The organism is Salinicola socius, assembly GCF_001937195.1.
GTDB lineage: Bacteria > Pseudomonadota > Gammaproteobacteria > Pseudomonadales > Halomonadaceae > Salinicola > Salinicola socius.
In genome coordinates, this window is sequence record NZ_MSDO01000021.1 from 57,267 (window position 1) to 99,439 (window position 42,173).

Genomic DNA, 42,173 nt, shown 5'->3' on the forward strand with positions numbered 1-42,173 from the left:
CTGGGTGCCGAAGCCCGGGTCATCGGGCGCTCCCAGGACGATGCCTTCGTCGAGGCGCGGCGTCTCGTCGCCGAGGAGGGCATGGCGCTGATCGAGCCCTTCGACGATCCGTTGATCGCGGCCGGGCAGGGTACGATCGGGCTCGAACTGATGGAAGACGTCCCCGAGCTGGACCGGGTGCTGATCGGGCTTTCCGGTGGCGGGCTGCTTGGCGGCATCGGGCGCGCGGTCAAGGGCATCAACCCGAAGGTCCACGTGACCGGCGTCAGCATGCTCGAGGGCGCGGCGATGATCGAGAGCCTGGCCGCCGGCAAGCCCGTCGAGGTGGAGGAGGAGGCCTCGCTGGCGGACTCGCTGGGTGGCGGCATCGGACTCGACAACCGCTGCACGTTCGAACTGGTCCGCGAGGTGATGGACGACCACCACCAGGTCTCGGAAGCGGCCATCGCCCGCGCCATGCTGCACTTCTTCGAGCATGAAAAGATGCTGGTGGAAGGCGCCGCCGCGGTCGGGCTCGCCGCCATCGAGGAGCACGGCATCGACGTTCGGGGCGAGAAGGTGGCGCTGATCATCTCGGGCAATGGCGTCGATGCAGAGACGTTGATGCGGGCGAAGACGCTGATCGACTACCCGGCGCGCTGAGCGGCTGAATGCGGATACGAATTCAAATGAACGGCCTCAGGAGCCCCCCCGATGGAACTCTATAGTCGCGAGCAGATTCAGAAAGTCGTCAGTCTCGATCACGCCGCGCTCGAAGCGGTCGAGGCAGGCTTCCGTGCCCTGGGCGAGGGCAACGTGGTGCAGCCGCCGATCCTGTCGATGGCGATCGAGGAGGCCAATGGTGAGGTCGACGTCAAGACCGCGCACATCAAGGGCAACTCGCGTTTCGCGATCAAGGTCAGCCCGGGCTTCTTCGACAATCCGAAACTGGGACTGCCGAGTCTCAACGGCCTGATGATCGTGTTCTCGGCCAAGACCGGTCTGGTCGAGGCGGTGCTGTTCGACGAAGGCTACCTCACCGACATTCGCACCGCGCTGGCCGGCGCCATTGCCGCCAAGCATCTCTCGCGCGCCGACAGTCAACGCGTCACCGTGCTCGGCGCCGGGCTGCAGGCGGAGCTGCAGGTCGCCGCGCTCATGCTGGTGCGCGACATCGACACCCTCGACGTGTGGGCGCGGGACGTGGCCAAGGCCGAAGCCTACGCTGCGCGGATGCAGGAGAAATACGGGCTGACCGTGGCGGTACATACCGATATCGGCGAGGCCTGCCGCGAGGCGGACATCATCGTTACCACCACGCCGTCGCGGGAGCCGCTGCTGAGCGGCGAGCATTTACGTGAAGGCGTTCATGTCACCGCCATGGGTTCCGATAGCCCGGACAAGCGTGAGCTGGATACGTCCGTCATGGAACGAGCCGATCACTACGTCGCCGATACCCGCGCCCAGAGCGAGAACAACGGTGAGCTCAAGGCCTACGCCGGCCACCAGCCGCCGTTCGCCGTCAACGAGCTGGGCCGCGTGATCGCCAGCGGCAAGAGTCTGCGTGCCACCGACTCGCAGATCACCGTCTGCGATCTCACCGGTACCGGCGTGCAGGACACCGCCATTGCCGGTTTCACGCTGGCCCGACTGGCGTCGTGACGGAGCGGCAGCGTCGCGAGGCGATAGTAGTACGGCGGGCAACGCAGGGCGATGCGGAATCGATCGCGACAATCCATGTCGACGCCTGGCGCCACAACTACCGCGGATTGATCGACGACGACACACTGGCCAGAAGAGATTTCGACAGCCGATTGGGAACCTGGCGACGGGAGCTGGAACTGGGGGCAGAAGTGCTGGTGGCGGTGCAACGTCAGGCCGTGGTGGGCTGGGCTCGCGTCGGGGCGTTTCGTCATCCGCCCGAGACTCGCCCCGACGTGAGATCGACAACCCAGGGCTGGGCCGAGATTCATGGGCTTTATGTATCACCCTCGGCACAACGTTGTGGGGTGGGGTCACGACTGCTGCGCGAGGCGGATAGCGTGTTTACAGCACGGTGCTTTCGCAACGTCGGGCTTTGGGCCTTCGCCAACAACCTGGCGGCCATTCGCTTCTACGAGTCCTGTGGCTTCAGCGATCAAAAGCTGGACCAGAATTTCGAGATCAACGGGCAACCCTTGGTGGAACGTTTGCTGGCACGGCGTCTCTAGGTTCTGCCGCCCGTTGAGACGCGACTCGTCGTTATCCCTTGGCTTTTGCGCCGGCGCCTCATGGCACGTCAAACCGCGATCAGCGATCGCCACGTTTCGGCACCGGTGCCACGCCGGGGCCGGTGGGTTCGCCAACCTTATGCCACAGGCGGCCGTCTCGCTGGATCAGTTCGTGGGCGCCGCTGGGGCCGTCGGTGCCGGCGGCGTACCCTTCGATGCCCGATTTTCCGGTCCCCGATTTTCGGGACCAGGCCTCCAGGAACGGCTGCACGGCGCGCCAGCCGTTCTCGATGGTGTCGGCGCGCTGAAACAGCATCTGATCGCCGGTCAGGCAGTCGTAGATCAACGTTTCGTAGCCGGTGACCGCGGGCAGATCGAAGAAGTCCTTGTAGGCGAAGCCCATCTTGACCGTATCCATCTCCAGCTCCGGGCCGGGGCGCTTGGCCTGGAAGTCGAACCACATCCCCTCGTTGGGCTGGATCTGGATGATCAGCCAGTTTGAGGCCATCCGATCCACGTCGGTATTGCGAAACTGGGCGTACGGCGCCGGTTTGAAGCAGATCGCGATCTCGGTATCCCGCGCGCTCATGCGCTTGCCGGTACGCAGATAGAACGGTACGCCGATCCAGCGCCAGTTATCGACCATCACCTTCATGGTAACGAAGGTTTCGGTCTGGCTGTCCGCGTCGACACCGTCTTCCTCGAGATAGCCGGGCACCCGGCGATCGCCGAGCGTACCCGCCTCATATCGGCCACGCGCTGAGTTGTCGTCGGCTTCGTCGATGGTCCACGGGCGAATGGCGCCCAGCACCTTGGATTTCTCGCTGCGCAGCGCATCCGCCCCAAAAGCGGCCGGTGGCTCGATGGCAACCATGGCGAGAAGCTGAAACAGGTGGTTGGGAACCATGTCGCGCATGGCGCCGGCCTTGTCGTAGAAGGCAGCGCGCGCTTCGACCCCCACCGTTTCTGCCGCGGTTATCTGAATGTGATCGATATAGTGATTGTTCCAGAACGGCTCGAACAGCACGTTGGCAAAGCGGGCGACGAGGATGTTCTGAACGGTCTCCTTGCCGAGGAAATGATCGATTCGATAGATCTGATCTTCCTTCATGACTTCGAGCAGATTGGCATTCAATGCCTGCGCCGATTCGAGATCATGACCGAACGGTTTTTCGACGACGACCCTGCGGTAGTTTCCGCCTTGCTCGGTCAGCAACCCGGCCTTGCCGAGTTGCTGGGCAATCTCGCTGAAGAAGCGGGATGAGGTTGCGCAGTAGAAGATCGCGTTATCGTTCTCCGACGAGGCAATGGTGTCCTTGATCCGACGATAAATGGCCTCGTCGGTGAAGTCTCCCTGTAGATACTGAAGCCGCTTTTCGAACTCGCACCAGTGAGATTCGTCCAGTGCGCTGCCGCGACCTTCCGAGTGATTGTCGGCGGCCTTGTCGGCGATGAATTGCTTGAGATGGGCGCGAAAACCGTCGTCGTCATGCTCGGCAAGATCGACGCCGATGATTCGCATTTTGGGGTCGATGAGATGATCCCGATCCAGATTGTAGAGCGATGGGATCAGTAGACGTTTCACCAGATCACCACCGGCACCGAATATGAACATGGTGGTGTTGTCGGCAGCCGGCGTCTGCTCATGCTGCGCTTGTGTCGAATGGGGCACGGGGCGTCTACCTCGTCTTGTGGGTTGCCGAGAGCGGGGCTGGATGGATCACTGAGAGCATGGCTGGATGGATCGCCGAGAGCCACTCGTCTCGTTTGATCTCATCATGGAAGACAATTCCTGCCGGGGCCAGTGAATTGGCTCGGGGATCCCAGGCGCCGTCTTTGCGGACCTCGGCAGGCTGAACCAGAATAGCGTGACGAAACTTACAGGGAGAATTAACGAGATGAGTGAGAGTACGCAACGAAACGCGACTCGATCGGGTCGTGACGACGAATCGCTGACGCTTCGTTTCGGCCGGGACGAACTCGTCATTCGTCAGCGCTACGAAATGCTGAGTATCGTCAACGACGTTCTGATCGGTGTCTGGTTCGTCATCGGCAGTCTCTTTTTCTTCTACGAATCTCTGACATATGCGGGCACCTGGCTGTTCGTGATCGGCAGCGTCGAGATGCTGATTCGCCCAGTCATCCGGCTGGTTCGTCGGCTGCACTTGCAACACGTGAATGGTAACTCGTCATCGCCCAGTGCCGCCGAACATGATTTCTGAGACTCCCTGGTGCCTTGGCATCTTCTCGGTGTCGACATTGCGCCCTCGCGGAACTGCCGACTAGGCTGGGTCGCAACGAACCCGTTTACCACAGGATGTGGAGGAAATGTGAGCGACGCTGATTCAGCTGCCGATCTGGGAACTGATCTTGAAAATATGGACGCCGGAAAGCTCGAGCGGTTGTATCGATCCGGGGAGGCCTCGCCGCTGGAGGCGACACGGGCGGCGCTGGAGCGGATCGATCGTTTCAATGGAGCGGTCAACGCCTATGTCCATGTCGATCGGGAGGGCGCCGAGAAGGCGGCCAAGGCATCGGCTCGGCGCTGGGGGCAGGGCAGGCCGCTAAGTGCCATCGACGGTATCCCCGTGTCGATGAAGGATCTGGCCGAGGTGGCCGGCATGCCGACACGGGGCGGCTCATTGGCGTCATCGGACGCCGTGTGTCAGGAAGATTGTCCGCCGGCGCGTATGCTCCGGGAAGCGGGAGCGGTGATCCTGGGCAAGACCAACACGCCGGAATTCGGCTGGAAGGCGGTGACCGACAACCGCGTATTCGGCGCCACCTGCAACCCTTGGGATACCCGCCTGACACCGGGTGGCTCCTCCGGTGGGGCCGCTGCCGCTGCCGCGCTCAACATGGGCGTGCTGCATCAAGGCGGCGACTCCGGCGGCTCGATTCGCATCCCCGCGGCGTTTACCGGTGTCTTCGGTTTCAAACCGACCTACGGCTGGACGCCGCAATGGCCGCCGGCCACCGAGCCGTCGCTCTCCCATATCGGTCCGCTGACCAGAAGCGTCGAAGACGCCGTGCGCATGCTCAACGTGATCGGCCGCTACGATTATCGTGACCCCTATGCCACCCGAGGGCAGCCGAAGGATTGGGGTGCCGATCTCGGCCAGGATCTGCGCGGTCTGCGCATCGCCTATTCGCCCACGTTGGGTTACGCCGAAGTCGACGAGCAGGTCGCCGCCCGCGTTCGCGAAGCCGTTCGTAACCTCGAGCAACTGGGGGCCGAAGTCGAGGAGATACACCCGGGTTTCGAGTCGCCGATCGATATCTTCCAGAAGCTCTGGTTCACCGCATCGCTGGATTTCTGGTCGAAATGCAGTGACAAGGAGCGTGAGCAGCTCGATCCGGGCCTCGTTGCCAATGCGCGCACCGCGCAGCAGTGGAGTGCGCTCGATCTGTTCCAGACGCTGGGCCGACGAGCCAATTTCACCGAGTGCCTGGAACGCTTCAACCAGAAATACCACCTGCTGATGACCCCGACGGTACCGATCGAGCCGTTCGAGGCCGGCCACGAAGTGCCGCCGGGCAGCGGCATGCGGGACTGGGAAGAGTGGGCGCCGTTCTCCTATCCGTTCAACCTGAGCCAGCAGCCGGCGGCTTCCGTCCCCTGCGGGTTCACCGAGCGCGGTCTACCGGTGGGCTTCCAGCTGGCCGGCGGCAAGCATGATGACGTCCGTGTGCTGCGCGCCTGTCACGCCTACATGAAAGCGCATCCGCCGCGCTTTCCGCGGGTGCCCGATCCTTCCGAGATGGCCTGAGTCCGAGCGTGATCGCGATTGCCGACTACGCTTGAGATAGATGTCGCGCTGAATGCGCGGCGTCTGTCGCTCTACTTTCATCGCCCAGTTTACCGGGCCCGCGACGGCAGGACCGTCGAGGACTCTATCCGAGCGCCTCGAAGGTTCTGCCGTCACGCGATAAGGAGTCGCATCATGAGTCATCAGAATGTCGCTGAAATCATCGTCGAAACGCTCTCCCAGGCGGGCGCCAAGCGCTGCTATGGCGTAGTCGGCGATACCATCAATCACTTTACCGATGCCATCCGTCGCAGCGATCTCGAGTGGGTGCACGTTCGTCACGAGGAAGTGGGCGGTTTTGCGGCCGGTGGCGAAGCCTACATGACCCGGGAGCTGGCCCTGTGCGCCGGTACCTGCGGCCCCGGCACGCTGCACTTCGTCAACGGGCTGTTCGAAGCCCATCGCAGCGGTTCGCCGGTGGTGTTGATCGCTTCCCAGGTCGGCACTGCCGATACCGGCATCGGCTTCCCGCAGGACGTCGACCCCAGGCCGATCTACGCGCAGTACAGCGTTTTTTGCGAGACGATCATCAATCCCGATCAGGTCCGTCGCATGACGGCGCTGGCGGCCCAGACGGCGCTGGCCAAGAACGGCGTGGCGGTGCTGATCGTGCATGGGGACCTGTTCACCCAGAAGCCGAGCCAGGACCTGCCCTACCGAGTGCATCGTTTCGATCCGGTCACGCGGCCGAGCGCCGAAGAGCTGGTGCCGGCAATCAAGGCACTCAATGCCGGCGGCAAGATATCCATCTTCGCGGGCTCCGGCTGTCAGCACGCGCGCAATGAGGTAATGGCGCTGGCGGCCAAGCTAAAGGCGCCGGTAGCCTGGACCTCACGGGCCAAGGATTTCATCGAACCGGACAACCCTTTCGGGGTCGGCATGACCGGCGTCTTCGGGCTGGCCGGCGGTTATCACGCCGTTGCCGAATGCGATACCTTGCTGCTGCTCGGCTGCAACTTCGCCTGGACCCAGTTCTATCCGGATAAGGCGACGATCATTCAGGTCGATATCGATCCGCAGCAGATCGGCAAGCGCCATCCGGTCGATGTCGGACTTCTTGGCAGCGTGCGCGATACCTGCGCCGCGCTCGCCCAGATCGTCGACGAGCAGAGCGACACGAAATGGCTGGAGCGGTGCCGCAAGAGCTACCGCAAGGCGCTGGAGCGTGACGCCCACGAGTCTTCGGACGATGGCCTGATCCATCCGCAGGAATTGACCCTGGCGCTCGACGAAGCTGCCCACGACGATGCGATCTTCACCGCCGACGCCGGCAGCCCGATGGTCTGGATGCTGCGCCACATCCATGCCAACGGTAAGCGCCGGACGCTGTCCAGCCTCGTCCACGGCACCATGGCCAATGCTTATCCGCAGGGAATCGGCATTCAGAAAGCGTTCCCCGGCCGTCAGGTCATCGCCATGTGCGGCGACGGTGGCATGACCATGCTGATGGGGGACCTTTTGACCCTCAAGCAGGAGAAGATCCCGCTCAAGATCGTGGTCTTCAACAATAGCTCGCTGGGTTTCGTCGAACTGGAACAGAAGGTCGATGGCCTGCTCGACACTTACACCGATCTTGAAAACCCCGATTTCGGGCTGCTGGCTCAGTCCATCGGACTGTGGGGCCGGCATGTCGAGCAGGAGCACGAACTCAAGCATGCCATCGCCGAATGGCTGGCCTATCCCGGACCGGCGATTCTCGACGTCAAGGTCAATCGCATGGAGTTGGTGATGCCGCCCAAGGTCGAACCGGGGCAGGTGACCTCCACCGCGCTCTATTCCGGCAAAGCCGTACTCAATGGCCGGATGAGCGATGTCGTCGATCTGGTGAAGAGCAACTTCTGGAAGTAGACGATTCGGCGATTTCTCCGCCGCCGCTGGGTGGCATCAGGGGATGAGTGCGGGGATCGATCCAGGCCAGGGTCGGTGCTTTGAGACGCCCGGCGAGAATGACAGAACCCGGGACGTCGACGAATCGCCCCCGGACCCGGGGGCGATCCAAGTCGGCAATCTGCCAACGCGGGCCGTTAAACCCCTTCCACCATCATGACCCGGTAGTCGGCTCCCTTGAGACGATGCTGCTTGGCTTCCTGATAGGCCGGGCTTTCATACCACGCCAGCGCGGCCTGACGATCGGGAAACTCCAGCACCACCGCACCCTCGGCTTCAGGGCCTTCCAGCGTTGTGATATCACCGTAGAAGGCAAGGGGTTTGGGCGGGTTATCTCCTCTTGCCTGGCTGGCCTTGTCGGCATAGATCGCCATCTCCTCGCTATCGAGGGTGGCGTCCTTGATGAAGATCACGTAAGTGCTCATCGACTTACCCCTTTTGGTTGAGCTGTTTCAGCAGCGCCTTCGCGGTTTCGGCGGAGGAGCCCGGATTCTGACCGGTAATCAGCAGGCCGTCGGCGAGGACATAGGAAGACCAGTCTGCCCCTTTGCTGTAGTCACCACCCTGTGACTTGAGTACGTCTTCGACCAGAAACGGTACGACGTCTGTCAGGCCGACAGCTTCTTCCTCGCTATTGGAGAAGCCGGTGACCTTCCTGCCCTTCACGATCGGCGCGCCGTCGGCATCCTTCACGTGACGCAATACCCCAGGGGCATGGCAGACTAGGGCCGCTGGACGACCCGCCTGCAGGGTCCGTTCGATCAGCGCAATGGATGTCTTGTCTTCCGCCAGGTCCCACAGCGGGCCGTGGCCGCCGGGATAGAAGACCGCATCGAAATCATCGATATCGACATCCGCCAGTACGTGGGTGCTGGCCAGTGCTTTGATGGCTTCCGGGTCAGCGCGGAATCGTTTGACCTCTTGGGTATCCGCTGCCGGATCGTCGCTTTTGGGGTCCAGCGGTGGCTGGCCACCCTTGGGCGAGGCCAGCGTGATATCGACACCGGCGTCCTGGAAGACGACATAAGGCGCCGCCAGCTCTTCGAGCCAGAAGCCGGTCTTCTCGCCGGTGTCACCAAGCTGATCGTGTGATGTCAGTACCATTAATACTTTCATGGGATAAACGCCTTTCGGGTTGTGACGATAGGGGTTGTCGCGGGACCTGATGTCTCTGAATCCGGAGACATGGAATCAACGCTCGCCGACCTGGATGACGAGTTTGCCGAAATTGTCGCCCCTCAACAGACCGTTGAACGCCTCGGGGGCGTTTTCCAGGCCTTGCTTGATCTCTTCGCGATAGTGAATGCGACCCTCGTCGACCCAGCGCGACATCTCATTGAAGAATTCGTCGAAGCGATGACCGTAGTCGTCGAAGATGATGAATCCGCGCACGGTGAGGCGCTTCTTGAGAATGGTCGTCATCAACAGTGGCAGACGGTCCGGCCCCGCCGGGAGATCCGTCGCGTTGTACTGAGCGACCACGCCGCAGACGGGGATCCGGGCGCTAGTATTGAGCAGCGGCAAGACGGCATCGAAGACCTTGCCTCCTACGTTTTCGTAGTAGACGTCGATACCGGCATCGCAGGCGGCTTCGAGCTGGGCCTCGAAGTCTTCGGCTCGGTGGTTGATACAGGCATCGAAGCCAAGTGTCTCGACCACATAGCGGCACTTCTCTTCGCCGCCGGCAATACCGACGACCCGCATGCCCTTGATCTTGCCGATCTGTCCGACCGTCGCTCCGACAGGGCCGGTAGCGGCAGCGACTACCAGGGTCTCGCCCGCCTTGGGTTTGCCGATATCCGTCAGCCCCATGTAGGCGGTAAAGCCTGGCATGCCCATGACGCCCAGGGTGTAGGAGGGATTCTCGGGCTGCTGGCCCAGATTGGTCAGGGCCGTGCCGTCCGACAGCGCATAGTCCTGCCAGCCGGTGAAGCCGAGCACCCAGTCGCCCGATTTGAAATCGGCATGTCGAGATTCGACGACGCGACTGACGGTGCCGCCCACCATCACCTGATCGATCTCCACGGGTGGGGCATAGGAGGGCGCGTCACTCATGCGGCCCCGCATGTAGGGGTCCAGCGAGAGGTAGACCGTGCGCAGCAAGACCGTGCCTTCCGTGACGGAGGGAATCGCGGTCTCTTCCAGGCGGAAGTTATCCCGACTCGGCTCGCCGTGAGGGCGCGAGGCCAATACCCACTGTCGGTTGGTCGCATGATTCTGCGTCATGACGTACTCCTTTCACTTCAATGAATCTGATTCGATTAGACCAGTCGTCTAGTCGCGAGGAAAATAAAAGAGCCGAGTCGTCGGCCCTGGATCTAGTCCTGATCGAGCAAGCGTCGTGTAGTGCTCAGCGCCGACTGCAACGGGCTATCGTTCTGAGTCACCTTAGCCAACATGCTGGCCCCTAGCCACATCTGGTAAAGCGAGGCAGCCAGCTCTCTGGCATCACCATCGTCAGCCATTTCTCCGTTCTGCCGGGCGCGGGTCAGCTCGCGGGTCAGACGCTCGATGATGCGATCGGTGCCGTTTTCCAATACCTGACGCATCGAAGCGGAAAGATCGCTGACCTCGGCACCCAGCTTGACCACCAGACAACGGCTTTGCAGGTCGTGCCCGCTCTGGGTTTCCACCCACCGTTGCCAGTAACGCATCAATCGCGAGACGGCGGAACGCTCGTCACTGGAAGCGAGCAACTCGTCGAGTTCGGCCAGATAGCGGCTGAAGTAACGTTCCAGCAGTGCCACTCCAAACGCTTCTTTCGACTCGAAGTAATGGTAGAAAGAGCCTTTGGGTACCTGGGCCGCCTTGAGAATTTCATTCAACCCGACCGCGGAAAACCCTCGGTTTCCCATGGTGGACTGAGCGATATCCAGGATCTGCGTTTTGACGTCGCGATTGGCAAGTGAGCGGTTCATGCATCCACTCTAGTCTCGAATAGACCGGTCGTCTAGTGTTCGTTCGCCAGGAGTCGCCGCGACGGGGCGGGTGAAGTGACCGCTAGCAGGGTGGGTCGTTCAGTGCTTCTTCCAGCCAGTCGAGCAGCGCCCGACACGCGTGGCGATCCACGGTCTCCCGGTGAGTGTAGACGGCGATCGCTTCGGGTTGAATGAGAGCTTCCACCACGGGTCTTACCAGTTCACCGGTTTCGATCGACCGCTCGGTCGTGCGCTGCCACCCCAGCGCGATGCCGTGCCCGGCCAGCGCTGCCTGCAACATCAGGGGATAGCTGTCGAACACTTTTCCGGGTAACGGCGTCGCCACGTCCCGGCCCATTGCCGTGAACCAGTCGCTCCACTCCATCCAGTCGGGCGGCTCTGCCCGATGGTGAAGCAGATCGAAATCGGTCAACGCGTCCAGGGAGATTGGCCTATCTCGAGCGGCTGGATGATCCGGATTGCAGACGGGATAAATGGTATCCGCGGCGGTAAACGCCAATGTGTGGTTGCCACTCGGGCGGCCATGAGTCTGCAATGCGATGTCGAACGGGTCGCGTTGCTCGGTCAACGGCCGGGTCGATGTCACCAGCTTCAGATCGATATCGGGATGGCGCTGGTTGAATGTCGCCAGGCGAGGCATCAGCCAGTAGAACGCCTCGCAAAGTTGGCAGAAAAGGATCACTCGAGGTGCGCGCTCTCCGCCGCGGAGGTCGTCGGCGTGCTGCGCGATCCGGCACAAGCCTTGGGAGATGACCTCGGCCAGTTGGCGTCCGGCCGGGGTCAGGAAGACGCCCCGATTTCTGCGCTCGAACAGCGCCGCACCGAGATCCTTCTCCAGCGACCGTACCTGGCGACTGATGGCAGCCTGAGTCAAGCCGAGTTCTTCGGCGGCCCGAGTAAAGCTTTCCAGCCGGGCGGCGGCTTCGAACGGCAGTAAAGTGGCGAGGGGCGGCAGCGAGCGGTTCAATGGAAACATAACCCAGGCTCATGGATGGTGACGCAGCCATCGTTGGTGACGGGTGCGGTCGGTGAGCCACGCTCTGGCGATCGCCACCGACAGGAGTCGTCATGAAAGCACCTTACGTAATTGAGGATAACCCTCGCCAAGGCATTCTGCTGATCGTCGGCGCGGTTTTTCTCCTTGCCCTGGCCGATGCATTGGTCAAGGGGCTTAGCGATACGCTTTCTCTGTGGCAACTGTTGGTGATCGCGCCGCTTATTTCATTGCCGATACTGATACTGGGGTGGCGAGGCCAGTACGAGCGCCTTCCACGGCGTCTCGATACCTGGGGCTGGATCGGCGTACGCAGCGTCTTGCTGTTGGCCATGTGGATCGCGTTCTATGCTGCGCTGCCCTGGATTCCGCTGAGCATCGCCGCCGTCGGAATCTACACGACACCGTTGTTCATCGCCGTGCTGGCAGCGCTGGGAGGCGAGCCGCTGACGCGGCGGCACTGGACCGCGCTATGGCTCGGTTTCGCTGGCGTCGTGATCGTGCTGCGCCCTGGAGATGAGCTGTTCTCTCCGGCCATGTTGCTGCCATTGCTGGCGGCGCTCTGCTATGCGGGCGCGATGGTACTGACACGGACACGCTGTCGTGAGAGTTCTCCCTGGCTTCTGGCACTGGGGCTCAATCTCGCGTTCCTGCTGGCGGGGGTGGTCGGCAATGTCGTCGTGGTCGTCGTCGCGCCGGAAACGTCATCCGGCTTTCTCACTCTCGGTTGGCAGCGGCTCGATGCGATCGTGTACCTGATGATCGGGCTCTATGCATTGCTCATGGTGAGCGTCAACCTCGCGGTCGCCCGGGCCTATCAGATTGCGCCTTCGTCGCTGGTGGGAACATTCGACTACACCTATCTGATATTTGCCATGGGGTGGGGGTTCTGGTTATTCGGCGAGGTACCCGATGGTCCAATGCTGGTGGGCATGGCGACTATCTTGATCGCCGGATGGCTAATGGCTAATGGCTAATGGTACGGCAGCAAAGCGTGACGATTGCTGGCAAGCGCAAGGCCTCAAGCTACGTTGATAACAAGCGGCGTTGATAACAAGCGGCGTTGATAAAGCGAACTGAAAAGAGCGATGATCTGGGTCGGTTCCAGGGGAGGTCGAGATGCGTAATCATGGTTTTATCTGTGCTACCTGCGGTGTGCAATATCCGCCGAGCGAGGCCCCGCCGGAGCACTGCGGGATCTGCGAGGACGAGCGTCAATTCGTGCCCGTCGAGGGCCAGCGCTGGACGACGCCAACCCAACTGGCGACCCGTCACACCAACACCTTCCGCCACATGGCGCCAGGGCTGATGGCGATAGGCACCACCCCAAGCTTCGCCATCGGCCAACGCGCCTTCCTGTTGCGCACGCCGGCCGGCAATGTGCTGTGGGACTGCCTGACGCTACTCGACGAGGCGACCATCGAGATCATCGAAGGTCTCGGCGGACTCGATGCCATCGTGCTGTCGCACCCGCATTTCTTTTCCACCATGGCGGATTGGGCGCAGGCGTTCGACTGCCCGATCTACGTACAAGCGGCAGATCGTGACTGGGTCACCGTGTCGGATGCGCGCATCGAGTTCTGGGAGGGGGCGTCACGCGAGATATTGCCGGGCATCGATATCCATTGCCTGGGCGGCCATTTCCCCGGCGCCAGCGTGCTGCACTGGCCCGCGCAGGAGGTTCTGCTGACCAGTGATACGCTGATGGTGACGCCGGATCGCATGGCGTCGTTCATGTGGTCCTACCCCAACAATATTCCTCTCGACGCCAGCACGGTCGAGAGTATCGCCAGTCGCCTCGAGCCGCTCGCGTTCGACAGCGCCTATTCGGCCTTCTGGGGCCGCGAGATCCTGATCGATGCCAAACGCGTCATCGAGGAATCCGCACAGCGCCACTGCCGGGCACTGAGTGGATAACGCGTACGTCGGGATTGGGCAGCGGCATCTGCGAGCCGTTGATGAAGCCGACCTGCGCATTGTCGGCTAGCGCCTGGCTGACCTGGACCTTCTGCCGTGCCTGGGCGCGTGGTGCGCGGTCGGTGAAGCCACCGCTCATCCGAATGACGGATCGAAGCCGGGAACCGATGCCCGGCATCGACGAGTCGAGGGCCCCATCGAAAACGCCCCTCGCGGGAGGGGCGTTTCATGTGGCTGCCGGGACGTTCAGGGCGAGGCGGCGTGCGCGCCCCGGACCGACGGATGCGGATCGATGACGCGCGAGCCGCGGAAACCGTAGAAGGCGATGAACAGATAGCAGATCAGCGGCAGCACGAAGGCGTGGTGAATACCCACGGTGTCGGCGATCGCGCCCTGGGCCACCGGCAAGATGGCGCCGCCCACGATCGCCATGATCAGCAGGCTGGAGGCCTTGCTGGTCAGCGGGCCGAGCTTGGCGATGCCGAGCGTGAAGATGGTCGGGAACATGATCGAGTTGAATAGCCCGATGGCGACGATACTCCACATCGCGACGTGACCGGAGGTCAGCATGGTCGCGGCGGTCAGCAGTGCCGCCACGATCGCGAACACGCCCAGCATCAGGCTGGGACGAATCTTCTGCATCAGCGCCGAGCCGATGAAACGACCGATCATGGCCCCGCCCCAGTAGTAGGCGACATAGCTGGCGGCGCTGCTTTCGCTCATGTTGCCGATATCCGGCAGCGAAATGTAATTGATCAGGAAGCTGCCGATGGACACTTCCGCGCCGACGTAGGCAAAGATGCCGATGACGCCGAACAGCACATGGGGATGACGCAAGGCTTCGGCGGCGGTGACGTTCTCGGTCGGGCTATCGTCGCGGGCCTGATCCTTGAAATTGGGCAGTTTCCACAGATAGATCACCACCGCGAGAATCGCGAGTACGGCGGCCAGCAGCAGGTAGGGGAGTTGCACGCTCTGGGCCTGCTGGACCCTGTAGGCCATTCGGTCGGCGCCGGACATGTCGGCGAGTTCACTGGCACCCAGCACCGCGGCGCCCAGGATCAGCATGCCGCCGAAGTACGGGGCCAGCGTGGTGCCCAGCGAGTTGAACGCCTGGGCCAGATTGAGCCGGCTCGAGGCAGAGCCTTCCGCCCCCAGCAGGCTGACATAGGGGTTGGCCGCGACCTGCAGCATGGTGACGCCGCTGGCCAGCACGAACAGCGCGGTCAGGAACAGCGGGTAGGAAGGCGCTCGAGCGGCGGGGTAGAACATCACCGCGCCCACCGCCGCGATCAACAGCCCCAGGCTGATGGCGTTCTTGTACCCGATCCTGGCGAGCACCTTGCCCATCGGTAGCGACATGATGAAATAGGCGCCGAAGAAGGTGAACTGGATCAGCATGGTCTGGGTGTAGTTCAGCGAGAAGACCGCTTTCAGGTGGGGAATCAGAATGTCGTTGAGACAGGTGATGAAACCCCACATGAAAAAGATCGTCGTGACGACGGTCAGTGCGCCGCGGTAATTAGGTCGTTGCGTGTCGGACATGATCGAAATCCTGTTGATGATGTGTCCAGGGGATGGACCGCCGATCCGAGGTCAATCGTGTCAGCGAGCATGATGGAGCGAGATGATGCATTAAGAGAGGCGGCTTATAAAGTAGCCGTTCATCATTAGAACGATAAGAGAATTGTCGCGGATTGACGGTAGCCGATGGTGGTATTGATGGGAAGCAACGCCCAGGGGTCGAAATTACGTTTTATTCTTTCTTTTGTAGTGATTAAAAGCGGATATCTACCATTAATTCTAATTTTATTGATAATAAAACAACAGTTTTTGCAATGATCCGTGCTCCTGAAACGACCGGTCTGAGCAACCCCCGTGCAGGACGTCGCTTGTTGGCGACGCCGAAGGTTTCTATACCTGAGGCATGTTTTCAACACGACACGAATGGGGACGTTCTGTCGTCAAGCTATCGCCACGGGAGGGCAAAACGATGCTGATTTTCTGGTCCTGGGTCTTTCTGCTGCTGGGTATGGTCACGGCGCTTGCGATTACAGTCGATGTCTCGAAGCGGCCACAGCCGATGGCCATCATGAATGTCACCTGGCCGATCACCGGGCTCTACATGCCGATCTTCGGCTGGTGGGCCTACCGCCGGATGGGGCGTGCGCCGACGAAGTCGGAACAGGCGAAACAGGCTCAGCACGCTCGTGAGGGGCACGGTCACCATCACCACGGCGGTGAGATACCCAAGTGGCAGAGCGTCTTCGTTTCCGCAACGCACTGTGGCGGGGGCTGCACGCTGGGTGATGTTGTCACGGCGCCGATTGCCACGGCTACCGGTTTTGCCCTGCTGGGTTCGGCGGTGTTAGGGCATTTCGTGCTGGCCTTCATCGGCGCTTACCTGTTCGGTGTGCTGTTTCAGTATCTGCCGATTCGCGCCATGAGCGACGCGAGCCCCGGGGCTGCACTACGCGATGCGATCAAGGCCGATACGCTGTCGCTGATCGCCTTTCAGTTCGGCATGTACGTCTGGATGCTGATCGCTCTCTATGGCTGGCTGGGGGAGATGAATGCGTTCACGGCGCCGTTCTGGTTCATGATGCAGATCGCGATGCTGATTGGCTTCGTCACCTCCTATCCCGCCAATTGGGTACTGATCAATCGGGGCATCAAGCACGGCATGTGAAACGAGAGGCAAAAGCTGCGCTTCCACAGCTCGGTTCTGCTAATTTCTAGCGCTTGGGCTTGGTCATCGCGCAGGGCTGGCGCCTGCGCTCATTCATCGGGTGGTGTCATGGCTCTGCGTCCGCGCGCACAATTCTCCGTTCCCTCCTCCGTCGTCCGTTCCCCCTGCCTTGGGGCGCGCTGGCGTTGCTGTGGCTGGCCGGCTTTTTGGGCCTGGAGGGTTGGCCCTCGCTGGTCGCACTGGTGATCTCCGGCTTTGGTATCACCCTCGAGCTCACGCTGATCATGGCGCTGCCGCCGTGTCTGGAGCGGGGAGAAGCGGTGGCCTCGCTGACTGCCGGCATGTCCTTCGTCGGCTACTCCATGGCCTTTGTCATGCCGATGATCGGTGGCTAACTGGCAGAGGCGTTCGCCAACGAGAATCTGGCGCTCTGGCCGATGCTGCCGTTCGCCGCGCTGAGCCTGATTGCGGTCTATCGGATGCCGCTCGACATGGAGACTGAAATGACGAACGACGACGGCCGGGCGGGCGTCTCCCAGGCTCAAGATATCGAGTCTGCAAGATTGTAGAGGCCCTCAATCATGCCAGGACCAGGAGGAGGTCATGACGAAACCACAACCCGAAACGCTGGTTCTCGAGGCCGATGAAACCGGCGGCTTCCCCAACTCGCCGCTGCCGGTATTGATCTATCGCCAGATCCTAGACACTTCCGCAGAGAATTTGGCGGCGAGGTTCGAAGCGCTGTTCGCTCGCCATCGATGGCCACCGCAATGGCGCTATGGCCTTTACGATTTCGACCATTTCCATTCCACCGCGCACGAAGCGCTGGGCGTCTTCCGCGGCTTGGCGCATGTCCGGCTTGGCGGCCCCGACGGCTGCAAGCTCGATATCGCCGCGGGCGACGCGCTGGTGCTGCCGGCGGGCGTCGGTCATGCCTGCCTCGAGGCCAGCGACGACTTCACCATGGTGGGGGCTTATCCACTGGGGCAGTCATGGGAGGTCGAGCGTGGCCAGCCCGGCGAGCTCGAATCCATCTGCCGGCGGGTGGCTGCGGTCGCGCTGCCCGATGAAGACCCTGTCGGCGGAGCGCTGTTGTCGCTATGGCGTCAGGGCGCCGAGACGACAGAGCAGTGAGATGACGGGGCAGTGAAGTGATAGCACGGCAAGCGGGCCAGAAGGATGAAACGTGTCGCTGGCTTGAAGAACGGGACTTTCGTCTATAGTCAGGAGCCTACATTTTCGTCGAGGATCCTTACGATGTCCGATTCCCGTTCCGTCGCCGTGCTGGGTTTGGGCGCCATGGGCCACGCCTTCGCCACCAATCTGCTGAAAGCCGATTTCGATGTCACCGTCTGGAATCGCTCCCCCCACAAGGCAACCGGTCTCGTCGAGAATGGCGCGCGCCTTGCCGTGTCTCCCGCCGATGCGGTGGGCCTGGCCAAGGCCGTGATCACGATGTTGCCGGATCTCGCGGTGACGCGGGAGGTGCTGTTGGGTGATGGCGGTGCGCTGGCCGCGATGCCCGCAGGCGCGACGTTGATCCAGATGGGCACCCTGGGCGCGGCCGAAACCGACCGGCTGATTGCCGAAGTTGGCGAAGTGCGTGACGACATCGTGTTCATCGATGCCCCGGTTTCCGGCACCAAGGCGCCAGCGGAGCAGGGCGCGATCGGCATCCTGGCCAGCGGCGATCGTGACCGTGCTGGCGCCGTGGTCGACCCGATCTTCGACGTGCTGGGCAAGCAGATCCACTGGCTGGGTCAGGCCGGGCAGGGCGCGCGGATGAAAGTCGTCGTCAATGCCTGGCTGATCTCGATGATGCAGGGGATCGCCGAGACCGCGCATCTAGCCGATTCGCTGGGCTTCGCGACCGACGATCTGTGGCAGGTGCTCGACGGCGGCCCGCTGGCCACGCCCTACATGAAACTCAAGCTGGACATGATCGCCAGCGGAGAATTCGACCCGCAGATGGCAATGCAGTGGGGCCTCAAGGATGTGGGGCTGGCGCTGGAGGCCGGCGATGACAAGGCGCTGCCCTCGCTGTCACAGATCCGCAATCTCTGGTTCGACGCCGTCAACGCCGGGTATGGCGAGAAAGACATTGCCGCGATTCACGCCTACCTGGAAAAGTATCGGCGCTGATGGCTCTGGGCTGCAGATTCCAGGCTCGGACCCAGAGCCGGGGAGCGTTTCGTCAGACACTCAACCCCGTCGTCTCATCCACCCCCAGATGCACGTTCATGTTTTGCACCGCGGATCCGGCAGCCCCCTTGCCGAGGTTGTCGAGCCGCGAGACCAGGCAGACGCGCTCCGCGTTGCCGAACACGAACAGGTCGACACGATTGGTCTCGTTGGCGCCCTGAACGTCGAAAAAACCGTTGTCCAGATTCTCGAGGGCTTCGAACGGGCGGACCTGCACGAAAGGTTCATCGGCGTAGTGCGCACGGTAGGCATCGAGCAGAGCTTCCGCCCGGGTTCCCGCGCCAAGGTGGGAGAGCTGTAGCGGCACGCTGACCATCAGGCCTTTCAAGAAAGGACCAACGATCGGCGAGAACACCGGCGGTTGCGCCAGCCGGCCGTGCTGTTGCATCTCCGGCAGATGCTTGTGGCCCAGGCCCATGGCGTAGGGGCGTGGCGCGTTCAGACGGCCGTCGCTGTCACTCCGGTACTCGGCGATCATCGCTTTCCCGCCGCCGCTGTAGCCGGTCAGCGAGAACGCGGAGAGCGGGTAGTCTGCCGGCAGCAGTCCGGCGTCCACCAATGGCCGAACCAGCAGAATGAAAGCGCTGGCATGACAGCCGACATTGGCGATGCGCTTGCTGGCTCGAATCCGTTCCCGCTGACCATCGCTCAGTTCAGGCAGGCCGTAGACCCAGCTCGGATCGGTACGAAAGGCCGTGCTGGCATCGATCAGGCAGGTGTCCGGATTCTCGACCATCGCCGCCGCTTCGCGGGAGGCGGCGTCCGGCAGGCACAGAAAAGCGACATCGGCGGCATTCAGCAGGCGCGCCCGTTCGGCCGGATCCTTGCGCTTGTCGCTGTCGATACGCAGCAACTCGATGTCGTCGCGCGCCTGGAGATAGTCGAACAGCCGCAGGCCGGTGGTCCCTTCCTGTCCGTCGACATAGACTTTGAACAAGTCCTTGAATGCCATGAGCGTTTTTCCTGCCGTTGATCGGTGGCGATATCGTGATCGCGATATTGTGCGGATTTGGGCTCAGGTTGTCATGCCGTTGATCGGTCTGGCCGCCAGCCGGGATTCGCCGTGGCACTCCTGCGCGCAACGTTCGATCCGCCGGCAGGCTTCCCGCAGGCGCTCGGCATCCACGGTCAGGCTCAGCCGCACGAACCCCGCCGCGGAGGGGCCGAAAGCGTCCCCGGCGAGTACCGACACGCCGTGCTCGTCGAGCAGGCGATCAGCAAAAGCGTGCGTACTGAGCCCGGTGGCGCGGATGTCGATCATCATGAACATGCCCGCGGCCGGCGACAGCGTGGCGACGATCTCGCTGTCACGTAGCGTCTCGACCACCGCATCGCGGCGCTGTCGATAGGTGTCGCGCATCGTGGCCAGCGCTGCCGGGGGCTCGTCGAACGCCGCAATCGCCGCGTCCTGGATGAATGGCTGACAGCCGTAAAGCATGCACAGGGCCAGATTGACAAGGTGCGACATCAATGGCGGCGGGCCGACGACCCAGCCGAGGCGCCAGCCGGTCATCGCATGGGATTTGGACAGGCTGCTGATGATCACGGTGCGCTCCGGCATTCCCGGCAGGCTGTCGGGGCTTGCATGTTCGCCATCGAAGATCAGATCGGCGTAGACGGCATCGACGATCAGCCACAGATCGTGCTCGCGGCACAGCGTGGCGATCGCGTCCCACATCGCCGGCGTCAGGCATTGACCGGTGGGATTGTGCGGGCTGTTGATCAGGATCGCCTTCGTGCGCGGCGTGATCGACGCGGCGATGTCGGCGGTCCGTGGCTGGAAGCCTGCATCGGCGGACAGCGGCACCCAGACCGGCACGGCGCCGGTGGCCTGGACCACGGCTTCATAAGTGACGTAGGCCGGTTCGGGAATGATGATCTCGTCACCCGGATCGAGCAGGCACTGGGCCGTGGCATAGAGGCCGCACTGTGCGCCGGCGAGCACGGCGACATTATCTGCGCTCGCGTCTGCGTGGCCGCCATGGGTCCGGTGAAAGTTGGCAATACGCTCGCGCAGCGTCCGCTTGCCCTGCACCTCGGCGTAGTGGGTCGAGCCGCCGCGCAGGCTGTCTACTGCCGCCTCGACGATAGAGGGCGGCGTGTCGAAATCGGGATCGCCCACCGACAGGATGATGACGTCTTCACCGCGGGCCTGACGTGCCTTGGCGCGGAAATGAATGTTCCAGGCGCTCGCGCCCTTGCCGGCAATGCGCTGGGTCAGTTGCGCATAGCGGGGAGAGGTATCATCTAGGTGAGAGTCTTGTGGTCGATCTGAGCGCATGGTCGTCCCATCATGGCGAACTGCCTCGGAAGGCGGGCAAAAAGGGATAGCCTAACGATTATGGTTCGCCACGAACAGCCGCCGAGCGGCTTCACGCTTAGGGTCGTTCCCAGCTCAAACATTTTCCCGGGTCGACCGGAAGTCGGTTCGGAAAATCGCTACGGATGACGGCGCCACGTGGCCAATGCTCGTCGTGACAGGTCAAAATCGCGGCGTTTCATGACAATCGATGCGACGGTGCGGCACCCACAATGGGGAGCATCGACACGCACCCGGCGGGTGCACTCATGCAATGCCGCGAACCGCTACCGGTTCGGGGTTGGACCCAGAGGCTATCTCATGAATCGCGATGTCATCCTGACCTGTGCCGTTACCGGTGCTGGCGACACTGCCGACAAACACCCGGATCTGCCCGTCACGCCCAAGCAGATCGCCGACAGCGCGCTGGACGCCGCTCGTGCCGGTGCCAGCATCGTCCACCTGCACGTCCGCGACCCGGAAACCGGCGGCGTCAGCCACTCCACCGATCACTTTCGTGAAGTGGTCGAGCGCATTCGCGAATCCGATGTCGATGCGGTGATCAATATCACCGCCGGCGGCGGTGGCGATCTGTTCCCCGAGATTCGCGATGGCGTGATCCACGGGCTCGAAGGCACCGATCTGCAGACTGCAGCGGAGCGTCACGAGCCGGTGGGCCAATTGCTGCCGGAACTCTGCACGCTGGACTGCGGCAGCTTGAATTTCGGCGACATGGTCTATCTGAACAGCGCCGACTGGCTGCGCGAACATGCGCGGCTGATCCAGCAGGCGGGGGTCAAGCCGGAACTCGAGTGCTTCGATCTGGGCCATGTCTGGTTCGCGCGCCAGCTGGTCGAGGAAGGCCTGATCGATGGCGATCCGCTGTTCCAGCTCTGTCTGGGCATCCCCTGGGGAGCCGAGGCCGACACCGAAACCATGCTGGCGATGCGCAACAAGCTACCGGAAAACGCGATCTGGTCCGCGTTCGGCATCGGTCGGCAGCAGTTTCCCATGGCGGCGCAGTCGATGATCATGGGCGGGCACATGCGTGTCGGCCTGGAAGACAACCTCTATCTCAGCAAGGGCGTTTTCGCCACCAACGCGCAGCTGGTCGAGCGTGCCGCCACCATCGCCGAGAATCTCGGCGGCAAGGTGCAGACGCCGGCCCAGACCCGTGAGTCGCTGGGACTGCGCAAGCCCTGATTTCACGCTTGGCCTGATTTCACGCCAGCCCCATTCCAGCCCTTTTGGCGAACCCGCGCTCAGCGAAGACGTGAGCGCGGGTTCGCGGGCTTTCCTTTTCCGAACTGCCCTGGAGGGTCTTGATGACTGCTTCCACTCTTCCCCGCAATGTCGCTGTGATCGGTACCGGCGTGATCGGCAACGGCTGGATCGCCCGCGCCCTGGCGGCCGGCTGCCGGGTCACCGCCTTCGATCCCGATCCCGCTGCCGGGGAGCGCACCCGCGCCTTCGTCGAGCGCGCCTGGCCGGCGTTGGAGCGGCTGGGGCTCGCCGAGAACGCCGATCCCGAGGCGCTGACCTTCGTCGATTCACTGGAGGCCGCCGTCGAGGGCGCCGAGCTGATCCAGGAGAACGTCCCCGAGCGGTTGGCGCTCAAGCACGACGTGTTGAGCCAGCTCGACGCGCTGGCGCCGCTGGACGTGGTGATCGGTTCGTCGACCTCCGGCATCAAGCCGAGCGATCTGCAGTCCGCCTGCGATCGGGCGCCAGGGCGCGTGATCGTGGCGCATCCGTTCAACCCGGTCTATCTGCTGCCGCTGGTGGAACTGGTCGGTGGCGAGCACACCGCGCCGGTGGTGATCGAGCGCGCCCAGGCACAGTATGCCGCGCTTGGCATGCGTCCGCTGGTGGTGCGTCGCGAGATCGAAGGTCACGTCGCCGATCGGCTGATGGAAGCGTTGTGGCGCGAGGCGCTGCACCTGGTCAACGACGGTGTCGCCACTACCGAGGAGATCGACGCGGCGGTGGTCTACGGCTGCGGTCTGCGCTGGTCGCTGATGGGGACGTTCCTCACCTTCCATCTGGCCGGTGGCGACGGTGGCATGCGACACATGCTGCACCAGTTCGGCCCGGCGCTGAAACTGCCGTGGACCAAGCTGGAAGCGCCGGAGCTGACCGACGAACTGATCGATAGGGTCGCCGATGGCTGCGAGCATCAGGCCGCCGGCCGCAGCGTCGCCGAGCTCGAGACACGCCGCGATGCGTTTCTCACCGAACTGCTGGAGCTGACCCAGAAATACTGGCCGGAAGCCGAAGGGCTCCAGGGTCGGATTTAATGAACGAGACGGATTTGATGAGCGAGGCGCCTTTGATGACCACGATTCCGGATGATCCGCTTTTCCAGACCCGGGTGCTGGATGCCTGGGTCGACTACAACGGCCACATGAACGATGCCGAGTACGCCCGCGTGTTCTCGCTGGCGGTGGAGGCGGTGATGGATCGCGTCGGTCTCGACGAGGCCGGTCGCGCCGAGCATGGCTATACGATCTATACCCTCGAGACCCATCTCTGCTATCGCCAGCAAGCGCATCGCGGTGAAGGATTGCGGGTGGCGCTGACGCTGCTCGACAGCGACGCCAAGCGTCTGCACGTGCTGTTCACGCTGAACAATGTGGATGGAGACGTGCTCGCGACCAGCGAACAGATGCTGATGGGGATCGACGTGGCCAGTGGCCGGCCGGCACCGTTTCCCGAGCCGGTGGCCACGGCGGTTGCTTCGCTGCCGGCCGCGGGTGACGAATGGCCCAGCGCTGCCGGGCGTCGAATCGGCATTCGCCGCGGCTAGTCTTCCGGCGGGACTCGGCCGGCGCGACGCGCGTCGCTCGGGGCCTGAGCGTAGCGTTGGCGGTAGGCACGGGAAAAACTCGAGGCTGAGCCGAATCCGCAGGCCAGCCCGATGCTCAGAATGTCGTGATCGGTCTCCTCGAGCAGATGCCGGGCTCGATCCAGGCGCAGTTCGAGGTAGTAATCCCGGGGGCGCTTGCCCAGTTCATCGAGGAACAGCCGCTGAAGCTGGCGCAGCGACAGGCCGATCCGCTCGCTGAGTTCGGTTATCGACAGCGGCTGTTCGAGATGCTGCTCCATCAGCGCCACTGCGTCGACCAGTGGCCGGCGATGTGTGCCCAGTCGTTTCGCCAGCGGCAATCGCTGGTGATCCTGGCGCGGGCGCAGACGAGCATGGATCAACTGTTCGGAAATATCGTCGGCCAGGCCCTGACCGTGACGACTGGCGATCATGCTCAGCGTCATGTCCATGGCCGCGGCACCGCCGGCGCAGGTGAAGCGGCGGGCGTCGATCTCGAACAGCGATTCCACGGCCTCGAGTCCCGGAAAACGCTCGCGGAAGGCGGGCAGACTCTCCCAGTGCAGCGTCAGACGATGGCCGTCGAGCAGGCCGACCTCGGCGAGTATCAGCGGGCCGGTGTCGATGCCGCCCAGCAGGCAACCTTCGCTGGCCTGACGGTGAAGCCATTGCGCCAGACGACGCGATCGGTCGCGCTCAGGCTCGAAACCGGCGCATACCGCCAGTGTCGGCAGGGAGGGCGCGTCTGCCAGGCCACAGTCGACCAGCAGGGTCATGTCGTTGCTGGCGGTGACGGGCTGACCATCCTCGCTGATCAACAGCCACCGATAGAGCTCACGGCCCGCCAATCGATTGGCGATTCGCAGCGGTTCCACGGCGGAGAAAAACGCCATCATCGAAAAGCGCGGGACCAGCAGAAATCCCACCGGCTCGGGATACGGTCCGGCGTAATCCAGGCGCATGGTTTGTCACTCCGACATTACAAAACAGAACAATGATTTCGTTCGGCTTTTCCCCGAATTCGTGAGCTCATAGTGACAAAAAACGCAATATGAAACACGTTGACCAAGGATTTAGCATGCAAACACCGGTACTGGCATTCGATGTGTACGGGACGCTGGTGGATACGCAGGGCGTCGTCGCGCCCCTGGCCTCCCGGATCGGCGATGATGCGGTCGCCTTCGCGGAGCGTTGGCGAGACAAACAGTTCGAGTTCGCCTTTCGCCGTGGCCTGATGGGCGCTTACGTCGATTTCTTTCAGTGTCAACGGGAAGCGCTGGATCTGGTCGATCAGGAGCGGGGCTCGCGTTTTACCGAGGAGTTCAAGCAGGGTCTGATGGTCGTCTACCGTCGGCTGCCAGCGTTCAAGGAAGTTCCCGCTGCGCTCGAGCGTCTTCGCGGACTGGGCGTGCGCTGCGTGGCGTTCTCCAACGGCAGCCGTCAGAGCCTGGAGTCGCTGTTCGACCATGCCGGGTTGACGGCAATGTTCGACGATATCATCAGCGTCGAGGAAGTGCGGCGGTACAAGCCCGATGCGGTCGTCTACGCGCATCTGCGCCAGCGCACCCATAGCCGCCCCGACAACACCTGGCTGGTTTCCAGCAATCCTTTCGATGTCATCGGCGCGCGGCACGCCGGTCTGCGGGCTGCCTGGATCCAGCGCAATCCCAATACCCCATTCGAACCCTGGGGCGACGCGCCCGACATGATGGCGCCCGATCTCGAGGCGCTGTCGGACCAGTTCCAGGTGGTCCTCGAACGCGAGGGAAAGCGTCGCAGCTGAGCCGAACGGGACTTCCGTCTAACGGCGCGAACGCCGGAAACTGGCTACGCTGCCAATATGGCCGACTCGACGGGTGGAACTCGCAGACTCATGACGCGGCGGTGGTGCCGCGCGGCCTGGCTCGTCTGTCTGTTGGCTGGCTTGCTCTTGGCGCTGACCGGACTGGCCCAGTCGCCTGCCGCGAATCGGGCAATGGTGCTGACGCTCGACGACAGCATCAATCCGGCAACGCGTGATTATGTCGAACGCGGCATCGATCGCGCCGAGGCGATGAGCGCAGAGCTCCTGGTCATCGAGCTCGACACGCCCGGTGGACAGGTCGAATCGATGCGCCGTCTGGCTCAGGCGATCCTTGCCGCCGAGCTGCCGGTCGCGACCTACGTCACTCCGAGCGGGGCGCGGGCGGCCAGCGCCGGTACCTACCTGCTTTACGCCAGCCCCGTCGCAGCCATGTCGCCCGGTACGCATCTCGGTTCGGCGACGCCAGTGACGCTGGGCAAGGCGTCGGGCGAGGACGCCAACAGCGAGGCGATGCGCCAGAAGATGATCGAGGATGCCGTGGCGACGATCCGTGGCTACGCCGAGCGTCACGGGCGCAATGCGGACTGGGCCGAGCAGGCCGTGCGCGAGGCGGACAATCTCGGCGCGGAGGAGGCGCTCGATCGCAATGTCATCGATGTGGTGGCCACCGATCTCGAGGATCTGATGACGCAGCTGGATGGCAGGCAGGTCGCGCTGGCGGACGGTGCGAAGACGCTGTCGACCCAAGGCATCGAACTCGTTCGCGAAGGGCCGGGCTGGCGTACTTCACTGCTCTCGCTGATTGCCAACCCCGTCGTGGCCTACGGCTTGCTGCTGATCGGCTTCTACGGGCTGGTATTCGAACTCGCCAGCCCCGGCACGCTGGTACCGGGCATCATCGGGGGCATCAGCCTGCTGCTGGGCCTTTTTGCCTTCCAGGTGCTGTCGATCGATCTGGCCGGGCTGGGGTTGGTGCTGCTGGGTCTTGCGATGATCGTTGGCGAGGCCTTCCTGCCCAGTTTCGGTGCGCTTGGTGCGGGCGGTATCGTCGCTTTCGTGATCGGTTCCATCCTGCTGATGGACGAGGCCAACAGTGCCGTGGCGTGGCCGCTGATCGGCGGTACCGCACTGATCGCCGCCGGCTTCCTGCTGTGGGGTGTGATGCGTCTGATGACGGTGCGACGGCGGGCTCCTCTGGCCGGTCGTGAAGAGTTGATCGGCGCCGATGCGGTGGCTCTGGGGGATTTTTCCGCCGGCCGCGGCAAGGTGCTGCTGCATGGCGAGCGCTGGCGGGCCCGTGGCGAGGGCAGCATTCATGACGGCGACAAGCTTCGTGTCACGGCCTTGGAGGGTTTGACCGTCAGTGTCGAACCGACCCCGGCCCCCTGGGAGGAGACGAGATGATGTTGGCCTATCTGGTACCCGTCGTACTGCTGATTCTGCTGTTGCTGGCCTCGGTCCGGATTCTGCCGGAATACCGCCGCGGCGTGGTGTTCTTTCTCGGTCGCTTCCAGGATGTCAAAGGGCCGGGGCTGTTCTTCCTGATACCGGTGGTGCAGAAGATGCAGGTGGTCGATCTGCGCGTGATTACCATGGACGTCCCGGAACAGGACGTCATCTCCCGGGATAACGTCACCGTGCGTGTCAACGCGGTGCTCTATTTCCGTGTCGTCGACCCGGAGCGGGCGATCATCCAGGTCGAGAATTACGTCAACGCCACCAGTCAGCTGGCGCAGACCACGCTGCGTTCGGTGTTGGGCAAGCACGATCTCGACGAGATGCTTTCGGAGCGGGACAAGCTCAACGACGACATCCAGGAGATCATCGATACCCAGACCGAAGCCTGGGGGATCAAGGTCGCCAATGTCGAGATCAAGCATGTCGATCTCGACGAGAGCATGATCCGTGCGATCGCGCGCCAGGCCGAAGCCGAACGTGAGCGCCGGGCCAAGGTGATCCATGCCGAGGGCGAACAGCAGGCCGCCGAGAAGCTGGTCGAGGCGGCCGATATCATGTCCCGCAATCCGGCGGCGCTGCAGCTGCGTTACCTGCAAACCATGAGCGACATGAGCAACAAGAACGCTTCAACCATCGTTTTTCCGCTGCCAATGGACATCATGGAGGCATTCAAGACCATGGCGGGCTTCAGCAGCCGCAAGCCTGACCCCAACGTGTCGGAAGAGACATGACGACGGCTCAATGCCGCGGCGAGAGCGTGTATGCTTGAGATTCATTCCGCCGACAGACCATGGAGCCTCGCTTGGCCACGTCACAATTCCCCTCGCCACACCGGCCATCCGCACTCGCCATCTTCGATCTCGACGACACCCTGCTCGATGGCGACTGTACCCATCTCTGGCTCGAATGGATCATCGAATGCGGCTGGGTCGAGGACGGGTCGGCTCTGCTGGAACAGATGCGCGAGCACGACAAGCAGTACCATGCCGGCACGCTGAACATGACCGATCATCTGCGTTTTACCCTTGCACCGCTGATCGGTCGCACTCGCGGGGTGGTGAAAGAACAGGTCGACGCCTTCGTCGAGGACAGAGTTCGCCCGCGCTTGATGCAGGAAGGGGTCGCGCGGCTCCAGGCCCACATCCGGGACGGCCACGCCACGCTGGTGATCTCCGCCTCGATGCATCATCTGGTCGAGCCCATCGCGCACGCCATCGGCGCGGACGGTGCCCTGGCGACGCTGCCCGAGCTCGATGCCGACGGTCGTTTCACTGGCGAGCCCACCGGTATCCAGACCTACCAGCGCGGCAAGCTCGACGCCTTCGAAGCGTGGCTATCCAGCCACGACACCGGCTTTGCCGAAGGCTGGGAGACCTGGGGCTACAGCGACTCCTTCAATGACCTGCCTTTGCTCGAATTCGTCGACCATCCCCACGCCACCCAGCCGGACGCCCGCCTGCGCGAAATCGCCGAAGCGCGTGGGTGGCCGGTTCTGCAGTGGCGCTAGCGCCCGACAGCCACCACCGAAATCATCAATCACCCTGATTGAAATAACTCATGGCGGGTCACCGTTGCGTCATCGGTAACTGGGGTATATTTTATCAACCGAGGTTTAACTTGATAACCGAGGCATCGTTGCCTGGGTATGTTGATCATCTCCAGAGGCCGTCGTGTCCAACTCCTTGACCGAATCCCGTGACGAACGCCTGTCGGCGCCGGCGACTGCTCGCCGTCGATCGGGGCTGTCGCGCTTTCTACCGTTTTTCGGCCCGGCAATGATCGCGGCAGTCGCCTATATCGATCCGGGCAACTTCGCCACCAACATCGAAGCGGGCTCGCGTTACGGTTATGTCCTGCTGTGGGTGGTGCTGTGGGCCAACCTGATGGCGATGCTGATCCAGACGCTATCGGTGCGGCTGGGTCTGGCAACCGGCAAGAATCTGGCGGAGATGATCCGGGATCGCTATCCGCGCCCGCTGGTCTGGTTCTATTGGGTCCAGGCCGAACTGGTTGCGATTGCCACGGACCTGGCCGAGTTCCTCGGTGCCGCGCTGGCCTTCAATCTGCTGTTCGGGATGACGATGCTCGAAGGGGCGCTGCTCACGGGCGCGATCACCTATGCCGCGCTCTACATGCAGCGCTTCGGTTTCCGCCTGCTGGAGGTCATCATCGGCAGCATGCTGCTGGCGGTGGCCGCCGGATTCGTCATTCAGATCATCATGGGGCGACCCGAGGCCGCGCCGGCCATTCAGGGCTTGCTCCTGCCGCAGTTTCCCGATGGCTACGCGGTGTTTCTGGCCGCCGGGATCCTGGGCGCGACGGTGATGCCCCACGTCATCTATCTACACTCGTCGCTGTCGCAGCGCCGCGTGGCGACTCATACCGACGAACAGCGCCGCCGTGCCATGCGCTATTACCGCTGGGACGTGATCATCGGCATGGGTATCGCCGGAATCATCAATCTGTCGATGCTGGCACTGGCCGCCTCGGTCTTCTTCGATAACGGCCGTACCGGCGTCGCTTCCATCGAGCAGAGCTATCAGCTGTTGGCGCCGTTGATGGATCGGGATCTGGCGAGCACGCTGTTCGGCTTTACACTGCTGATGGCGGGGCTATCCTCGTCGATCGTCGGCACCATGGCGGGCCAGGTGGTGATGCAGGGGTTCGTCGGCTTCACCATTCCGCTGTGGCTGCGCCGCCTGTTGACGATGCTGCCGGCGATCGTGGTGATCATGCTGGGTTTCCCCGAGCAGCAGGTTCTCGTCGCCAGTCAGGTGGTCCTCAGTTTCGGCATTCCCTTTGCGTTGATTCCGTTGATCCACTTCACGGCACAGCACCGGTTGATGGGAAATCTGACCAACCGTCGCTGGGTAACCGGGCTGGGATGCCTCATCGCGGCGATCATCATCTTGCTGAATGGGTATGTGTTGGCCTTCGAGTTGCTGTAGGCTTTCAAGGACGCGCGCGGGCGAACTCCTGAAAGGCTCCCGCCGCCCATCATTCTGCCCGTCGATGAGAACATCATGTCAGTGACGCCACGCCCCCGTTATGCCCGCTTCGAGCGTACGCGCCTCGACCACCAGCAGGAGCTGGTGGAAGATTACGTGGAGGAGATCGCGCAGCTACATCGCGACCACGGCGAAGCTCGGGCCAGCGATCTGGCCGAGCGTTTCGGCGTCAGTGCCGCTGCGGTCTCCAAGGTGATTGCGCGGCTCAAGCGTGACGGGCTGGCCGAGGCGCGTCCGTATCGCGGCGTCTTTCTGACCGTGAAAGGCAGTGAGCTGGCCGAAAAGGTCGAGGCACGCCATCAACTGGTATTGTCGACGCTGCTGGCACTGGGCGTGCCGCCCCATGTGGCCGAAGCCGATTCCGAAGGTATCGAACACCACTGCAGTGATGCCACCGTCGAAGCCATGCAACGGTTTCTGGAAGCGCATAACCGCTAGACGATGGCATTGGCCGCAGATGCCCCTCCCTATTCCGTCTGGGAACCTTTCGACGTTGGTGGTAGAATCTTGCGCGCTGAAAGTCCTCGATCCATCACGCGCTCGACAAGGTCGCCTTCATGCAAGACCGATTCGACAACATCACCGGCATGACGCCACCCTAGCGTAACGCCCCCACCTCGACGTGCCTTCTATGCGCGCGTCTGGCTGTCCCGATACCGCTGTATCGGCGAGACGGCTCGTATTCGTTCGACCCATTCAATCCAAATTCTTGCCGCGACTGCGTGGCCGTCCTTTGATGGCACTCTTTGCTGACGCCGCGTCAATGACGGGCAGTACAGGTGGTCATCCTGTCTCCGTGCGATCAGGCGGGTAGCAGCCCATGACGGTTCACCGCGGCCCATGACAGGGAACTTGCCCATGCTTGAGATGATAAAAAAACACTGGTTATCCAATGTCCGTGGCGACGTGCTGGCTGGCGCCGTCGTCGCGATGGCGCTGATTCCGGAGGCGATCGCGTTTTCGATCATCGCCGGCGTCGATCCCAAGATCGGTCTCTACGCGTCGTTCTCGATTGCCGTCGTGATCGCCTTTACCGGCGGCCGACCGGGGATGATCTCGGCAGCGACCGGCGCCACGGCACTGCTGATGGTGACCCTGGTGCGTGATCATGGCCTCGAGTATCTGCTGGCCGCAACGCTGTTGACGGGGGTGATCCAGATCGTATTCGGCTATCTCAAGCTGGGCGAGCTGATGCGCTTCGTGTCGCGCTCTGTAGTGACCGGCTTCGTCAACGCCCTCGCCATTCTGATCTTCATGGCGCAGCTGCCGGAACTGACCGATGTCACCTGGCATGTCTATGCGATGACCGCCGCCGGGCTCGGTATCATCTATCTGTTTCCGTATCTGCCGGTCATCGGCAAGGCGTTGCCGTCGCCGCTGGTCTGCATCGTGGTGCTGACGATCGTCTATATGGTCAGCGGCATGGACATTCGTACCGTGGGGGACATGGGCGAGCTGCCGGACTCGCTACCGGTGTTTCTGTGGCCGGACGTGCCGCTCAACCTCGACACCTTGATGATCATTTTCCCCTATTCGCTGGGCATCGCCATCGTCGGCCTGCTGGAGTCGATGATGACCGCGACGATCGTCGATGAGTTGACCGATACCTCGAGCGACAAGAACCGCGAGTGCAAGGGACAGGGCGTTGCCAATATCGCCTCCGGCCTGCTTGGCGGCATGGCGGGTTGTGCAATGATCGGCCAGTCGGTGATCAACGTGAAATCCGGCGGTCGTACGCGTCTATCCACCCTGATCGCCGGCGCTTTCCTGCTGATCCTGGTGGTCTTCCTGGGTGACTGGGTCTCGCAGATTCCGATGGCCGCGCTGGTCGCGGTGATGATCATGGTCTCGATCGGCACGTTCAGTTGGGAATCCATCGTCAACCTGCGTCGCCATCCGATGTCGACCAACATCGTCATGCTCGCCACGGTGATCGTCGTGGTGACGACCCACAACCTGGCGATCGGGGTTCTGGTCGGCGTGCTGCTGGCCTCGCTGTTCTTCGCCAACAAGGTCGGGCAGATTCTCTACATCGGGAGTCGCATGGACGGCGACGCCAAGACGCGCAACTATGACGTCGTGGGGCAGGTGTTCTTCGCTTCCTCGACCCGCTTCAATGCCGGGTTCGATTTCAAGGAGGCGATCGAACGGGTGACGATCGACGTCTCCCGCGCTCACTTCTGGGACATTACCGCGGTCGAAGCGCTGGATAACGTGGTGGTCAAGTTCCGCCGCGAAGGTACCGAGGTCGAGGTGATTGGCCTGAATCAGGCCAGTGCCACCCTGGTTGATCGATTCGGGGTGCATGACAAGCCGGACGCGGTAGAAAAGCTCATGGGCCACTGAACCCTGGTCATCGGGCCGGGCTGGCCCGCTTTCCATCATCAACCAATAATGGCTGAAAGGAGAATCCCATGAGTGAACGTCAGGTTCTGGCCTGCATCGATGATTCGCGCCACGCTTTTGCAGTCTGCGCCGCGGCTTCGTGGGCCGCCGAGCGGATCGGTGCGCCGCTCGAGCTGCTGCACGTGCTGAGCAAGGCGCCGAGTCTGGGCGCCACCGATGCCAGTGGGCAGATTGGTCTCGGCAGTCGTGAGCACCTGCGCGAGCAACTGACCCAGCTCGACGAACAGCGCGCCAAGCTGGCTCAGCAGCACGGCCGGGAGTTGCTGGAAGCGGCCCGAGGCCAGGCCGAGCGTCTGGCTCCGGGGGCGGCGGTAACCACCGCGTTGCGTCACGGTGATCTGATCGAATCTCTGGTCGAGCGCGAGGCCCAGACCCGGCTGGTCGTGTTGGGCAAGCGCGGCGAGTCGGCGGATGGAGCGCTCGAACATCTGGGCAGCAATCTCGAGAGGGTCGTGCGCACGCTGCACACGCCGATTCTGGTGACGCCTCCCGAGTTCCAGCCGCCATCTCGGCTGTTGCTGGCCTTTGACGGCGGCCAGACGACCCGCAAGGGCGTCGAGATGATCGCCGACAGCCCGCTGCTCAATGGTCTGGTCTGTCACGTGGTCATGATCGGTGCCGGCACCGACGACCAGCGAGCCCAGCTCGAGTGGGCGCTGAACCGGCTTCGTCAGGGGCAGGTCGATGCTCAGGGCACGATCCTGGCCGGTGACGTCGATGAAGTGCTCGCCGACTATGCCGATCAACAGAAGATCGATCTGATGATCATGGGCGCCTATGGCCACTCGCGAATCCGTCACCTGCTGGTCGGCAGCACCACGACCGCCATGCTGCGACATACGCGAACGGCAACGCTGATACTGCGCTGACCCCGCATACTACGCTGACCCTCATACTGCGCTGATCCTTATACTGACTGATCGCCACGACACGCCAATGTCGTCGTGGCATCGATGACCATCGGCCGCTATTGGCAGGCCTTCAGGAGTCTCGAATGACCATTCAACGCCACGATCCACAAACCCGCATGAGCCGGGCGGTGATTCACAACGGCACCGCCTATCTCTGCGGCCAGGTGACGGGTGCCGAAGCCCGTGACGGGGACATTACCGCCCAGACGATCAGCATGCTCTCTCGTGTCGAGGCGCTGCTGGAGGAGATCGGATCAGATCGCGAGCATCTGCTTTCGGCCACGATCTATCTGGCGGATGGCGAGGATTTTGCGGCCATGAATGCGGTGTGGGACGCCTGGGTGCCGGATGGGCATGCGCCGGCGAGAACCTGCATCGTTGCACCGATGCCGGCCAGAGAGCTCAAGGTCGAGATCACGCTGACGGCGGCGATCAAGTAAAACCTGGTGCGGCGTCTCGCAAGTAACGCGAAGAAATATCGGATGCATGGCGGCGCCAGGGACCGATATTGTTGGATGGTATTTGTGAGACACCACACTAGATCAAGCGGGACCAGGATCTATCTGGATTGGCTCAGCCGTCGTCGCGCGATGGCTGTGCCGGCTGATGGTTGAGAAAGCGTGACAGTCGCTCCTTCTGGCTTTCGCCGATCTGGCACAGCTGCCAGGCGATCTCGGCGTACTGCATGAGCGTCGGCAGCATCAGCTGCAGCCGATGCGCATCGTTTTCATGCCGTTCTGCCTCGGCGTCCAGCCACTCGAACAGCCGTGCCAGGCGGGTGTAGTTCACGTCGCCCCGGCCGCTGTTGCCCCGTAGCGCGTCGATCGCCAGGCAGCGCATCACGCTACGCTTGTTCGGGTCGAGGCTCTCCTTGTCCAGCAGCGCTTCAGCATGCTGCACGAACTGGCCCATCAACTGTGACAGTTCGGCAGCTTCCAGCTGGCGGCGCACCGCGTCCTGACTTTCGATCAATGCCTGCTGCTGGCGCTTGAGTCCCTTGACCAGAACCATCAGCTGGACGCACAGCCAGCCCGCCAATACCAGGGTCAGCAGATACACGCCCAGCGGTGCCAACGCATGGACCGGCAGGGGCCAGCCAAGGTCGCTGGCCAGCACGCCGCCGACGGCCAGCGCCAGCAGCACGATAATGATCAGGGCGATGGAAATGCCGGAATTCATGCGGTGTCCATGACAAGAGAGGCGGTGGTGCCATGACGCTTTATCGGCACCGAATCGCTATCCTTGAGCTTCCGCTGATATGGATTTTGGGCGCGTTGAGTGCTATCTCCCCCAGAATTCCTATTCTTCGGTACGAGCTTCGCCTTTGGACATACTTGTATGCTCTGGTAGAAATCTTGTCTCTGATCAACGAGGAGCCATTCATGGTATCGGACTCCATCCTGCCTCACGATATTGAACTGGGGGCTTACGAGCTGTCTCGGCGGCTGGGCGAGGTCTGCCTGGCTCGAGGGGTGCGAGTGACGGCGGCGGAGTCCTGTACCGGCGGCGGCGTCGCCAGTGCGATTACCGCGATTGCCGGTAGCTCCGCCTATTTCGAGACGGGTTACGTGACCTATGCCAATACTTCCAAGCAGCGTCTACTGGGCGTTTCCCGCGCCACGCTGGATGCTCACGGCGCCGTCAGCGAGGCGACCGTGCGTGAGATGGTCGTCGGGGCATGCCGCGACAGCGGCGCGGAACTGGGCGTCTCTGTCAGCGGTGTGGCCGGTCCGGATGGCGGTACGCCTGACAAGCCCGTGGGTACGGTCTGGTTTGCCTGGGGCAATGAGCGACACCAGCGTGTGTGCTGCCATCATCTGCCCGGTGATCGCCAGGGCGTGCGCGAGCAGGCCGTGTCGGTGGCGTTGGCGGGGTTGATCGAGGCGCTGACGGATGATGACTCCGATGGTGCCCCGGTGACAGCGAAGGGATCGATTCCGTAGCCTTTGCTCGAGACATGATTGAAAATCTGACGACGGGGATAGGCGCGCGAGCTTTTTTTCGCCATACTACTGTCTAACCATACAGTATGTGAGCCGAGCGACGCGAAAGGCGTTGCCCCGTCTCACCCTGCGCATTCATAGGAGACGTTCATGGCACAGGACGAAAACCGCAGCAAGGCACTCAATGCGGCTCTGTCACAGATCGATCGCCAATTCGGCAAAGGTACCGTGATGCGTCTGGGTGACACCCCGCGTACCGCGATTCCGGTGGTGTCGACAGGGTCTCTGGGGCTGGATATCGCGCTGGGTGTCGGCGGGCTGCCTTACGGCCGTGTCGTCGAGATCTTCGGTCCCGAGTCCTCGGGCAAGACGACGCTGACGCTGTCGGTCATCGCTCAGGCACAGAAGGATGGCAAGACCTGCGCCTTCATCGATGCCGAGCACGCACTCGATCCCGCCTACGCCGAGAAGCTGGGTGTCAATCTCGACGACTTGCTGGTATCGCAGCCCGACACGGGCGAGCAGGCGCTCGAGATTTGCGACATGCTGGTGCGCTCGGGCGGTGTCGACGCCATCATCATCGATTCCGTCGCGGCATTGACACCGCGTGCCGAGATCGAAGGGGAGATGGGGGATTCCCACGTCGGTCTGCAGGCGCGCCTCATGTCGCAGGCGCTTCGCAAGATCACCGGGAATATCAAGAACGCCAACTGCATGGTGGTGTTCATCAACCAGATCCGCATGAAGATCGGTGTCATGTTCGGTAGCCCGGAAACCACGACAGGCGGTAACGCCCTGAAGTTCTACTCCAGCGTGCGCCTCGACATTCGCCGCATCGGCTCGGTCAAGCAGGGCGACGAGGTCACCGGCAACGAGACCCGGGTCAAGGTGGTCAAGAACAAGGTGGCGCCCCCGTTCCGCCAAGCTGAGTTCCAGATTCTGTACGGGAAGGGCATCTACCACGCCGGCGAGGTGATCGATCTCGGCGTTCAGTGCAACCTGGTGGACAAGGCCGGCGCCTGGTACAGCTACAAGGGCAGCAAGATCGGCCAGGGCAAAGCCAATGCCGCGCAGTATCTGGAAGAGCATCCCGAGATCATGAACGAAATCGAAACTCAGATTCGGGCCCAGTTGCTGGCGGCACCGACGACCAAGGAAAAGGCGCCTGAAGCCGCCGTGGCCGAAAGCGATGATTCCAGCGATACGCTACTGTAAGTAGCCTTGGAGCGGTACTGATGTTCGGTAATGGCGGCAGGTCCGCCCGGGGTGATTCCTCTTGCGATGCTTCGTCGGGAGAGGCGCCCTTGCGAGATGTGTCCCCCAGAGACATTGCCATCCAGTTTCTGGCCCGGCGCGAATATTCCCGAGCCGAGCTGGCGACTCGGATGGGCGCGAAGGGGGTCGAGAGTGATGAAATCCATCGCACGCTGGACCAGCTCGCCGAAGACGGGCTTCAGTCCGATGCGCGTTTTGAGGAGGTGTTCGTGCGCTCGCGCATCGCGCGGGGGCAGGGGCCGGTTAGAATACGCGTCGATCTGGGCCAGCGAGGCGTCGACGAACCGCTGATGACGCTGGCCTTCGAGGCGGAATCGCCCGACTGGCAGAGCCTGGCCTGCCAGGCCCTCGCCAAGCGCTTCGACGGCCCCGGCGCTACGCCCAGAGAGCGTGCCAAGCGCGAGCGCTTCCTGGCCGGGCGCGGTTTCGAGTTCGACCATGTCCGCCACGCCATGACCCACGCCTGGCGCGAAGAGAGCTGATCGGGCCGCTGATGTTCGATGCGCTCTCTCCTCCCGACTGCTTCGATTCACGGCGCGCCATACCGCCGATCCTTTCGTGTAGGCAGCAAGTAACGCCACGACAGCTGCCGCCCTGCTGATTTTCCTCGCAGTCTCTCGCGCCTCTCCTCTAATCTAGCCTCTCGATAACCTGAGTTTGGCCTCGGTACGCCTGATATCGGCGTTCACGGGACGCACGGATCCAGTTTCTCCCGCGCCAGTCGCGGAGGCATTGCGTCGTCGAATCCCGGCGACAACGGTGTCGCACTCGACAGACTATCGGCCGACCACGTTATACTAATGCGCTTTGCGATGGCCGGAGAGGTGCTGATGGCGCCTTTTCGTTGCCGGATTTTGCGTCGCCACGTGGTCTGCTAGCCGCCGTGGGCGCGCCTATCGCCACGGATTGTTTATGAAAAGTGCAGATATCAGACAGGCTTTCCTGAGCTACTTCGAGGATCTCGGACACACGATCGTGCCTTCGGCCTCTCTGGTGCCGGAAAACGACCCGACGCTTCTCTTCACCAACGCTGGCATGGTTCCGTTCAAGGATGTCTTCCTCGGCCGCGACCCCCGCCCGTACGTGCGCGCCACTTCGGCGCAGCGCTGCGTGCGCGCCGGCGGCAAGCACAACGATCTCGACAACGTTGGCTATACCGCCCGCCATCACACCTTCTTCGAAATGATGGGCAACTTCAGCTTCGGCGACTACTTCAAGGCCGACGCCATCCGTTATGCCTGGTCTTTCATTACCGAAGTGCTGGGGCTGCCCAAGGACAGACTCTGGGTCACCGTCCATATCAGTGACGATGAAGCCGCGAGGATCTGGATCGATGACATCGGCGTCGACCCGGCGCGTCTGTCGCGTCTGGACGAGGACAACTTCTGGCAAATGGGCGATACCGGCCCCTGCGGCCCTTGCTCGGAGATATTCTACGATCATGGCCCCGAGGTCTGGGGTGGCCCGCCGGGCAGCCCGGAAGAGGATGGCGATCGCTACATCGAAGTGTGGAACCTCGTTTTCATGCAGTTCGATCGCGATGCATCCGGCAACATGAATCCGCTGCCCAAGCCGTCGATCGACACCGGCATGGGACTGGAGCGGATGGCGGCCGTGATGCAGGGCGTGCACTCCAACTACGAGATCGATCTGTTCCGAAATCTCCTGTCGGCGGCGGCCGAGGTGACCGGTCACGACGATAGCAAGACGCCGTCGCTGCGTGTCATCGCCGATCACATTCGCTCCTGCGCGTTTCTGATCGTCGACGGTGTGCTGCCGTCCAACGAAGGGCGCGGCTACGTGCTGCGTCGGATCATTCGTCGTGCCGTGCGTCATGGCCACAAGCTCGGGGCCAGCGAGCCGTTTTTCCACAAGCTGGTGGCGGCACTGGATGCCGAGATGGGCGAAGCCTACCCCGAGCTACGCCAGGCTCGCGATCAGATCGAGCGCGTGCTGTTGAAGGAAGAGCAGCAGTTCGCGCGCACGCTCGATCATGGCATGGGCCTGCTCGAGGAGGCGCTCTCCACACTCGACGGGGAGATCCTGCCGGGCGAGACGATCTTCAAGCTCTACGATACCTACGGCTTTCCGTTCGATCTGACCGCGGATGTCTGCCGCGAGCGTGGCGTCACTCTCGACGAGGCGGGGTTCGAGCGTGAGCTGGAGGCGCAGCGCCAGCGGGCGCGAGCCGCCAGCCAGTTCGGCGGTGACTACGGCGCCGCGCTCGAGCTCGAGGGTAGCACCGAGTTTACCGGTTACGACCGTCTCGAGGACTCGTCGACGGTCATGGCGATCGTCGATGCTGAGGGCACTCCTCTCGACGCGCTCGAGGAGGGCCAGAAGGGTGTGGTCGTGCTGGATCGTACCCCATTCTATGGCGAGTCCGGCGGGCAGGTGGGCGATACGGGCTATCTGCAGGCGACCGATGGCCGCTTCCAGGTCACCAACACGCGCAAGCAGGCCGGGCATCATCTGCACGAAGGTGTGATGGTCGGCGGCCGCCTGAGCGTCGGCGAGGTTCTCACGCCGCAGGTCGACCCCTCGCTGCGGCAGGCGACCATGCGCAATCACTCGGCGACTCACCTGCTCCATGAAGCGCTGCGGCTGACGCTGGGCGAGCATGTGCAGCAGAAGGGCTCGCTGGTCAGCGCCGATCGCCTGCGCTTCGATTTCAGCCATTTCGAACCGCTCACGCCGGAACAGCTGGCGCAGATCGAGCGGATCGTCAATGCTCAGGTGCTGGCCAACGCGCCGACGCAGACTGACTTGATGACGCTCGACGAAGCCAAGGCCAAGGGCGCTCGTGCACTGTTCGAAGCCAAGTATGCCGATAGCGTGCGGGTACTGACGATCGGCAGTGACGACTTTTCGATCGAGCTCTGCGGTGGTACCCATGTCGCGCGCAGTGGCGATATCGGACCTTTCCACATTGTCTCCGAGTCCGGCACGGCGGCCGGCGTGCGTCGCATCGAGGCCGTCACCGGCGAGGGTGCGCTGGCCTGGTTCGACGCCCAAGGGCGTGAGCTCGACGCCGTCGGTGAGCGGCTGAAAGCCAAGCCGGATCAGATCGTCGAGCGTCTGGATGCGGTGTTGGAGCGCCAACGCGCGCTGGAGAAGGAGCTCGAACGGCTCAAGGCGAAGCTGGCGAGCGCGGCCGGCAACGATCTGCTGGCTGAAGCCCAGGATGTTGACGGGATCAAGGTGCTGGCAACGCAGGTCGACGGTATCTCGGGCAAGGAACTGCGCGGCTTGCACGATCAGCTCAAGCAAAAGCTGGGCTCCGGGGTTCTGGTGCTGGCGACGGCTCAGGATGGCAAGGTCAGTCTGATTGCCGGGGTGACCGACGATCTGACCGCCAAGGTCAAGGCAGGCGAGCTGGTCAATCACGTCGCCGCCCAGGTGGGCGGCAAGGGCGGTGGGCGCCCTGACATGGCGCAGGCGGGCGGTAGCGATCCGACGCAGCTGCCGGCGGCGCTGGAAGGCGTGCCGGCCTGGGTCGCCGCGAGGCTGGGCTGAACGCGGCCGGGCTAAATGCATTCACGGCCGGCGTCAGCGTCGGCCGACAACGCTAGGGAGCGAGAAACAGACTCATGGCGCTATACGTACAAAAGTTCGGAGGCACGTCGGTCGGCTCGGTCGAGCGGATCAAGGCCGTGGCAGAGAAGGTCAAGCGTGACCGCGATGCCGGCCATCAGGTCGTGGTCGTGGTATCGGCCATGAGCGGGGAAACCAACCGCCTCATCGGGCTGGCCAGCCAGATCAACGAGGATCCCACGCCCCGCGAGATGGACATGCTGGTCTCGACCGGCGAACAGGTCACCATCTCGCTGCTGGCCATGGCTCTGCACCAGCTGGGGGTACCGGCGACGTCCTACACTGGCGCTCAGGTGGGTATTCGCACCGACAGCGCGCACACCAAGGCGCGCATCCAGCGGATCGAGACCGATGAGATTCAGGAAGATCTGGACGATGGCCAGGTCGTCGTCGTCGCGGGTTTCCAGGGTGTCGACGAAGAAGGCAATATCACCACGCTGGGACGTGGCGGTTCGGACACGACCGGTGTCGCCCTGGCCGCTGCGCTGAAGGCCGATGAGTGCCAGATCTATACTGATGTCGACGGTGTCTACACCACGGATCCCCGAGTCTGCTCCAAGGCCAGGCGTCTGGAGAAGATTACCGTCGAGGAGATGCTGGAACTCGCTAGCCTCGGCTCCAAGGTGCTGCAGATCCGCGCCGTGGAGTTCGCCGGCAAATACAACGTACCGTTACGCGTGCTTTCGAGTTTCGAGGAAGGCCCAGGCACGCTGATCGTGGCAGACGAGGAATTCGAATCGATGGAAGAACCGCTCATTTCCGGTATCGCCTTCACGGCGAACGAAGCCAAGCTGACGTTGCTCAACACCCCTGATGTCCCGGGCGTTGCCTCGCGGATCCTGGGGCCGATCGCCGATGCCAACATCGAAGTCGACATGATCGTGCAGAACGTCGCCCCGGCTGGCGACTACACCGACTTCACCTTCACCGTCGCCAAGGGCGACTACAAGCAGACCACACGCATTCTGCAGAATGACGTCATCCCGGCACTGGGCGGGGGCGAGCTTCGCGGCGACGAGAACATTGCCAAGGTGTCTCTGGTGGGTGTCGGGATGCGGTCTCACGCCGGCGTCGCGTCCAAGATGTTCCGCGTGCTCTCCGAAGAGAATATCAATATCCGCATGGTGTCGACCTCCGAGATCAAGATCTCCGTGGTGATCGACGAGAAGGCGATGGAGCTGGCGGTGAGAGCACTGCATACGGCTTTCGGTCTCGATAAAGACAGTATTCAGAGCGAATAATCGAATAACCCCTTCACGAATGTCTCAGGCGTTCTACGCTAAGGGTGAGTTGGAAGAAAGTGAATGGAACATGCGTTCTTTCAACGTTGCCGCGGGGTTGCATGGAATGGCGTCATTGGCCTGAGAGCCCGTATGACGCATAATCGGCTCTCGGGTAGCAGGCTCGTTTCGCAGGAGGCCCGAGAGCGTCACCCGAGAATGGAAGAAGGACCTGAGAAGGAGATCAGATAATGCTCATCCTGACCCGTCGCGTGGGAGAGACTCTCATGATCGGCGACGATATAACCGTCACCGTTCTGGGGGTGAAAGGGAATCAGGTGCGTATTGGCGTGAATGCGCCCAAGGATGTGGCCGTCCACCGTGAAGAGATCTATCAGCGCATCCAGCGCGAGAAATCCGAAGACGAAGACGGCGATCCTGGCGCGTGAGTGCTGGATAGGCGCTTTGGTACCGTCTGAGCTGGTGAAGTCGTCCCCTTTATCGGCTCGGGCTATCCCCGAACATCCTCTTCGTCTGCCGGCATCCGCCTTCTTCCTTCGCTCATCGGTAACTTCTTCATCCTTTAAGGTTTTTTTCGAAAAAAGTTTGGCCTGTCGGCTGGACAACCTGCCATGGAATCGGTAATCTACGCGCCGTGCTGATCGGAGAGGTGGCCGAGTGGCTGAAGGCGCTCCCCTGCTAAGGGAGTATAGGGTTTATAGCCCTATCGAGGGTTCGAATCCCTCCCTCTCCGCCATTTCCGAAAAATCGGAAACCGCGATCGACACTGTGTGAAGAAATTGGT

42 protein-coding genes and 1 tRNA gene (1 of these 43 only partly in view) are annotated in these 42,173 nt (G+C 62.5%); 32 read left to right on the forward strand and 11 right to left on the reverse strand.

Going from position 1 to position 42,173, the window contains the following annotated elements:
* The 3 genes in view from eutB to BTW07_RS14225 are tightly spaced (at most 51 nt apart) and all read left to right on the forward strand, a layout consistent with a single transcriptional unit that may run on beyond the window.
* Positions 1–642 carry the 3' portion of a hydroxyectoine utilization dehydratase EutB gene (gene eutB, locus BTW07_RS14215; protein WP_075570838.1) on the forward strand. It extends 345 nt beyond the left edge of the window, so the window shows 642 of its 987 coding nt (coding positions 346–987); the start codon falls outside the window, past its left edge; it ends in the stop codon at positions 640–642.
* A 51-nt stretch (positions 643–693) separates the two neighbouring features.
* The gene (locus BTW07_RS14220; RefSeq protein WP_075570839.1) at positions 694–1,641 is read left to right on the forward strand and encodes a cyclodeaminase; all 948 of its coding nucleotides are present in this window, start codon (positions 694–696) and stop codon (positions 1,639–1,641) included.
* Positions 1,638–2,189, forward strand: a complete 552-nt coding sequence (locus tag BTW07_RS14225; RefSeq protein WP_075570840.1) for a GNAT family N-acetyltransferase — start codon at positions 1,638–1,640, stop codon at positions 2,187–2,189. Before BTW07_RS14220 ends, BTW07_RS14225 begins: the two co-directional genes overlap by 4 nt.
* Positions 2,190–2,268: 79 nt before the next feature.
* Here the strand turns inward: BTW07_RS14225 and zwf are convergent, their stop codons facing one another.
* On the reverse strand, positions 2,269–3,861 hold the full coding sequence (gene zwf, locus BTW07_RS14230) for a glucose-6-phosphate dehydrogenase (RefSeq protein WP_075570841.1): 1,593 nt from the start codon (positions 3,859–3,861) through the stop codon (positions 2,269–2,271).
* 226 nt (positions 3,862–4,087) lie between these two features.
* Between zwf and BTW07_RS14235 the strand changes: the two genes are divergently transcribed.
* From BTW07_RS14235 to BTW07_RS14245, 3 genes are all read left to right on the forward strand, one after another.
* On the forward strand, positions 4,088–4,411 hold the full coding sequence (locus BTW07_RS14235) for a YrhK family protein (protein WP_075570842.1): 324 nt from the start codon (positions 4,088–4,090) through the stop codon (positions 4,409–4,411).
* Between the two features lie 108 nt (positions 4,412–4,519).
* Positions 4,520–5,959 (forward strand): amidase, encoded by a 1,440-nt coding sequence (locus tag BTW07_RS14240; RefSeq protein ID WP_244158373.1) that lies wholly within the window; start codon positions 4,520–4,522, stop codon positions 5,957–5,959.
* A 174-nt stretch (positions 5,960–6,133) separates the two neighbouring features.
* Positions 6,134–7,846: a thiamine pyrophosphate-dependent enzyme gene (locus BTW07_RS14245; RefSeq protein ID WP_075570844.1), complete on the forward strand. Its 1,713-nt coding sequence runs from the start codon at positions 6,134–6,136 to the stop codon at positions 7,844–7,846.
* Positions 7,847–8,022: 176 nt separating this feature from the next.
* Here the strand turns inward: BTW07_RS14245 and BTW07_RS14250 are convergent, their stop codons facing one another.
* The 5 genes from BTW07_RS14250 to BTW07_RS14270 all read right to left on the reverse strand — a co-directional run bounded on the left by BTW07_RS14250 (position 8,023) and on the right by BTW07_RS14270 (position 11,800).
* On the reverse strand, positions 8,023–8,310 hold the full coding sequence (locus tag BTW07_RS14250) for a DUF1330 domain-containing protein (protein WP_075570845.1): 288 nt from the start codon (positions 8,308–8,310) through the stop codon (positions 8,023–8,025).
* A 4-nt stretch (positions 8,311–8,314) separates the two neighbouring features.
* A complete protein-coding gene (locus BTW07_RS14255; RefSeq protein WP_075570846.1) occupies positions 8,315–9,001 on the reverse strand; it encodes a type 1 glutamine amidotransferase domain-containing protein in 687 nt (228 codons plus the stop codon).
* A 75-nt stretch (positions 9,002–9,076) separates the two neighbouring features.
* The gene (locus BTW07_RS14260; RefSeq protein ID WP_075570847.1) at positions 9,077–10,111 is read right to left on the reverse strand and encodes an NADP-dependent oxidoreductase; all 1,035 of its coding nucleotides are present in this window, start codon (positions 10,109–10,111) and stop codon (positions 9,077–9,079) included.
* Between the two features lie 92 nt (positions 10,112–10,203).
* Entirely contained in the window at positions 10,204–10,803 is a 600-nt protein-coding gene (locus BTW07_RS14265; RefSeq protein WP_075570848.1) for a TetR/AcrR family transcriptional regulator, read from the reverse strand.
* Between the two features lie 82 nt (positions 10,804–10,885).
* Positions 10,886–11,800, reverse strand: coding sequence for a LysR substrate-binding domain-containing protein (locus BTW07_RS14270; RefSeq protein ID WP_075570849.1), 915 nt, complete (start codon positions 11,798–11,800; stop codon positions 10,886–10,888).
* Between the two features lie 92 nt (positions 11,801–11,892).
* Between BTW07_RS14270 and BTW07_RS14275 the strand changes: the two genes are divergently transcribed.
* Positions 11,893–12,795 (forward strand): DMT family transporter, encoded by a 903-nt coding sequence (locus BTW07_RS14275; RefSeq protein WP_075570850.1) that lies wholly within the window; start codon positions 11,893–11,895, stop codon positions 12,793–12,795.
* Positions 12,796–12,937: 142 nt separating this feature from the next.
* Positions 12,938–13,735: an MBL fold metallo-hydrolase gene (locus tag BTW07_RS14280; RefSeq protein WP_075570851.1), complete on the forward strand. Its 798-nt coding sequence runs from the start codon at positions 12,938–12,940 to the stop codon at positions 13,733–13,735.
* Between the two features lie 246 nt (positions 13,736–13,981).
* Here the strand turns inward: BTW07_RS14280 and fucP are convergent, their stop codons facing one another.
* Entirely contained in the window at positions 13,982–15,280 is a 1,299-nt protein-coding gene (gene fucP, locus BTW07_RS14290) for an L-fucose:H+ symporter permease (protein ID WP_075570853.1), read from the reverse strand.
* A 448-nt stretch (positions 15,281–15,728) separates the two neighbouring features.
* Here fucP and BTW07_RS14295 point away from each other — a divergent pair, with 448 nt between their 5' ends.
* The 5 genes from BTW07_RS14295 (at position 15,729) to BTW07_RS14310 (ending at position 18,566) form a co-directional block, all read left to right on the forward strand.
* Positions 15,729–16,424 carry a DUF4396 domain-containing protein gene (locus tag BTW07_RS14295; RefSeq protein WP_075570854.1) on the forward strand — a complete coding sequence of 232 codons (696 nt, stop codon included), beginning with the start codon at positions 15,729–15,731 and terminating at the stop codon, positions 16,422–16,424.
* Positions 16,425–16,609: 185 nt separating this feature from the next.
* Positions 16,610–16,819: a hypothetical protein gene (locus BTW07_RS14300; RefSeq protein WP_075570855.1), complete on the forward strand. Its 210-nt coding sequence runs from the start codon at positions 16,610–16,612 to the stop codon at positions 16,817–16,819.
* A gap of 42 nt (positions 16,820–16,861) precedes the next feature.
* Positions 16,862–16,993, forward strand: a complete 132-nt coding sequence (locus BTW07_RS20275; protein WP_279626539.1) for a hypothetical protein — start codon at positions 16,862–16,864, stop codon at positions 16,991–16,993.
* Between the two features lie 34 nt (positions 16,994–17,027).
* The gene (locus BTW07_RS14305; RefSeq protein WP_075570856.1) at positions 17,028–17,558 is read left to right on the forward strand and encodes a cupin; all 531 of its coding nucleotides are present in this window, start codon (positions 17,028–17,030) and stop codon (positions 17,556–17,558) included.
* 123 nt (positions 17,559–17,681) lie between these two features.
* A complete protein-coding gene (locus BTW07_RS14310) occupies positions 17,682–18,566 on the forward strand; it encodes an NAD(P)-dependent oxidoreductase (protein ID WP_075570857.1) in 885 nt (294 codons plus the stop codon).
* A 52-nt stretch (positions 18,567–18,618) separates the two neighbouring features.
* Here BTW07_RS14310 and argC read toward each other — a convergent pair whose 3' ends face one another.
* Together argC and BTW07_RS14320 are read right to left on the reverse strand one after the other, a co-directional pair.
* The gene (argC, locus tag BTW07_RS14315) at positions 18,619–19,578 is read right to left on the reverse strand and encodes an N-acetyl-gamma-glutamyl-phosphate reductase (RefSeq protein ID WP_075570858.1); all 960 of its coding nucleotides are present in this window, start codon (positions 19,576–19,578) and stop codon (positions 18,619–18,621) included.
* 63 nt (positions 19,579–19,641) lie between these two features.
* A complete protein-coding gene (locus tag BTW07_RS14320; protein ID WP_075570859.1) occupies positions 19,642–20,907 on the reverse strand; it encodes a pyridoxal phosphate-dependent aminotransferase in 1,266 nt (421 codons plus the stop codon).
* Positions 20,908–21,246: 339 nt separating this feature from the next.
* On the opposite strand from BTW07_RS14320, the gene BTW07_RS14325 reads away from it, so the two are divergent.
* The 3 genes from BTW07_RS14325 to BTW07_RS14335 all read left to right on the forward strand — a co-directional run bounded on the left by BTW07_RS14325 (position 21,247) and on the right by BTW07_RS14335 (position 23,731).
* Positions 21,247–22,128, forward strand: a complete 882-nt coding sequence (locus BTW07_RS14325; protein ID WP_075570860.1) for a beta-keto acid cleavage family enzyme — start codon at positions 21,247–21,249, stop codon at positions 22,126–22,128.
* Positions 22,129–22,250: 122 nt separating this feature from the next.
* Positions 22,251–23,222 carry an L-carnitine dehydrogenase gene (locus tag BTW07_RS14330; protein WP_075570861.1) on the forward strand — a complete coding sequence of 324 codons (972 nt, stop codon included), beginning with the start codon at positions 22,251–22,253 and terminating at the stop codon, positions 23,220–23,222.
* 17 nt (positions 23,223–23,239) lie between these two features.
* Positions 23,240–23,731 carry a thioesterase family protein gene (locus tag BTW07_RS14335; protein WP_075570882.1) on the forward strand — a complete coding sequence of 164 codons (492 nt, stop codon included), beginning with the start codon at positions 23,240–23,242 and terminating at the stop codon, positions 23,729–23,731.
* On the opposite strand, the gene BTW07_RS14340 is transcribed toward BTW07_RS14335, so the two are convergent.
* The gene (locus tag BTW07_RS14340) at positions 23,728–24,711 is read right to left on the reverse strand and encodes a GlxA family transcriptional regulator (protein WP_075570862.1); all 984 of its coding nucleotides are present in this window, start codon (positions 24,709–24,711) and stop codon (positions 23,728–23,730) included. The two genes, BTW07_RS14335 and BTW07_RS14340, sit on opposite strands and share 4 nt — an antisense overlap.
* 116 nt (positions 24,712–24,827) lie before the next feature.
* Here BTW07_RS14340 and BTW07_RS14345 point away from each other — a divergent pair, with 116 nt between their 5' ends.
* The 9 genes from BTW07_RS14345 to BTW07_RS14385 all read left to right on the forward strand — a co-directional run bounded on the left by BTW07_RS14345 (position 24,828) and on the right by BTW07_RS14385 (position 33,776).
* A complete protein-coding gene (locus BTW07_RS14345; RefSeq protein WP_075570863.1) occupies positions 24,828–25,532 on the forward strand; it encodes a haloacid dehalogenase type II in 705 nt (234 codons plus the stop codon).
* Positions 25,533–25,622: 90 nt separating this feature from the next.
* Positions 25,623–26,957, forward strand: a complete 1,335-nt coding sequence (locus BTW07_RS14350) for an NfeD family protein (protein WP_075570864.1) — start codon at positions 25,623–25,625, stop codon at positions 26,955–26,957.
* Positions 26,954–27,742 (forward strand): slipin family protein, encoded by a 789-nt coding sequence (locus tag BTW07_RS14355; protein ID WP_075570865.1) that lies wholly within the window; start codon positions 26,954–26,956, stop codon positions 27,740–27,742. The genes BTW07_RS14350 and BTW07_RS14355 overlap by 4 nt, the downstream gene beginning before the upstream one ends.
* Positions 27,743–27,813: 71 nt before the next feature.
* A complete protein-coding gene (locus BTW07_RS14360; RefSeq protein ID WP_158025883.1) occupies positions 27,814–28,518 on the forward strand; it encodes an HAD family hydrolase in 705 nt (234 codons plus the stop codon).
* Between the two features lie 163 nt (positions 28,519–28,681).
* Positions 28,682–29,959, forward strand: a complete 1,278-nt coding sequence (locus tag BTW07_RS14365; RefSeq protein WP_232823828.1) for an Nramp family divalent metal transporter — start codon at positions 28,682–28,684, stop codon at positions 29,957–29,959.
* Between the two features lie 75 nt (positions 29,960–30,034).
* A complete protein-coding gene (gene mntR / locus BTW07_RS14370) occupies positions 30,035–30,457 on the forward strand; it encodes a manganese-binding transcriptional regulator MntR (RefSeq protein WP_075570867.1) in 423 nt (140 codons plus the stop codon).
* 420 nt (positions 30,458–30,877) lie between these two features.
* Positions 30,878–32,365 (forward strand): SulP family inorganic anion transporter, encoded by a 1,488-nt coding sequence (locus BTW07_RS14375; protein ID WP_075570868.1) that lies wholly within the window; start codon positions 30,878–30,880, stop codon positions 32,363–32,365.
* 68 nt (positions 32,366–32,433) lie between these two features.
* Positions 32,434–33,294 carry a universal stress protein gene (locus tag BTW07_RS14380; RefSeq protein WP_075570869.1) on the forward strand — a complete coding sequence of 287 codons (861 nt, stop codon included), beginning with the start codon at positions 32,434–32,436 and terminating at the stop codon, positions 33,292–33,294.
* 125 nt (positions 33,295–33,419) lie between these two features.
* The gene (locus BTW07_RS14385) at positions 33,420–33,776 is read left to right on the forward strand and encodes a RidA family protein (protein WP_075570870.1); all 357 of its coding nucleotides are present in this window, start codon (positions 33,420–33,422) and stop codon (positions 33,774–33,776) included.
* Positions 33,777–33,909: 133 nt separating this feature from the next.
* Here the strand turns inward: BTW07_RS14385 and BTW07_RS14390 are convergent, their stop codons facing one another.
* Positions 33,910–34,515, reverse strand: a complete 606-nt coding sequence (locus BTW07_RS14390; protein WP_075570871.1) for a hypothetical protein — start codon at positions 34,513–34,515, stop codon at positions 33,910–33,912.
* Between the two features lie 203 nt (positions 34,516–34,718).
* On the opposite strand from BTW07_RS14390, the gene BTW07_RS14395 reads away from it, so the two are divergent.
* The 7 genes from BTW07_RS14395 (at position 34,719) to BTW07_RS14425 (ending at position 42,125) form a co-directional block, all read left to right on the forward strand.
* The gene (locus BTW07_RS14395) at positions 34,719–35,279 is read left to right on the forward strand and encodes a CinA family protein (protein WP_075570872.1); all 561 of its coding nucleotides are present in this window, start codon (positions 34,719–34,721) and stop codon (positions 35,277–35,279) included.
* Positions 35,280–35,429: 150 nt separating this feature from the next.
* Entirely contained in the window at positions 35,430–36,494 is a 1,065-nt protein-coding gene (gene recA, locus BTW07_RS14400) for a recombinase RecA (RefSeq protein WP_075570873.1), read from the forward strand.
* An 89-nt stretch (positions 36,495–36,583) separates the two neighbouring features.
* On the forward strand, positions 36,584–37,036 hold the full coding sequence (locus BTW07_RS14405; protein ID WP_075570874.1) for a regulatory protein RecX: 453 nt from the start codon (positions 36,584–36,586) through the stop codon (positions 37,034–37,036).
* A gap of 430 nt (positions 37,037–37,466) precedes the next feature.
* Positions 37,467–40,070, forward strand: a complete 2,604-nt coding sequence (gene alaS / locus BTW07_RS14410) for an alanine--tRNA ligase (RefSeq protein WP_075570875.1) — start codon at positions 37,467–37,469, stop codon at positions 40,068–40,070.
* Between the two features lie 74 nt (positions 40,071–40,144).
* Entirely contained in the window at positions 40,145–41,389 is a 1,245-nt protein-coding gene (locus BTW07_RS14415) for an aspartate kinase (protein ID WP_075570876.1), read from the forward strand.
* Positions 41,390–41,619: 230 nt separating this feature from the next.
* Entirely contained in the window at positions 41,620–41,817 is a 198-nt protein-coding gene (gene csrA, locus BTW07_RS14420) for a carbon storage regulator CsrA (RefSeq protein WP_075570877.1), read from the forward strand.
* 215 nt (positions 41,818–42,032) lie between these two features.
* Positions 42,033–42,125: transfer RNA gene (locus tag BTW07_RS14425), tRNA-Ser, on the forward strand.
* Positions 42,126–42,173: the final 48 nt, after the last annotated feature.

Coding starts and splice junctions, on each gene's coding strand:
- BTW07_RS14220 (WP_075570839.1), top strand. CDS start 694: ATGGAACTCTATAGTCGCGAGCAGATTCAGAAAGTCGTCAGTCTCGAT.
- BTW07_RS14235 (WP_075570842.1), top strand. CDS start 4,088: ATGAGTGAGAGTACGCAACGAAACGCGACTCGATCGGGTCGTGACGAC.
- BTW07_RS14245 (WP_075570844.1), top strand. CDS start 6,134: ATGAGTCATCAGAATGTCGCTGAAATCATCGTCGAAACGCTCTCCCAG.
- BTW07_RS14250 (WP_075570845.1), bottom strand. CDS start 8,310: ATGAGCACTTACGTGATCTTCATCAAGGACGCCACCCTCGATAGCGAG.
- BTW07_RS14255 (WP_075570846.1), bottom strand. CDS start 9,001: ATGAAAGTATTAATGGTACTGACATCACACGATCAGCTTGGTGACACC.
- BTW07_RS14260 (WP_075570847.1), bottom strand. CDS start 10,111: ATGACGCAGAATCATGCGACCAACCGACAGTGGGTATTGGCCTCGCGC.
- BTW07_RS14265 (WP_075570848.1), bottom strand. CDS start 10,803: ATGAACCGCTCACTTGCCAATCGCGACGTCAAAACGCAGATCCTGGAT.
- BTW07_RS14270 (WP_075570849.1), bottom strand. CDS start 11,800: ATGTTTCCATTGAACCGCTCGCTGCCGCCCCTCGCCACTTTACTGCCG.
- BTW07_RS14275 (WP_075570850.1), top strand. CDS start 11,893: ATGAAAGCACCTTACGTAATTGAGGATAACCCTCGCCAAGGCATTCTG.
- BTW07_RS14280 (WP_075570851.1), top strand. CDS start 12,938: ATGCGTAATCATGGTTTTATCTGTGCTACCTGCGGTGTGCAATATCCG.
- fucP (WP_075570853.1), bottom strand. CDS start 15,280: ATGTCCGACACGCAACGACCTAATTACCGCGGCGCACTGACCGTCGTC.
- BTW07_RS14295 (WP_075570854.1), top strand. CDS start 15,729: ATGCTGATTTTCTGGTCCTGGGTCTTTCTGCTGCTGGGTATGGTCACG.
- BTW07_RS20275 (WP_279626539.1), top strand. CDS start 16,862: ATGCTGCCGTTCGCCGCGCTGAGCCTGATTGCGGTCTATCGGATGCCG.
- BTW07_RS14305 (WP_075570856.1), top strand. CDS start 17,028: ATGACGAAACCACAACCCGAAACGCTGGTTCTCGAGGCCGATGAAACC.
- BTW07_RS14310 (WP_075570857.1), top strand. CDS start 17,682: ATGTCCGATTCCCGTTCCGTCGCCGTGCTGGGTTTGGGCGCCATGGGC.
- argC (WP_075570858.1), bottom strand. CDS start 19,578: ATGGCATTCAAGGACTTGTTCAAAGTCTATGTCGACGGACAGGAAGGG.
- BTW07_RS14320 (WP_075570859.1), bottom strand. CDS start 20,907: ATGCGCTCAGATCGACCACAAGACTCTCACCTAGATGATACCTCTCCC.
- BTW07_RS14325 (WP_075570860.1), top strand. CDS start 21,247: ATGAATCGCGATGTCATCCTGACCTGTGCCGTTACCGGTGCTGGCGAC.
- BTW07_RS14330 (WP_075570861.1), top strand. CDS start 22,251: ATGACTGCTTCCACTCTTCCCCGCAATGTCGCTGTGATCGGTACCGGC.
- BTW07_RS14335 (WP_075570882.1), top strand. CDS start 23,240: ATGAGCGAGGCGCCTTTGATGACCACGATTCCGGATGATCCGCTTTTC.
- BTW07_RS14340 (WP_075570862.1), bottom strand. CDS start 24,711: ATGCGCCTGGATTACGCCGGACCGTATCCCGAGCCGGTGGGATTTCTG.
- BTW07_RS14345 (WP_075570863.1), top strand. CDS start 24,828: ATGCAAACACCGGTACTGGCATTCGATGTGTACGGGACGCTGGTGGAT.
- BTW07_RS14350 (WP_075570864.1), top strand. CDS start 25,623: ATGACGCGGCGGTGGTGCCGCGCGGCCTGGCTCGTCTGTCTGTTGGCT.
- BTW07_RS14355 (WP_075570865.1), top strand. CDS start 26,954: ATGATGTTGGCCTATCTGGTACCCGTCGTACTGCTGATTCTGCTGTTG.
- mntR (WP_075570867.1), top strand. CDS start 30,035: ATGTCAGTGACGCCACGCCCCCGTTATGCCCGCTTCGAGCGTACGCGC.
- BTW07_RS14375 (WP_075570868.1), top strand. CDS start 30,878: ATGCTTGAGATGATAAAAAAACACTGGTTATCCAATGTCCGTGGCGAC.
- BTW07_RS14380 (WP_075570869.1), top strand. CDS start 32,434: ATGAGTGAACGTCAGGTTCTGGCCTGCATCGATGATTCGCGCCACGCT.
- BTW07_RS14385 (WP_075570870.1), top strand. CDS start 33,420: ATGACCATTCAACGCCACGATCCACAAACCCGCATGAGCCGGGCGGTG.
- BTW07_RS14390 (WP_075570871.1), bottom strand. CDS start 34,515: ATGAATTCCGGCATTTCCATCGCCCTGATCATTATCGTGCTGCTGGCG.
- BTW07_RS14395 (WP_075570872.1), top strand. CDS start 34,719: ATGGTATCGGACTCCATCCTGCCTCACGATATTGAACTGGGGGCTTAC.
- recA (WP_075570873.1), top strand. CDS start 35,430: ATGGCACAGGACGAAAACCGCAGCAAGGCACTCAATGCGGCTCTGTCA.
- alaS (WP_075570875.1), top strand. CDS start 37,467: ATGAAAAGTGCAGATATCAGACAGGCTTTCCTGAGCTACTTCGAGGAT.
- BTW07_RS14415 (WP_075570876.1), top strand. CDS start 40,145: ATGGCGCTATACGTACAAAAGTTCGGAGGCACGTCGGTCGGCTCGGTC.
- csrA (WP_075570877.1), top strand. CDS start 41,620: ATGCTCATCCTGACCCGTCGCGTGGGAGAGACTCTCATGATCGGCGAC.